The organism is Glaciibacter superstes DSM 21135, assembly GCF_000421145.1.
Lineage (GTDB): Bacteria > Actinomycetota > Actinomycetes > Actinomycetales > Microbacteriaceae > Cryobacterium > Cryobacterium superstes.
Map to the genome: position 1 here is coordinate 1 of NZ_ATWH01000010.1, position 57437 is coordinate 57437.

Annotated in this window: 55 protein-coding genes (1 of these 55 running past the window's edge); 41 read left to right on the plus strand and 14 right to left on the minus strand. The window is 64.3% G+C overall.

What is annotated here, in order from left to right; genetic code table 11:
* Window positions 1–103: 103 nt before the first annotated feature.
* The gene (locus K323_RS0114110) at window positions 104–1333 is read left to right on the plus strand and encodes an HNH endonuclease signature motif containing protein (protein ID WP_022885274.1); all 1230 of its coding nucleotides are present in this window, start codon (window positions 104–106) and stop codon (window positions 1331–1333) included.
* Between the two features lie 16 nt (window positions 1334–1349).
* Here K323_RS0114110 and K323_RS0114115 read toward each other — a convergent pair whose 3' ends face one another.
* A complete protein-coding gene (locus K323_RS0114115; RefSeq protein ID WP_157509445.1) occupies window positions 1350–1757 on the minus strand; it encodes a hypothetical protein in 408 nt (135 codons plus the stop codon).
* Between the two features lie 273 nt (window positions 1758–2030).
* On the opposite strand from K323_RS0114115, the gene rplM reads away from it, so the two are divergent.
* The 3 genes from rplM to glmM are packed head-to-tail and all read left to right on the plus strand — an operon-like array spanning window position 2031 to window position 4403.
* A complete protein-coding gene (gene rplM, locus K323_RS0114120; RefSeq protein WP_022885928.1) occupies window positions 2031–2477 on the plus strand; it encodes a 50S ribosomal protein L13 in 447 nt (148 codons plus the stop codon).
* A gap of 54 nt (window positions 2478–2531) precedes the next feature.
* Window positions 2532–3017: a 30S ribosomal protein S9 gene (gene rpsI / locus K323_RS0114125; RefSeq protein ID WP_022885929.1), complete on the plus strand. Its 486-nt coding sequence runs from the start codon at window positions 2532–2534 to the stop codon at window positions 3015–3017.
* A gap of 24 nt (window positions 3018–3041) precedes the next feature.
* Window positions 3042–4403 carry a phosphoglucosamine mutase gene (glmM, locus tag K323_RS0114130; protein ID WP_022885930.1) on the plus strand — a complete coding sequence of 454 codons (1362 nt, stop codon included), beginning with the start codon at window positions 3042–3044 and terminating at the stop codon, window positions 4401–4403.
* A gap of 13 nt (window positions 4404–4416) precedes the next feature.
* On the opposite strand, the gene coaA is transcribed toward glmM, so the two are convergent.
* Window positions 4417–5370, minus strand: coding sequence for a type I pantothenate kinase (gene coaA / locus K323_RS0114135; protein ID WP_022885931.1), 954 nt, complete (start codon window positions 5368–5370; stop codon window positions 4417–4419).
* Window positions 5371–5404: 34 nt separating this feature from the next.
* Between coaA and glmS the strand changes: the two genes are divergently transcribed.
* The 9 genes from glmS to K323_RS0114180 all read left to right on the plus strand — a co-directional run bounded on the left by glmS (window position 5405) and on the right by K323_RS0114180 (window position 13049).
* The gene (gene glmS / locus K323_RS0114140; RefSeq protein ID WP_022885932.1) at window positions 5405–7255 is read left to right on the plus strand and encodes a glutamine--fructose-6-phosphate transaminase (isomerizing); all 1851 of its coding nucleotides are present in this window, start codon (window positions 5405–5407) and stop codon (window positions 7253–7255) included.
* A gap of 67 nt (window positions 7256–7322) precedes the next feature.
* A complete protein-coding gene (locus tag K323_RS0114145; RefSeq protein ID WP_022885933.1) occupies window positions 7323–7679 on the plus strand; it encodes a holo-ACP synthase in 357 nt (118 codons plus the stop codon).
* Entirely contained in the window at window positions 7673–8821 is a 1149-nt protein-coding gene (gene alr, locus K323_RS30255) for an alanine racemase (RefSeq protein ID WP_026851664.1), read from the plus strand. The genes K323_RS0114145 and alr overlap by 7 nt, the downstream gene beginning before the upstream one ends.
* A 2-nt stretch (window positions 8822–8823) precedes the next feature.
* A complete protein-coding gene (gene tsaE / locus K323_RS30260; protein ID WP_281170165.1) occupies window positions 8824–9399 on the plus strand; it encodes a tRNA (adenosine(37)-N6)-threonylcarbamoyltransferase complex ATPase subunit type 1 TsaE in 576 nt (191 codons plus the stop codon).
* Window positions 9400–9403: 4 nt separating this feature from the next.
* Window positions 9404–10066 carry a tRNA (adenosine(37)-N6)-threonylcarbamoyltransferase complex dimerization subunit type 1 TsaB gene (gene tsaB, locus K323_RS0114160; protein ID WP_022885936.1) on the plus strand — a complete coding sequence of 221 codons (663 nt, stop codon included), beginning with the start codon at window positions 9404–9406 and terminating at the stop codon, window positions 10064–10066.
* Entirely contained in the window at window positions 10063–10581 is a 519-nt protein-coding gene (rimI, locus tag K323_RS26210) for a ribosomal protein S18-alanine N-acetyltransferase (RefSeq protein ID WP_033373199.1), read from the plus strand. Before tsaB ends, rimI begins: the two co-directional genes overlap by 4 nt.
* Entirely contained in the window at window positions 10547–11707 is a 1161-nt protein-coding gene (tsaD, locus tag K323_RS0114170) for a tRNA (adenosine(37)-N6)-threonylcarbamoyltransferase complex transferase subunit TsaD (RefSeq protein ID WP_051147370.1), read from the plus strand. Before rimI ends, tsaD begins: the two co-directional genes overlap by 35 nt.
* A 232-nt stretch (window positions 11708–11939) precedes the next feature.
* Complete coding sequence (locus K323_RS0114175) at window positions 11940–12521, plus strand: DUF4190 domain-containing protein (RefSeq protein WP_022885937.1); 582 nt, start codon at window positions 11940–11942, stop codon at window positions 12519–12521.
* 114 nt (window positions 12522–12635) lie between these two features.
* Window positions 12636–13049, plus strand: a complete 414-nt coding sequence (locus K323_RS0114180) for a hypothetical protein (RefSeq protein WP_157509446.1) — start codon at window positions 12636–12638, stop codon at window positions 13047–13049.
* Between the two features lie 6 nt (window positions 13050–13055).
* Here the strand turns inward: K323_RS0114180 and K323_RS0114185 are convergent, their stop codons facing one another.
* A complete protein-coding gene (locus K323_RS0114185; protein ID WP_022885939.1) occupies window positions 13056–14255 on the minus strand; it encodes a class I SAM-dependent methyltransferase in 1200 nt (399 codons plus the stop codon).
* 197 nt (window positions 14256–14452) lie between these two features.
* On the opposite strand from K323_RS0114185, the gene groES reads away from it, so the two are divergent.
* The 7 genes from groES to K323_RS0114220 all read left to right on the plus strand — a co-directional run bounded on the left by groES (window position 14453) and on the right by K323_RS0114220 (window position 21200).
* The gene (gene groES / locus K323_RS0114190; RefSeq protein ID WP_022885940.1) at window positions 14453–14749 is read left to right on the plus strand and encodes a co-chaperone GroES; all 297 of its coding nucleotides are present in this window, start codon (window positions 14453–14455) and stop codon (window positions 14747–14749) included.
* A gap of 107 nt (window positions 14750–14856) precedes the next feature.
* Window positions 14857–15855, plus strand: a complete 999-nt coding sequence (gene rarD, locus K323_RS26215; RefSeq protein ID WP_022885941.1) for an EamA family transporter RarD — start codon at window positions 14857–14859, stop codon at window positions 15853–15855.
* A gap of 85 nt (window positions 15856–15940) precedes the next feature.
* Entirely contained in the window at window positions 15941–16675 is a 735-nt protein-coding gene (locus K323_RS0114200; RefSeq protein WP_084697334.1) for an ABC transporter substrate-binding protein, read from the plus strand.
* 126 nt (window positions 16676–16801) lie between these two features.
* The gene (locus tag K323_RS0114205) at window positions 16802–18103 is read left to right on the plus strand and encodes an ABC transporter substrate-binding protein (RefSeq protein ID WP_022885943.1); all 1302 of its coding nucleotides are present in this window, start codon (window positions 16802–16804) and stop codon (window positions 18101–18103) included.
* Between the two features lie 108 nt (window positions 18104–18211).
* A complete protein-coding gene (locus tag K323_RS0114210; RefSeq protein WP_022885944.1) occupies window positions 18212–19261 on the plus strand; it encodes a hypothetical protein in 1050 nt (349 codons plus the stop codon).
* A gap of 1 nt (window position 19262) precedes the next feature.
* On the plus strand, window positions 19263–20096 hold the full coding sequence (locus K323_RS0114215; RefSeq protein ID WP_033373204.1) for a hypothetical protein: 834 nt from the start codon (window positions 19263–19265) through the stop codon (window positions 20094–20096).
* Window positions 20097–20228: 132 nt separating this feature from the next.
* Window positions 20229–21200 carry an FKBP-type peptidyl-prolyl cis-trans isomerase gene (locus K323_RS0114220; RefSeq protein WP_022885946.1) on the plus strand — a complete coding sequence of 324 codons (972 nt, stop codon included), beginning with the start codon at window positions 20229–20231 and terminating at the stop codon, window positions 21198–21200.
* Window positions 21201–21262: 62 nt separating this feature from the next.
* Here the strand turns inward: K323_RS0114220 and K323_RS0114225 are convergent, their stop codons facing one another.
* Genes K323_RS0114225 through K323_RS0114240 form a run of 4 tightly spaced genes read right to left on the minus strand, consistent with a single transcriptional unit; the run spans window position 21263 to window position 25167 of the window.
* A complete protein-coding gene (locus tag K323_RS0114225) occupies window positions 21263–22042 on the minus strand; it encodes an ABC transporter ATP-binding protein (RefSeq protein ID WP_022885947.1) in 780 nt (259 codons plus the stop codon).
* A complete protein-coding gene (locus K323_RS26220; protein ID WP_051147371.1) occupies window positions 22029–22940 on the minus strand; it encodes an ABC transporter ATP-binding protein in 912 nt (303 codons plus the stop codon). Before K323_RS26220 ends, K323_RS0114225 begins: the two co-directional genes overlap by 14 nt.
* Window positions 22930–23910: a branched-chain amino acid ABC transporter permease gene (locus tag K323_RS0114235; protein ID WP_026851668.1), complete on the minus strand. Its 981-nt coding sequence runs from the start codon at window positions 23908–23910 to the stop codon at window positions 22930–22932. Before K323_RS0114235 ends, K323_RS26220 begins: the two co-directional genes overlap by 11 nt.
* A gap of 12 nt (window positions 23911–23922) precedes the next feature.
* On the minus strand, window positions 23923–25167 hold the full coding sequence (locus tag K323_RS0114240) for a branched-chain amino acid ABC transporter permease (protein ID WP_033373224.1): 1245 nt from the start codon (window positions 25165–25167) through the stop codon (window positions 23923–23925).
* Window positions 25168–25485: 318 nt separating this feature from the next.
* On the opposite strand from K323_RS0114240, the gene guaB reads away from it, so the two are divergent.
* Window positions 25486–26988, plus strand: coding sequence for an IMP dehydrogenase (gene guaB, locus K323_RS0114245; protein WP_022885951.1), 1503 nt, complete (start codon window positions 25486–25488; stop codon window positions 26986–26988).
* 3 nt (window positions 26989–26991) lie between these two features.
* Here the strand turns inward: guaB and K323_RS26225 are convergent, their stop codons facing one another.
* Window positions 26992–28215: a MalY/PatB family protein gene (locus tag K323_RS26225; RefSeq protein ID WP_022885952.1), complete on the minus strand. Its 1224-nt coding sequence runs from the start codon at window positions 28213–28215 to the stop codon at window positions 26992–26994.
* Window positions 28216–28364: 149 nt separating this feature from the next.
* On the opposite strand from K323_RS26225, the gene K323_RS26230 reads away from it, so the two are divergent.
* The 3 genes from K323_RS26230 to K323_RS26235 are packed head-to-tail and all read left to right on the plus strand — an operon-like array spanning window position 28365 to window position 33023.
* A complete protein-coding gene (locus tag K323_RS26230) occupies window positions 28365–30089 on the plus strand; it encodes an ABC-F family ATP-binding cassette domain-containing protein (protein ID WP_051147380.1) in 1725 nt (574 codons plus the stop codon).
* Between the two features lie 2 nt (window positions 30090–30091).
* A complete protein-coding gene (locus K323_RS0114260; protein WP_022885954.1) occupies window positions 30092–31201 on the plus strand; it encodes a GuaB3 family IMP dehydrogenase-related protein in 1110 nt (369 codons plus the stop codon).
* A gap of 49 nt (window positions 31202–31250) precedes the next feature.
* Window positions 31251–33023: a glycerol-3-phosphate dehydrogenase/oxidase gene (locus tag K323_RS26235; protein WP_022885955.1), complete on the plus strand. Its 1773-nt coding sequence runs from the start codon at window positions 31251–31253 to the stop codon at window positions 33021–33023.
* 85 nt (window positions 33024–33108) lie between these two features.
* On the opposite strand, the gene K323_RS26240 is transcribed toward K323_RS26235, so the two are convergent.
* The gene (locus tag K323_RS26240; protein ID WP_022885956.1) at window positions 33109–33834 is read right to left on the minus strand and encodes a FadR/GntR family transcriptional regulator; all 726 of its coding nucleotides are present in this window, start codon (window positions 33832–33834) and stop codon (window positions 33109–33111) included.
* 214 nt (window positions 33835–34048) lie between these two features.
* Between K323_RS26240 and K323_RS0114275 the strand changes: the two genes are divergently transcribed.
* The 10 genes from K323_RS0114275 to guaA all read left to right on the plus strand — a co-directional run bounded on the left by K323_RS0114275 (window position 34049) and on the right by guaA (window position 44736).
* Window positions 34049–34981: a proline iminopeptidase-family hydrolase gene (locus tag K323_RS0114275; RefSeq protein ID WP_022885957.1), complete on the plus strand. Its 933-nt coding sequence runs from the start codon at window positions 34049–34051 to the stop codon at window positions 34979–34981.
* Window positions 34982–35001: 20 nt separating this feature from the next.
* Entirely contained in the window at window positions 35002–36438 is a 1437-nt protein-coding gene (locus tag K323_RS26245; protein WP_022885958.1) for an APC family permease, read from the plus strand.
* A gap of 3 nt (window positions 36439–36441) precedes the next feature.
* Window positions 36442–37362 (plus strand): acetamidase/formamidase family protein, encoded by a 921-nt coding sequence (locus K323_RS0114285; RefSeq protein ID WP_022885959.1) that lies wholly within the window; start codon window positions 36442–36444, stop codon window positions 37360–37362.
* Window positions 37363–37395: 33 nt separating this feature from the next.
* Complete coding sequence (locus K323_RS0114290) at window positions 37396–38253, plus strand: proline iminopeptidase-family hydrolase (RefSeq protein WP_026851670.1); 858 nt, start codon at window positions 37396–37398, stop codon at window positions 38251–38253.
* A 44-nt stretch (window positions 38254–38297) separates the two neighbouring features.
* The gene (locus K323_RS26250; RefSeq protein WP_022885961.1) at window positions 38298–39713 is read left to right on the plus strand and encodes an APC family permease; all 1416 of its coding nucleotides are present in this window, start codon (window positions 38298–38300) and stop codon (window positions 39711–39713) included.
* 87 nt (window positions 39714–39800) lie between these two features.
* Window positions 39801–40328, plus strand: coding sequence for a cation:proton antiporter regulatory subunit (locus K323_RS0114300; RefSeq protein WP_022885962.1), 528 nt, complete (start codon window positions 39801–39803; stop codon window positions 40326–40328).
* A gap of 3 nt (window positions 40329–40331) precedes the next feature.
* On the plus strand, window positions 40332–41834 hold the full coding sequence (locus K323_RS26255; protein WP_022885963.1) for a cation:proton antiporter: 1503 nt from the start codon (window positions 40332–40334) through the stop codon (window positions 41832–41834).
* A 5-nt stretch (window positions 41835–41839) separates the two neighbouring features.
* Window positions 41840–42670, plus strand: coding sequence for an SURF1 family protein (locus K323_RS26260; RefSeq protein WP_245571005.1), 831 nt, complete (start codon window positions 41840–41842; stop codon window positions 42668–42670).
* Window positions 42671–42679: 9 nt separating this feature from the next.
* The gene (locus K323_RS0114315) at window positions 42680–43123 is read left to right on the plus strand and encodes a DUF3817 domain-containing protein (protein ID WP_022885965.1); all 444 of its coding nucleotides are present in this window, start codon (window positions 42680–42682) and stop codon (window positions 43121–43123) included.
* Complete coding sequence (gene guaA, locus K323_RS0114320; protein WP_022885966.1) at window positions 43120–44736, plus strand: glutamine-hydrolyzing GMP synthase; 1617 nt, start codon at window positions 43120–43122, stop codon at window positions 44734–44736. Before K323_RS0114315 ends, guaA begins: the two co-directional genes overlap by 4 nt.
* A gap of 104 nt (window positions 44737–44840) precedes the next feature.
* On the opposite strand, the gene K323_RS0114325 is transcribed toward guaA, so the two are convergent.
* Together K323_RS0114325 and K323_RS26265 are read right to left on the minus strand one after the other, a co-directional pair.
* On the minus strand, window positions 44841–45668 hold the full coding sequence (locus K323_RS0114325) for a Bax inhibitor-1/YccA family protein (RefSeq protein ID WP_022885967.1): 828 nt from the start codon (window positions 45666–45668) through the stop codon (window positions 44841–44843).
* 59 nt (window positions 45669–45727) lie between these two features.
* Window positions 45728–46252, minus strand: coding sequence for a hypothetical protein (locus tag K323_RS26265; RefSeq protein ID WP_022885968.1), 525 nt, complete (start codon window positions 46250–46252; stop codon window positions 45728–45730).
* A gap of 35 nt (window positions 46253–46287) precedes the next feature.
* Between K323_RS26265 and K323_RS0114335 the strand changes: the two genes are divergently transcribed.
* Window positions 46288–47334 carry a glycerophosphodiester phosphodiesterase family protein gene (locus tag K323_RS0114335; protein WP_022885969.1) on the plus strand — a complete coding sequence of 349 codons (1047 nt, stop codon included), beginning with the start codon at window positions 46288–46290 and terminating at the stop codon, window positions 47332–47334.
* A gap of 6 nt (window positions 47335–47340) precedes the next feature.
* Here the strand turns inward: K323_RS0114335 and K323_RS0114340 are convergent, their stop codons facing one another.
* Together K323_RS0114340 and K323_RS0114345 are read right to left on the minus strand one after the other, a co-directional pair.
* Window positions 47341–48267 (minus strand): RNA polymerase sigma-70 factor, encoded by a 927-nt coding sequence (locus K323_RS0114340; protein WP_022885970.1) that lies wholly within the window; start codon window positions 48265–48267, stop codon window positions 47341–47343.
* Window positions 48264–49202, minus strand: a complete 939-nt coding sequence (locus tag K323_RS0114345) for an NAD-dependent epimerase/dehydratase family protein (protein ID WP_022885971.1) — start codon at window positions 49200–49202, stop codon at window positions 48264–48266. The genes K323_RS0114340 and K323_RS0114345 overlap by 4 nt, the downstream gene beginning before the upstream one ends.
* A gap of 188 nt (window positions 49203–49390) precedes the next feature.
* Between K323_RS0114345 and K323_RS0114350 the strand changes: the two genes are divergently transcribed.
* The 6 genes from K323_RS0114350 to K323_RS0114375 all read left to right on the plus strand — a co-directional run bounded on the left by K323_RS0114350 (window position 49391) and on the right by K323_RS0114375 (window position 56264).
* A complete protein-coding gene (locus K323_RS0114350) occupies window positions 49391–50356 on the plus strand; it encodes a dioxygenase family protein (RefSeq protein WP_022885972.1) in 966 nt (321 codons plus the stop codon).
* Window positions 50357–50470: 114 nt separating this feature from the next.
* On the plus strand, window positions 50471–51856 hold the full coding sequence (locus K323_RS26270; protein WP_157509447.1) for an HNH endonuclease signature motif containing protein: 1386 nt from the start codon (window positions 50471–50473) through the stop codon (window positions 51854–51856).
* Window positions 51857–51961: 105 nt separating this feature from the next.
* Complete coding sequence (locus K323_RS26275; RefSeq protein WP_022885974.1) at window positions 51962–52219, plus strand: type II toxin-antitoxin system CcdA family antitoxin; 258 nt, start codon at window positions 51962–51964, stop codon at window positions 52217–52219.
* Window positions 52212–52625, plus strand: a complete 414-nt coding sequence (locus tag K323_RS0114365) for a type II toxin-antitoxin system VapC family toxin (protein ID WP_022885975.1) — start codon at window positions 52212–52214, stop codon at window positions 52623–52625. Before K323_RS26275 ends, K323_RS0114365 begins: the two co-directional genes overlap by 8 nt.
* Before the next feature lie 7 nt (window positions 52626–52632).
* Window positions 52633–55161 carry an ATP-dependent helicase gene (locus K323_RS26280; RefSeq protein ID WP_022885976.1) on the plus strand — a complete coding sequence of 843 codons (2529 nt, stop codon included), beginning with the start codon at window positions 52633–52635 and terminating at the stop codon, window positions 55159–55161.
* Between the two features lie 2 nt (window positions 55162–55163).
* Entirely contained in the window at window positions 55164–56264 is a 1101-nt protein-coding gene (locus tag K323_RS0114375; RefSeq protein WP_022885977.1) for an FUSC family protein, read from the plus strand.
* 21 nt (window positions 56265–56285) lie between these two features.
* Here K323_RS0114375 and K323_RS0114380 read toward each other — a convergent pair whose 3' ends face one another.
* Window positions 56286–57437, minus strand: the 3' portion of a protein-coding gene (locus K323_RS0114380) for a DUF5979 domain-containing protein (protein WP_169515664.1). Its footprint extends 3564 nt past the window's final position; 1152 of the gene's 4716 nt are visible here — the last part of the coding sequence; its start codon lies off the right edge, out of view; its stop codon occupies window positions 56286–56288.

Genomic DNA, 57437 nt, shown 5'->3' on the forward strand with positions numbered 1-57437 from the left:
TCAGAGTCACTCGTGCCGAGATGAGATCTGGAGTCAGGATGCGTTTGCCGTCCCTGCACGAGAAGTGTCTGTATGAGAAGTGCCTGTACGAAAACGTCCCGCCGTGTTAATACCGGGCAAGACCGTAGCGACCGGATTCGATTTGATCCTCGATCGCCTCGATGAAGCCACGGCCTCGCAGTCCGAGACGAATCGGGCACAGGCGCGGTTGTGGGCGTCGCTCGCTGAGCTGATGCGGCTCGCGCGGGCGAACCCGCACGTCTATCTGCGTTCCGGAGGGCTTACTGGGCGGGATGCGCTTGAGCTGGCCGAGGAAGCGGCGGCGTTCGACGCTGGCCTGCGTCTTCACCTCTCCGCAGGTCAGGTGCGTACGTTGGCCCACCGCGCGCAGCTACTCGAAGACCGGCTGCCCCGGCTGCGCGCCGTATTCGCGGCAGGCGAGACAACGACGGCGCATGTCGGCGCGGCACTCGACCTGCTGAGCGGCTGGGACGACGACACCGCAGTGCGACTCTTCGATGAGCAGCTCGCCGAACCGGCTGGAACCCTCACACCGGCCGCGTTCCGGGCACGTGCCAGACGGGCGAAGGAGAAGCTGCACGAGGAACCCGCCGAAGCCCGACACGCTCGCGCGTTCGCAGGCAGGGGCGTGTGGATGGAACCGGCAGAAAACGGCATGGCATGGGTGCACGCGCTCCTGTCAGCACCAGATGCCGTTCGTATCGTGTCCCGCCTCAACGCCACCTCCCGCGCAGAACAGAAGAAGACCAAGGTCGGAGATTCCAACTGGCGTTCACGTGACCAGATTCGTGCCGATCTGGCCGCGGCGTGGCTCGCGGGTGACGGCACGCCAACGGCCGCGAAAGTGCGGCCCGTGCTGCTTGTGCCGCTGCTATCCATGATCGGCGGAGGAGACGAGCCGATCGAACTACGCGGATATGGCACCATCGACCGCGACTCCGCTGCCCGGCTGTTCGCCGAGGCACCCTCGTTCAGGCGCGTGGCCACGAACCCGTTCACCGGTGAGAAGCTCACCTACGACCGCGAACGTTACCGCCCCACCCAGGCGCAAAAGGACTGGATCGCGTTTCGCTTCGAGAACTGCATCGATCCCACCTGCAACCGGGCCGTCGACGACACCGATGTCGACCATCTCGAAGAATGGGTACGTGACAACGGCAGAACCAACGAAGACAACCTGTTCCCGCTCTGCGAAAAGAGCAACCGTCGCAAGAACCTCAGCCGATTCGACTACGAACGCCTCCCGAATGGTCGAGTCTCCATCACCACACCGACCGGCCTCACGGTCACCACGGAGGCGGCACCCTTCTAAAACGACACGGCCCCAGCTACCGATGTCGAGGAGCGTCAAAAGCCGCTGCCGAGTACCGGCGCGCGTCCGATCGCCACAGCAATCCTGCGGCCGTCCCAGCGAAGATCAGTCCGAGGATGGCGAAGGTGTAACCGAATATCAAAGCCACCACTTCGGCGGTAACCAGGCCCAAGAGGAATCCTCGCGGCCACGATTCGCCGCGCCATGACGCTCGTGCCGCGACAAGCTGAGCTACTCCTGCTGCCGCGGTGGCGAAGAGCGGCGCTACCAGCCGCGGATCAATCGCGGAAGACCGCGCCAGGCTCGCGAGGAATGTGAAGACGAGCGGAATCAAGAAGAGCCCCCCACCCATGATCAGCAAGGCGCTCGCCCATACTGTCCCCAGCGGTGGGCGTCGTTTCGGGTAGGCGCGGTCGTCGTTCAAGGCGGGTTCCGTTCTGCGGCGCTCACTGGCGGGTGACACCTGAAATATAGTGGCTTGAGACACGGCTGCACCTATATCGGTCATCGTTCTGATCCGGGACACCGGTGCGAATTGCGCGGAACACCGCGGATCCCGTACTATAGACCCTTGGTGCCTGTGCGTTGCAGCCAGGCATGCGAACGTGAGCCCTCCATCGTTTGTGTTCTCCTCATGAGAACACGCCCGGAGCGGGATTCACGAACACCTCCGTTCGAACAAGAAAGCAGCATCACTGTGACGCGCACTTACACCCCCAAGGCAAGCGAAGTCCAGCACGACTGGGTCGTTATCGACGCCACCGACATCGTGCTCGGCCGTCTCGCCAGCCACGCCGCCGTTCTCCTCCGCGGCAAGCACAAGGCCACGTTCTCCCCCCACATGGACATGGGAGATTTCGTCATCATCGTCAACGCCGAGAAGATCGCCCTCACGGGCGCCAAGCTCGACCAGAAGAAGGCCTACCGCCACTCCGGTTACCCGGGCGGCCTGACGGCCACCACGTACGCCGAGATGCTCGAGAAGCACCCCACCCGTGCGGTTGAGAAGGCGATTCGCGGCATGCTGCCGAAGAACTCGCTCGGCCGTGCGCAGCTCACCAAGCTCAAGGTCTACGAAGGCCCAGAGCACCCACACGCCGCGCAGCAGCCCAAGCCGTACACCCTCGGCCAGGTCGCTCAGTAGCGACAACCAGACTTCTCGACTCACTAGAACCTCAGACAAAGGATTCACACCATCGTGGCGAAGATCGCAGACCAGATTGACGCGGCTCCGGAGAGCTACTCGACAGAGACTCCCGCTGAAGCCGAGACCAAGGCGCCCCGCGCCGTCCTCAACGTACCGGGAGCCGCCGTCGGCCGCCGCAAGCAGGCCATCGCCCGCGTGCGCCTTGTTCCGGGATCGGGCACCATCACGGTGAACAGCCGTGAGCTCGCAGACTACTTCCCGAACAAGCTGCACCAGCAGCTCATCAACGACCCGTTCAAGGTGCTCGACCTCCTCGGCGGCTACGACGTGATCGCCCGCATCACCGGCGGCGGCCCCTCCGGCCAGGCCGGTGCCCTGCGCCTGGGCATCGCCCGCGCGCTCAACCAGATCGACGAAGAGAACAACCGCGCCATCTTGAAGAAGAACGGATTCCTCAGCCGTGACGCTCGCGTCAAGGAGCGCAAGAAGGCCGGTCTCAAGAAGGCCCGCAAGGCTCCCCAGTTCTCCAAGCGCTAGGTCGATAGCCGGTACCGGCACGATATGCCACGACTATTCGGCACGGACGGCGTCCGGGGCTTGGCCAACCGTGAACTCACGGCTGGCCTGGCCCTCGGACTCGCCCAGGCAAGCGCCTCTGTCCTTACCCAGGGCCGACGCGCCGAGTTGCGGCGTTCACAGGGGCGTCGCCCCGTGGCCGTCGTCGCGCGCGATCCGCGCGTGTCAGGGGAGTTCATCTCTGCGGCCGTCGCGGCCGGCCTGGCGAGCTCCGGTGTTGACGTTCTCGATGCCGGTGTCATCCCGACCCCGGCTGCAGCGTTCCTGATCGCGGACATCGACGCTGACTTCGGCGTCATGGTGTCTGCCTCCCACAACCCGGCACCAGACAACGGCATCAAGTTCTTCGCGTTCGGGGGCACAAAGCTCCCCGACGAGGTCGAAGACCGCATCGAGGCATACCTTGATCGTGACGTGCTGATGCCGATCGGCGGCGATGTCGGACGCATCCGTCGGTTCGCTGATGCCGAAGACCGTTACATTGTGCATTTGCTCGGCACCCTGCCGAACCCCCTCGCCGGCATCCACGTTGTGCTCGACTGTGCGCACGGGGCAGCGGCAGGCGCTTCGCCGAGGGTGTTCACAGATGCCGGTGCGAAAGTCACCGTGATCGGTGCAGAGCCCGATGGCATCAACATCAACGACGGTGTCGGCTCGACCCACCTCGACAACCTCGCCAAGTCCGTACTCGAGCACGGCGCAGACGTCGGAATCGCCCACGACGGCGACGCCGACCGCTGCCTGGCCGTCGACAAAGACGGCAACATCATCGACGGCGACCAGATCATGGCGATTCTGGCTGTGTCGATGGCGGAGCGCGGCGTTCTGACCGATCGCACGCTCGTCGCCACGGTGATGAGCAACCTCGGCCTCCGCAAGGCCATGGCAGACAACGACATCCGTATGGTGGAGACCAAAGTCGGCGACCGGTACGTGCTCGAAGCGCTCGGCGCCGGCGGGCTGTCACTGGGTGGGGAACAGTCCGGCCACGTAATCATGACCAAGTACGCGACGACAGGCGACGGCATCCTGACCGGGCTTCACCTGGTCGCTGAGATGGCCCGTACCGGCAAGTCGCTCGCCGAGCTTGCCTCCGTGATGACGGTGTACCCGCAGATACTCGTCAACGTTCGCGGGGTCGACCACCACGCGCTGCACTCAGACGAGGTCATCGCGCAGGCCGTCACCGACGCGGAAACGGAACTCGGCGACACCGGTCGAGTGCTGCTGCGCCCGTCTGGCACTGAGCCGATGGTGCGCGTCATGGTGGAGGCGGCAGACCAGGCGACCGCAGACCGGCTGGCGAACGCGCTCGCCGAGATCGTGCGCGAGCGCCTCGCGAACTGAGCCAGCTGGCTTCCTACTTGCGCAGCAGCACCTTCGAGACCGAGTGATCGGCGTCTTTGCGCAGCACCAGCGTCGCTCTTGACCTGGTCGGGCGGATGTTCTGCAGAAGGTTCGGCTCGTTGATACTGCGCCAGATGCTGCCGGCCCGTTCCCTGGCTTCGTCTTCGCTGAGTGTCGAATAGCGATGGAAGTAAGACTGCGGATTGCTGAAGGCGCCGCGCTGCAGCTTCAGGAACCGCTCCTCGTACCAGCGGGCGATGTCGCTCGTCCTGGCGTCGACGTAGACGGTGAAGTCGAACAGGTCAGACACCGACAGGCCATGCCCAGGGGCGGGCGGCTGCAGCACGTTCAGGCCTTCAACGATCAGGATGTCCGGCTGACGCACGACCACCTGGGCGTCGGAGACGATGTCGTAGCTGAGGTGCGAGTAGAACGGCGCACGCACCTCTGCTGCTCCGCTCTTGATCTCGGTCACAAACCGCAGGAGCGCCCGGCGATCGTAGGACTCAGGGAAGCCCTTGCGCTCCATGAGCCCGCGGCGCGCCAGCTCCGCATTCGGGAACAGGAAACCGTCTGTGGTGACCAATTCCACCCGCGGGGTGTCTTCCCAGCGTGCCAGGAGCTCGCGCAGCAGGCGGGCGATGGTTGATTTGCCGACGGCCACCGACCCAGCGACACCGATCACGAACGGGGTACGCTTTGCGCGCTCGCCGAGGAAGTCGCTGGTCGCTTTGTGCAGTTTCATCGCGCTCGCGGCGTAGAGGTTCAGGAGCCTGCTGACCGGCAGGTAGACATCCGTCACCTCTGATAGCTCCAGAGGCTCGCCCAGCCCGCGCAACTGCACGATCTCAGTCTCTTTGAGCGGGAGGCGTGTCGTCGGGGCGAGCGCGGCCCAGTCGCTCCGGGACAGCTCGACGAACGGGGTGCTGTGACCGTTCGATTCCTGGTTCGGGGCAGGCTCGGACATTCCCCCAAGCTTAGTCCGACTAAAATCGTGTTCCATGTGCGGAATCGTTGGATATGTCGGAGACAGCAAGAGTCTCGAAGTGCTCATGGGCGGTCTCCGCCGACTCGAATACCGGGGTTACGACTCCGCTGGCATCGCCGTCATCGACGACGACGGCGCCCTGAACACGGCGAAGCAAGCCGGCAAGCTGGCCATGCTGTCCGGCGAACTGGACGCCCACCCGATCAACAATGGGAGCACCGGAATCGGCCACACCCGCTGGGCGACGCACGGAGCACCGAACAACGAGAACGCCCACCCGCACCTCGGGGACAACGGCCGGCTCGCGCTCATCCACAACGGCATCATCGAGAACTTCTCTCCCCTCAAAGACGAACTCCTCGCTGAGGGTTTTACCTTCGAGAGCGAGACAGACAGCGAGGTGGCGGCTGTTCTGCTCGGCCGGGAGTACCAGCGCACCGGTGACCTCGCTGCTGCGTTCCGCGCCGTCGTCGAGCGCCTTGACGGTGCCTTCACCCTCCTTGCGGTGCACCAGGACCAGCCCGGCGTCGTGGTCGGCGCCCGCCGCAACTCGCCGCTCGTGATCGGCCTGGGTGATGGTGAGAACTTCCTCGGCTCCGACGTCGCGGCATTCGTCGAATACACCCGCCGCGCCGTTGCCATCGGCCAAGACCAGATCGTGACCATCACCCCGGATGCCGTGGTCGTCACCGACTTCGCAGGCAACGCGGTCGAGACCGAAGAGTTCGACATCGCCTGGGACGCCTCGGCGTCTGAGAAGGGCGGCTGGTCGAGCTTTATGGCCAAGGAAGTGTCAGAACAACCGGATGCCGTGGCCAACACCCTGCGAGGCCGCATCAGCGACGGGGTCGTCGTTGTTCCGGAACTGACCGAATTCGGAGACGAGGTGCTCGCCGGCATCCGTCGAATCGTGATCATCGCCTGCGGGACCGCGGCCTATGCGGGCCAGACGGCGAAGTACGCGATCGAGAAGTGGGCGCAGATTCCCGTCGACGTTGAGCTCAGCCATGAGTTCCGCTATCGCGACCCGGTGCTCAGCGATGACACTCTGGTGATCTCGATCAGTCAGTCCGGCGAGACCATGGACACGCTGATGGCCGTGAAGTACGCCAGGGAGGCCGGGGCGAAGGCGATCTCGATCTGCAACACCCAGGGTGCGACTATCCCGCGCGAATCGGATGCTGTTGTCTACACCCACGCCGGGCCAGAGGTCGCTGTGGCGTCGACCAAGGCGTTTGTCGCCCAGATCGCGGCGCTCTACCTGTTCGCGCTGCACCTGGCGCGGGTGCGCGGCACGCTCGACGCGGCCGGTCTCGCCGAGCAGACCGCCGAGTTGCTGGCGATTCCAGATAAGATCGCGACCGTGCTCGAGCAGGGCGACACGGTGCGCCAGCTGGCCACCTGGATGTCGGACACCAGGGCGGTGCTCTTCCTCGGTCGTCACGTCGGGTTCCCGATCGCACTAGAGGGTGCGCTGAAGCTCAAGGAGCTCGCCTACATCCACGCGGAGGGGTTCGCGGCCGGTGAGCTCAAGCACGGGCCGATCGCGCTCATCGAGCCCGGCCAGCCGGTCTTCGTGGTTGTTCCGAGCCCGCGCGGCTCTGCCCACCTGCACCCGAAGGTCGTCTCGAACATCCAGGAGATCCGCGCACGTGGTGCCAGGGTCATCGCCATCGCAGAGCAGGGGGATGCCGCGGTGCTTCCGTTCGCTGACACCGTCATCCACATCCCGCTTGCCGCGCCGCTGTTTGAGCCACTGCTCGCCGTCGTGCCGTTGCAGCTCTTCGCCATGGAGCTCTCCGTCGCCAAAGGGCTCGACGTCGACCAGCCTCGCAACCTGGCCAAGTCGGTCACGGTCGAGTGAGCACGGTCGAGTAGGCGCAGTCGAGTGAGCACAGTGTGAGCAAACACGGTGTGAGCGAACACAGCTCATGATCAAGGGAATCGGCGTCGACATCGTCGATCTGGCCCGCTTCGAGCGGCAGATCGCGCGGACGCCCGGCCTGGTCGCACGCCTGTTCGCTGAGAGCGAACGAGAGCTGCGTCCGCATTCCCTGGCTGCCCGGTTTGCGGCCAAGGAAGCCCTGATCAAGGCCCTCGGCGACAGCTTCGAGGTCACCTGGCACGACCTGGAGGTGATCAACGACGCCGGCGGAAACCCCGAGTTCCGGCTCCACGGCAAGGCCCTCGAGGCGCTGAGGACACGGGGGATCACCAGCGTGCACCTCAGCATGACCCACGACGCCGGAGTCGCCTGCGCGTTTGTGGTTGCAGAGGGCGAATCGTGACCGCCTTCCGAGAGGCCGTCGTCGACCTCGCCGCCATCACCCGCAATGTCGAACACCTGCGCCGCGCGATCGGCACCGCGCACACCATGGCGGTCGTCAAGGCGAACGGATACGGCCACGGCGCCGTGCAGGCCGCCAGGGCAGCCGTCGCCGGTGGCGCAGACTGGCTGGGTGTTGCCGACATCGAGGAGGCGATCGAGCTCCGTGACGCGGGACTCACCGTGCCCATCCTCGCCTGGTTGCACGACCCAGAGACCGACTTCGCCGACGCGATCACGGCCGGTGTCGACATCGGTGTGTCGTCTGCCGACCAGTTGCGCCAGGTGACGGATGCTGCAGAGAGACTCGGTCGCCCTGCTGCCGTTCAGGTCAAGCTGGAAACCGGCCTCAGCCGGAACGGCGTTCACGAGTCGGAATGGGCGCCAGTGCTCACCCGGGCCGCCGAGCTGGAACAGGCCGGGCACCTGCGCGTGCGGGGTGTCTTCAGCCATCTCTCCAACGCCTCACCGGAGGACGACGCCGAGGCCGTTGATCGCTTCACGCGGGGCATCGCTCTCGCGCGCGCGGTCGGACTGCGGCCTGACCTCACCCATCTGGCCGCCTCCGCTGCGGCCCTGCGCCTGCCGGATTCCCGGTTTCAGATGGTGCGGCTCGGAATCGCCATGTACGGACTCTCGCCGTTCGACTCCGACGTCACTGCCGCCACCGAAACCGACCTCGGCCTCACCCCGGCTATGACCCTGCGCGGATGCGTCGCCGCCGTGCGCCGGGTGCAGGCCGGTGCCGGAGTGTCGTACGACTACACCTGGCGCGCCCCGGTCGATTCAAACCTCGCGCTGGTTCCGCTCGGGTATGCGGATGGGGTGCCACGCCAGGCCTCCGGACGCGCCCATGTGCGCCTCGGCGGGCGCACCAGGCCGCTGGTCGGGCGAATCGCGATGGACCAGTTTGTGGTCGACCTCGGCGACGACACGGCATCCGTCGGCGACGATGTTGTGCTGTTCGGCGACCCGGCCACCGGCGCGCCAGGAGCCACAGACTGGGCGCGGGCAGCGGGCACCATCAACTACGAGATCGTGACCCGCATCGGCAACCGGGTTCCGCGCACGTACCTGAACCCGCCTGCCGGCACCACGCCGTGATCGTGACTCGCCGATTGGAGATCCCAGACCCGGAGGCGATGCATGCTCTGGGCATCGATCTCGCCGCCGAGCTTCGCGCCGGCGACCTGGTGGTGCTCACCGGGCCGCTGGGCGCGGGCAAGACCACGTTCACGCGCGGCCTCGGCGCAGGGCTGAAGGTGCGTGGGGCGGTCACCAGCCCGACCTTTGTGCTGGCGCGCACGCATCCGAGTACCGTTGGCGGCCCGCCCCTGGTGCACGTCGACGCCTACCGGCTGCCCGGTGCTGTCGAACTCGACGACCTCGACATCGACTTCGCCGGGTCGATCGTGGTGGTCGAATGGGGACGCGGTCTGCTCGATGGCATCACCGACTCGTGGCTCGATATCGAGATCGAGCGCCCGACCGGCGCAGCCGAGTCGGCTGGGGAGGCGAAGGCGACGGATGCCGCTGCAGACGTCGGCTCCGACCCCGTGACAGGCATCGCCCCCGACACGGGCCTCTACCTCGACACGCGGCTCGACCTCGATGCCGACGAGCCGCGCACCGTCACGATCGCCGCGCACGGCCCGCGCTGGGCCGACAGCGCCGTAGGCTGAAGCCGTGCTTCTCGCCATCGATACCTCCGCCGGAACGAGCGTCGCGGTCGTCGACCGGGACGGCGGCGTGCTGAGCGAGCGGAGTGTCGCAGACACCAGGCGGCACGCAGAGGTCATCGGCCGGCTGATCGAGGAATGCCTGGCCGAAGCGGATGTCACGCGCGCCTCACTCTCGGGCGTTGCGGCAGGCATGGGACCAGGGCCGTTCACCGGCCTGCGGGTCGGCATCGCGGCAGCCAGGGTCTTCGCACTCGGCCTCGGGAAGCCGCTGGTTCCCGTGGTGAGCCACGACGCCATCGCCTTCAGCCGCTTCAGCCACGTCGACCAACTCAGCGCCGCAGACGCCCGGCAGGCACCCGGACTGCTGGTGGTCACCGACGCGCGGCGTCGCGAGGTCTACTGGTCGGCCTACAGCGGCCAGGACGAGGACGGCCTTCCCGTGCGGACTGACGGGCCGGCCTTGTCACGCCCGGCAGCGCTTGACGAGCAGTCCTTCGGGCACGCAGGCCTCCTCCGCCTCGACGCAGCCACCGTTCCGGCCGGCGCACTCGGCATGGTTGCAGAGTTGACGTTCGCTGCCGGGCATCCGTTCCCTGCCGATGAGCCGCTCTACCTTCGTTCCCCCGACGTCACGTTGTCGGCCGGCCCGAAGCGGGTGAGCTCGTGACCTGGCAGCTCCGCCGCGCCCGCCAGCGTGACGTCGACGCCATCATGGTGCTGGAGACGAGCATCTTCGTGAACGACGCCTGGTCGAACGGGATGATGACCAGGGATATCGCCGACCCGTCCTGCTACTACCTCGTCGCCTTCCCGCCAGACGAGCCGGAGAACATCGTGGCCTACGCCGGCCTGCTCGCACCGGCAGGCGCTGTGGAGGGCGACATCCAGACAATCGCGGTCGCTCCGTCTGCCAGACGAAGCGGACTCGGACGTACCCTCATCCAGAGCCTGATCACCGAAGCCCGCAAACGCGGTGCCCGCGAGGTGTTCCTCGAGGTGCGCGCAGACAACCCGGAAGCGCAGCGGCTCTACGCCCGCCTCGGCTTCGAAGACGTCGGGGTTCGCCGCGGGTACTACCAGCCAGACGGAGTCGACGCGATCGTGATGCGGGCCAGGATCGACGAACCGGTGACCACATTGGCGACGGATGCCGCGGCAGAGGCAACCGAAGAGTGTGAATGAACGGGGATCACGAGTGAACACGGCAGAACCATTGGTTCTCGGCATTGAGACCTCGTGCGATGAGACCGGAATCGGCATCGTTCGCGGCACCCGGCTGCTGTCCAACACGATCGCCTCATCGATGGAAGAACACGCCAGGTATGGCGGAGTGGTGCCTGAGGTGGCGGCACGGGCGCACCTGGAAGAGATGGTTCCCGCCATCACCGCCGCCGTCGCAGAGGCCGGAATCAGCCTCGATGACCTCGACGCCATCGCTGTCACCAGCGGCCCTGGGCTGGCTGGTGCACTCATGGTCGGCGTCGGTGCCGCAAAAGCGCTCGCCGTGGCGCTGGACAAGCCGATCTATGCGGTCAATCACCTGGTCGGGCACGTCGGTGCTGATCTGCTCAGGGTGAGCGGGCAGAGGGCTGACAGCCTGGGAGCCGACGCCCAGGGCGACGGGGAGGTCGAGCAGGACGAACCACTCGAGTACCCGACCATCGCCCTCCTCGTCTCCGGTGGCCACACGTCGCTGCTCCTCGTGCGCGACCTGGTCTCCGACGTTGAGCTCCTGGGCGAAACCATCGACGACGCGGCGGGGGAGGCCTTCGACAAGGTCGCCCGCGTGCTCGGGCTCCCTTACCCGGGCGGCCCCCAGATCGACAGGGCGGCGGAGGGCGGCGATCCACGGGCCATCCGTTTTCCTCGCGGGCTCAGCAAGCCGAAAGACCTTGTCAACCACCGTTACGACTTCTCGTTCTCTGGGCTCAAGACCGCGGTCGCCCGCTGGGTCGAGCAGCGCCAGGATGCCGGAGAGCCGGTTCCCCGCGCCGACGTCGCCGCAAGTTTTCGCGAGGCGGTGGTTGACATCCTGCTCACCAAGGCGGTCGCAGCCTGTTCCGACCTGGGCGTGCCGCGCCTGCTCCTCGGCGGGGGCGTGGTCGCGAATCGGCGCCTGCGTGCGCTGGCCGCCCTGCGAACGGATGCCGCAGGCATCACCCTGCGTATCCCGCCGCTACCTCTCTGTACCGACAACGGTGCCATGATCGCTGCCCTCGGCGCGCAGCTGATCATGGCCGGCCACGCGCCGTCCACGCTCGATTTCGGCGCAGATTCGACCCTCCCGGTCACCGATATTCAGGTGTAATACCCGGTCACTGGCGCATCTGGGCAGGAAAGCAGATATTCTGGCGGAGGGGGAAGGATGCGTCCATGGTGATTGACACCCCGTGAGTCCGGGTGCCACTATGGCACCGCCGCATCTCTGGCTTCATGAAGGAGTCAAATAATGACTGGCACGATTTTCATCACGGTCTCGAATCCAGGCGCGTCCACCACCAGCTACCCAGCGCCGCAGGCGTGGAAAGGAATGACCACTCATGAGTGATCCAAACACCCCGGAGACCCCGAAGGTTCCCGACGTACCGCAGGTTCCCGATGTACCACAGGTTCCAGAGGTGCCCGAGATTCCGGGCACCGAGAACGCCGCGGGCGCGCCCGGCAACGGTGTGGAGGAAGGTGGCGCAGGCGTGGGAAGCGACCCGCTGGCCGCTCCGGCTTCACCGCCTCCTCCGGCATACGGTGCACCGACGCCTCCTCCGGCGTACGGTTCCCCGACGCCGCCACCCGCCTATGGTGCACCGGCCGGCAATGCATACACGGGTGCTCCCGCCAAGAAGCAGCCGGTGCTCAGCCTGATCTCGATGATCGCCGGTATCGTCGGTGTGCTGGGAAGCCCGGTCGTGTTCTTCCCGTTCGTCGGCGGCATTCTCGGCCTGTTCATCCCGGCTGCCGCCGTAGTTCTCGGCTTCATGGGCAAGAAGAAGGAGCCAGAGGCCAAGGGATTCTGGCTCACCGGTATCATCACCGGCTTCGTCGGCCTCGCGGCCGCGCTGCTCAGCTTCATCCTGTGGGGTGTCGTGTTCGCCAACATCGGAACAATGGATTCGTACACCTACTAGGCAGCACAGGCTCAGGTCAGCACACGCTGAAGAGCATGCTTTCATCCGCGGGCGTTGCCATCAGGCAACGCCCGCGGCGATTCCCACGGAGAGCCGCAGATCGATGAGGCACAGATGAATGAGACGCAGTCAGGCGCAGACGGTCGGGCAGACCTGCCACCCGTCGACCTGACCACGCGCAGCGCCCCGCCAGACGGGCAGCTCGCATACGAGTCGACGGTGACGGCTCCCACGGAGTGGGTGCCTTACGTCTACACCGATGCCGAGTTGAAGGCGCTGGCCGCCCGCAGGGGCCTGTCGACCGTATCCCTCGTCATCGGGTTGCTCGGCCTGGTGGTCTCCATCGTCTGGGTCTGGGGCGGAGCACTGTCGCTCGGCGCGCTGGCGCTCGGGCTCATCGCTCGCACCGTCGAGCCCACCGCGAGATCGCGGTGGGGGTGGGGAATAGCGACCGGGCTCTTCGGCCTCGTCATCTCGGCCGGCTGGCTCTATTTCATCGCCGTGCTCGGGTCGACACCGGACTACTGACTGTCGTTACTGCTCTGGAACGATCCGCTCCACCAGCAGGGTGATGTGTTTTCCACCGACGCGGGTGAGCAGCAGAGTGCCTGACTTTGTGCCCTTCAACCGCAACCGGGTGCGCAATGCTGCCGGGTCGACATCCACGCCCCGCTTCTTGATTTCCAGGGTGCCGATTTTTCGTTCCAGCAGGGCGGATCGCAGCTTGCGTTCATCGGTCGGCAACCGTTCGAGCACGCGGAACGCCGTGGCGAACGGGGTCAGGATCAGACGGTCGGTCGTGAGATAGGCGATCGAGTTGTCGAGCATGCGCGCATCGATCGACCTGGCCAGGTCGCCGATGAGACGGGCACGGATGACGGAGCCGTCGGGTTCGTACAGGTACTCACCGATCTCGCCGGTTGGGGCATCCTGGCTGTCAGCCTCCGCGCTGAGCTCGCGTACGCCGTCGGCAGTCAGCAGCAGTGCTGAACGACGCACGCCTGCGCGGGCAAGCGGGCCGAACCACAGCGCCATCTCCACAAGCTGGCCGTCGACGGAGACCCACTGCGCCTCAGCGTCGGGTGGAAGCTGCTCGCGGTCGTGGCCGGGGCCCAGCTTCACGCCGGATGGAACCCTGCTTGCCATCTCGAACACCCACTCGAGGGGCGGCGAGTACTCGTCTGGACGGTTCAACCTGGTGGTGTTGGAATGCCCAGAGGTGCGCCTGGCCGGGTCGAACCAGAACCCGTCGACACCACTGAGATCCGCGTCGCGGGCGTCGGAATGCACCACAGTGGTGCCCGCGAACGGCGCGAGGTTGTAGCTGGCGATGGCCGCGGTGACCTCGTCGGCCTCGACGGCCTCGACCTGGATGTTCAGGGCCGCCATGGACATGGCGTCCCCGCCGATCCCGCACCCGAGGTCAGCGACCCGGCCGATGCCGGCGCCCAGGAACCGGCCGGCGTGGAGCGCGGCCACCCGCAGCCTGGTGGCCTGTTCGAGTCCGGCCTGGGTGAACAGCATGCGGCTGGCGAACTCTCCGAACTTGGAGACCGCCTTCGCCCGGAGTTTCGACTGGGTGAGAACGGCGGCGACCAGCCCGGGTGAATGCCCGGCCTTCCTGAGATCACTCACCATCCGCACGACGTCGGCCGCATCGGTGTACGGCGGAAGGGAATCCAGTAGAGCCAGTCCGGTCGGTGATAACAGCTCGACGAGCTCTCCGCGTTCCATCCCGCAAACCTACCAACCCGTGGCCGGTGACTTTGTCTGCGATGACAACGTCTGCGATCACACCCTCTGCGATCACACCTCTGGCACTCACATTGCATGAGTGCCAGAATCGCTCTAAACTCGATTTAGCACTCTCGACGTGAGTCTGCTAATCAAGTCTTAGTCAAGACAAGTCTTAGTCAAGAAAGAGGTCAACCGTGTCGGTCTCCATCAAGCCGCTCGAGGATCGCATCGTCATCAAGCAGGTCGACGCAGAGCAGACCACTGCGTCTGGTCTGGTCATTCCTGACACCGCGAAGGAAAAGCCACAGGAGGGCGAAGTCGTCGCCGTCGGCCCCGGCCGCATCGACGACAACGGCAACCGCGTGCCGCTCGACGTCGCCGTCGGCGACAAGGTGCTCTACTCCAAGTACGGCGGAACCGAGGTCAAGTTCGGCGGGGACGACCTGCTCGTTCTCTCGGCTCGCGATGTCCTCGCGGTGATCGTGCGCTAGAACGCACCACAACTCGACGAACGGATCCCGGACGGCTTGGCCGACCGGGATCCGTTCGTTAATCGCCGGGTCGGTTGAGGGAACCGCCAGGTCTTAGCATTGAGATCATGCCCGTCGACCCCGCGCCCGTTGCTTCCCCGGGCGATTCTCCGGGAGATTCCTCAGATGGGGGCGCACCGGGTCGTAACCCCGCAGACGGGGGCGAACACCGCTCAGGACTCATCTACGCCGTTCTCGCCTACGGGCTCTGGGGCATCCTTCCCCTGTACTTCCTCCTTCTGCTTCCGGCCGGTCCGTTCGAGATCGTCGCCTGGCGGGTGCTGTTCACCCTGGTCTTCTGCGTTCTGCTGATCGTCGTCACCCGCACCTGGCGGCCGTTCCTGGCGGTCCTGCGCAAGCCACGCATCGTCTGGATCATGGGGCTCGCCGGCGTCCTGATCTTCATCAACTGGCAGACCTATGTTCTCGCCGCGCTCAGCGGGCACGTCGTCGAAGCGGCGCTCGGCTATTTCATCAACCCGATCGTGACCGTTTTCCTCGGCGTTCTGGTGCTTCGCGAGCGGCTGCGGCGCCTGCAGTGGATTGCAATCGGAATCAGCCTGATCGCCGTTGTAGTGCTCACCGTCGGGTACGGGTCGCTGCCGTGGATCTCGCTGGTCCTCGCCTTCTCCTTCGGCTTCTACGGACTCATCAAGAAGCGCGTCGGCCGAGAGGTCGATGCGGTCACCGGTCTCACCCTCGAGACGGCGTGGCTGGCCCCGGTAGCGATCGTCCAGCTGATCGTTGTTGCGGGCATCTCCGGACTCACCTTCGGAACGGTCTCTCCCTGGCACACGGTCGGCCTCCTCTCTGCGGGCGTGGTCACGGCCGTACCGTTGCTTCTCTTCGCCTCAGCGGCCCGCCGGCTTCCGCTCACCACACTGGGCCTGGTGCAGTTCTTCGCCCCCGTGCTGCAGTTCCTCGTCGGCGTGTTCATCCTGGGGGAGCCGATGCCACTCGAACGGTGGATCGGCTTCGGGCTGGTCTGGGTGGCACTGGTCATCTTGACGGCCGACATGATCGCTTCTGGACGCGCACCACGGCGAGCATCCCTCGAACCGACCTGATCTGGCGCTACGCTCGGTGCCGCGCCGCAGCCTGATCGAAGCAGCAGGTGTCGCAACAGCAGCACGCACAGCGAGAGGACACCGGATGCCCCGCCAGAGGCCGACCGCAGTGGTCATCGCACTCGTGACCCTGATGAGCGCTGCTGCGTTCACCGCCTGTGCCCCAGTGTCACCCACCCCCACCCCCACCCCGACGCCGACTGTGCAGCCGACGATCGTGCCGACCGGAGACGGGGTGCTCCGCATCGGCACGCTCTTCCCGATGACCGGAGACGCCGCTGCCGGTGGCGCAGCCCAGGTCGCAGGAACCGAGGTGGCAGCGAGGGAGATCGATCGGGAAGGCGGCGTGCTCGGGCAGCCGATCGAGCTGATCCACCGCAACTCCGTCGGTGATGTGCCGGCCGCCATCGCCGACCTCGCTGCGCGCGGAGTCGACGTGATTCTCTGGGACCTGAACACTCCGACGCCGACGGATGCCGCGGCATCCGTCACCGCCGCAGGTGCTGTCATCGTCTCGCTGGCGGATCTGGCAGCACAAACGGGCAGCGTGGCGGGCGACGACACCTTCACCGTGCGGTTGCGAATGGAGGACCCAGGGCTCTCGGATGGAGCCGGTGGGGCGCAGGCCTACGACGCCGTGGTGCTGGTGGCGCTTGCCGCGACCGAGGCCGGTGACGACGGCGGGGCGTCGGTCGAGCACGCACTCACGACGGTGTCCCGCGGCGACACTTCGTGCCCATCCTGGGGCCAGTGCCGTGCGGCGCAGGATGACGGTCGAACGATCGGCTACCAGCGCGCGAACGGCCAAACAGGATCGTAACGATTTGGGACGGTTTACCGGGTTGTTACGCTGTCGCCTTGTAACCGGGCGCTCCTGTGAATATTGTGACAGAACGGCAGTCAGTCGGCTGCCGTGATTTATCGATTCCTAGTCCCAAGGAGCAACATGAGCGTATTCGCGAAGGCCCCGGCCTCCCGCTCAGTCCGGGCAGTCGTCACTGGCGTCGCCATGCTCGGCGTCAGCGCACTTCTCCTCACCGGATGCAGCGGCGGAGCAAATGCACCCGCCGATGAGACGGATGCACCGGCCGCGAACAGCGGAGATGCTAACCCGATCGAGGCAGGTGACCGCGATCTGACCCTGAAGATCGGCACGATCCTCCCTCAGAGTGGCGCCCTGGCGTTCCTCGGCCCGCCAGAAGAGGCCGGCGTGGCCCTGGCAGTGAAAGACATCAACGACGCGGGTCTTGGCATCAATGTCGAAGCCATCTTCCGCGACTCCGGTGACACGCAGACAGACACCGCAACGGTCTCCGTGACCGACCTCCTCTCGCAGGATGTCTCTGCGATCGTCGGTGCGGCGTCCTCCGGGGTGTCGAAGACCGTGATCGACCAGATCACGGGTGCCGGCGTCGTGCAGTTCTCACCGGCCAACACCTCGGCGGAGTTCACTGACTACAGCGACAACGGATTGTATTTCCGTACCGCCCCGTCGGATGTCCTGCAGGGTGAAGTGCTCGGCAATCTGATCGCCGAAGATGGAAACAGCACCCTCGGGCTGATCGTCCTGAACGACGCGTACGGAACGGGATTGGCCGAATACACCACGACGGCGTTCGAAGCCGCCGGTGGAGAGGTCGTCGCGACGTCGCTGTTCAATGAGGGCGACTCGAACTTCGCCTCTCAGATCTCCGAGGTCACGGCAGCTAACCCTGACGCGATCGCGCTGATCACCTTCGACCAGGCCAAGGTCGTCGTTCCCCAGCTGGTCGGCTCAGGTTACCCGGGCGACAAGCTGTACTTCGTCGACGGCAACCTGTCCGACTACAGTGCGGACTTCGCACCCGGACTCGTTGACGGATCGAAGGGCACGCTGCCCGGTCTCGACACGGGCACGCTCGGTGACTTCACCGATCGCCTGCTCGAGGTGGATCCCGGCCTGCAGGACTACAGCTACGCAGCAGAGTCCTACGACGCCGTGATGCTGATCGCCCTGGCCGCATACGCTGCCAACGATGTCTCGGGAGAGAAGATCGCAGAGTACCTGCAGCAGGTATCAGGTGGCACCGGTGATGGTAAGACCGTCACCGACTTCACGGAGGCCGCAGATCTCCTGAAGGCCGGCGAGCAGGTCGACTGGGACGGTTTCTCCGGTCCGATCACGTTCGATGAGAACGGCGACCCGACCGAGGCGACCATCGGTATCTACCAGTACGGCGCAGACAACACCTACGCCCGCATCAACTAGTAGCAGTCGTGAAAGGTGAGGGGCCCGGCAATGCCGGGCCCCTCACCTCGTTTCCTACCCGTCGGTGATTATTCAGCGTTTGCCCTTTTTTCACTGTACAGTGAATAAATGCGGAATCCTGAACAAAAGGCGCTAACCGTCCTGGCTGATGCCCTACCAGCGGGCGTCGAGATAGTTCAGGATGAAAGAACAGACGTCGCGGGCGTGACGATCAATGTGCCAGGGCACACACCGATATTGGTCGATCTTGCATGGGCTGGCGCTGGATTTCCCCGAGACATAGAGCGCGCACTCACCAAAATCTCCGGGAACCGTAAAGCTCTCGTCATCACCGCAGAAGCCATGTCGGAGGGCGCGCAACGCATTCTCGGTGAGCAGGGAATAGCCTGGGCATCTGCTGACGGGGCGGCCAACCTTGTGTTGGGAACCATATGGGTTGTCAAGGATCCAAAGCGGTCGCCACGGCCGCGCGGTCGTGGCGCTGTCAACTGGACAAATTCACTCGCGACGATCGCAGAGACAGTACTCAATAGGGCACGGCTTCGCGACGATACCTATGACGGCATTCTCGTCCCCAGCGTCGGTCAATTGAGCAGTGAGTCGTATCGATCGGCGGGCTCGGTTTCGAACGCGCTAACGACGTTCGACCGCGAGGGTTGGACGCAAAAGGTGGGGTCCCGAAGGGGGAGGAGCGCAATACGCCAGCTTGTAGCACCCGGGCCGATGCTCGACGCATGGGCGGCTCACGAAGCGGTTGTCCATGAGCAGGTCGCCGAGTACCACTCATTGACCCGTGACCCCATCCAACTTGGCCTTGCGATAGCTTCCGAGTTTGAGGCAGCAGTCTTCAGCGGTCGTTTCGCAGCAGATAGGCTCGCGCCATTCTCGACAGAAATCGGCGTGATACGTTGCTATCTACCTGACGAGATGACTTTGCGGGCCCGAGAAGACCGGCTCCGGCGGATTGGGTTGACACTTGCGCCGGGCGCCGGGCGCCTGAAAGTGTTGTGGGCGGGGCCACACATTGTCCAGCAGTCGAGAACGGTCGACGGGTTTCGCCTCGCATCGCCGGTACGTACGTATGCTGATCTGTTGCGTGAATCTAGTCGGGGAGAAGAGGCGGCCGCCCATCTGCGCGAGACTGCGATTGGGTTTTGACATGAACACACCAGTACCGCGATCGCGGGAATCTCGTGCTCGCGCCGAACGTGCGTTCGCGCGACTTCTGGATGCCGTAGGAGACCATTGGGACAAGCTGATTCTCATTGGGGGTTTGCTCCCAGAACGGCTCGTAGGCGAAGCAGAGCCGCACCAAGGCACCACGGATGTAGACGTTGTTCTTGACCTGGCACTCGTGTTCGATCGTGATGAGCAAGACTTTGGTTGGCTTGAACAAGCACTTCTCGGGGCCGGATTCGCGCAGCACAAGCCAAATATTGGTTGGCGCTGGGAGATCAAGATAGAGGGCTTCGTCGTCCTTGTCGACTTCTTAGTGGACGTCACGGATAACAAGGGGCAGGAACTCGCTCTTCCGGGAGCTCATTGCCTTGGCGCCATGAATGTGTCCGGTCCTCAGGTTGTATTCATGGCAACTCAGCACATCCACATAGGCGGACGGCAGGCGCTCGCTGCGGACATTGGCGGCTATCTTGTCGCAAAAGCCTCCGCCGTTGTCATTCGTACCTTGAAGAAGGACCTTTATGACTTCGCATATGTAGTGGTGCATTCGCTGCGAGGCGAGATCGATATCGCATTTGCTGCTGCCAAGGCGAGCGCCAGTTCAAGCAGCTCGATTGCTCTAGGTAACGTCCGTGCCGCGTGCAGGATGTTCGAAGATGTTCGGGGAGACGCCGCCTCTGCCTACGCTACCGCTGCTCACGAGACCAATCCCGTCGAGCCAATCGAGGTGCATGCGCTCGACGCCGTTGTCGCAGTTGGGCAATTTCTTGGTCGATTCGAGATGATCTTGGCAAAGGGCGGGCAATCGACCTGACGTTGGGCTATCGGCAACGAAGGGCGGTCGGGGCCTATCTCTGTGCTTGCCGCACAGTTCACTCCCAGACTATTGATAGGTGCACCCGGCAGACTGTGCACGTCCGCTACAGCGAAACGAGATCCCTTCCCCATGACTTTCCTGACTTCCGCGCGCCGTGGTGCGCCCCTGGCACTCATTGCGGCATCGTCACTGGTGTTGGTCGGCTGCGCCGGCGGCTCCGGCGACGAGAAGAAGAACGAGTCCTCGGCCGACGCCGCTGCCTGCACCGAATACCCATCGGGCGCGGCCAGTGATGATGTCACTGTTACCGGTGACTTGGGCGCTGAAGCGCTGACCGCCGAGTTCACCGCGCCCGTTGAGGCCAAGGAGCTCGAGCGCACCATCGCCAGCGCCGGCGACGGCGAGGTCACCGCGGCGGGCGACACCGTCAATGTGCAGATCACTATTTTCAACGGAACGTCTGGCGAGAGCACCTTCAGCCAGCCGGCGTCGATGCCGGTCGGCGATGACACGATCCTGGAGGCCTTCCTCGCGGGCTTTGAGTGCGTGCCGGTCGGATCGCGTGTTGTCACCGTTGTGCCGTCTGCCAGCCTCTTTGAAGGGGCGGGCAACGAGCAGCTCGGACTCGCCGCAGGTGATCCAGCAGTGATCGTCACCGACGTGATCGACACGGTCGCGCCCGTGACCCCCGTTGAATGGAAAGAGAACCCCGCTGAGGTCGTGTTCAACGGTGAGGAGCCCCCCACGCTCACCCTTCCCGGTGCCCAGCCGCCTGCCGAGCTGCTGCTCGCGGTGCTCGAAGAGGGCGACGGAGCAGTGGTGGGCGACGGCGACAGCGTCACGATCAACTACCAGGGCACCAGCTGGAACACCGGCGAGATCTTCGACCAGAGCTACGGGAAAGAGCCGGCGACGTTCGCCACCACGGGCGTCATCCCCGGCTTCGGCGCCGCGATGGTCGGCCAGAAGGTCGGCTCGAAGCTCGTGGTCTCCATCCCGCCGAAGGATGCATACGGCGAAGAGGGCACCGGCCACGAGCTGGCCGGTCAGACCCTCGTATTCGTGATCGAGATTCTCGACGCCAAGGCTGCAGGCAAGTAGCGTCGCCGTACTCCGCGCCGCACCCTGCCGGCGGCCTCAGCCGACGCGGCCTGTGGACGCGCTCAGTCGTCGTCCTGGCCGAGCGTGCCGAGGTACAGGCCGATGACCTTCGGGTCGTTCAGCAACTCGCGCCCGGTGCCGGTGTAGGCATCGTGGCCCTGGTCTAGAACGTAGCCGCGATCGCAGATCTGCAGGCAGCGGCGTGCGTTCTGCTCGACCATGATGGTGGTCACACCGGCCTTGTTGATCTCCTTGACCCTCAGGAACGCCTCATCCTGGCGCACGGGGGACAGGCCGGCGCTCGGCTCGTCGAGCAGCAGCACGTGCGGCCCCATCATGAGTGCCCGTGACATGGCCACCATCTGCCGCTCGCCGCCGGAGAGAGAGCCCGCTCGTTGGCCAAGGCGCTTTTTCAGCTCGGGAAAGATCTCGGTGACGAACTCCAGGCGTTCCGACAGGCCCTTCGGCTTCTGGAAGATGCCCATCTCCAGGTTTTCTTGAATCGTCAGGGTCGGAAACACATTCTCGGTCTGCGGCACAAAGCCGACCCCTTTGGTGACCAGCTTGTTCGCCTTCAGGTTGGTGATGTCGTCTCCGCGCAGCCTGATCTGGCCTTCGCGAACCTTCACCAGGCCGAAGATCGACTTCAGGAGGGTTGACTTGCCTGCACCGTTCGGGCCGATGATGCCGATGAGTTCACCGTCATACGCCGTCAATGAGCATTTGGTGAGGATGTTGACACCGGGCAGGTAGCCGGCGGTGATGTCGTCGACCTCGACCACGGCAGCCTTGGTAGACACCGCTGCGGGGGCGGATGCCGGCGTCTGGCTAGAGTTCGTCATCGAGAAGCTCCTTCATGGCCTCAACGTTCTCGGTGTCCTCACCGAGATCTTCGTCGTGGTGCTTGCCGAGGTACGCGTCGATCACGGCCTGATTCTGCATGACCTCGTAGGGATCGCCCTCAGCGACCACACGGCCCTCTGCCATGACGACCACCCAGTCGGCGATGTGACGCACCATATGCATGTCATGCTCGACGAACAGCACGCTCATGCCCTCTGACTTGAGGTTCAGGACGTGGTCGAGGAGTGACTGCGTCAGTGCGGGGTTCACACCGGCCATCGGCTCGTCTAGCATCACCAGCGTCGGGTCGCTCATCAGCGCACGAGCCATCTCGAGGAGCTTGCGCTGCCCGCCGGAGAGGCTGGCCGCGTAGTCGTTTTTCTTGGTGTCGAGTTTGAATCTGGTGAGGAGTTCGAGCGCCTTCGCCTCGTTCGCCGTTTCCTGCCCCCGCCAGAGGAAGGGCAGCACAGACTTGACCAGGCTCTCCCCATCCTGTCCCTTTGCGCCGAGCAACATGTTGTCCATGACGGTCAGCAGGCCAAGGGCCTTGGTCAACTGGAAAGTGCGAACCTGACCCATGCGCGCGACCTTGTAGGCCGGCACTCCGCCGAGAGATCGGCCCTCGAAGGTCCAGGTTCCGGTGTCTGGCTTGTCGAAACCGGTGAGCAGGTTGAACAGCGTGGTCTTGCCGGCTCCGTTCGGTCCGATCAGCGCGGTGATGGCCCCGCGGGGTACCTCGAGATGATCGACGTCGACGGCCTTGAGGCCGCCGAAGGAACGACTGACCTTGTCTGCCACCAGGATCGGGTCGCGTTTGGCGCAACCGGGCTCAGCCGCACCGATGTGCAGCCCGGTCGACTTGACCGGCTTGCTGGTGGGCACGATGTTACTTGACAAAGGCCAACTCCTTCTTGTTCCCGAAGATGCCTTGCGGTCTGAACACCACTATCAGCATGATCGCAACGCCGACCAGGATGAACCGTAGCTGTCCGGCCTGGATGCTCGACATGAACGGCAGCCAGCCGGCTTCGACTGCGCGGGCGATGAACCCGGAGAAGAACGACAACAGCACCCAGAAGATCATCGAGCCGATCACCGGGCCGAGGATCGTGGCCGCACCACCCAGCAGCAGGATCGCGTAGATGAAGAACGTCAGCGACGTCTGGTAATTCGACGGCACGACAGCACGCGGCAGCGCGAAGATCATGCCCGCAAGGGTGCCGAAGACACCACCGAGGATCAGGGACTGCATCTTGTATGAATAGACGTTCTTCCCGAGCGCTCGCACGGCATCCTCGTCTTCACGGATGCCCTTGATAACGCGGCCCCACGGGCTTCGCATCAGCTGCCAGGTGAGCAGGCAGGCCAGGATGACGACGGACCAGGCGACGATACGCAGCCACCAGTCGTAGGCGTTGTACTCGAACGGACCGAAGCCGTACGTTCCGTCTGGAATCGGGTTCAGGGCTGCGAATTCGGTTTTGTAGCCGCTCAGGCCATTGGCTGAACCGGTCACCGAGTTGAAGGTGTTGGTGGTGAACAGCAGCCGCACGATCTCCGCCGCCGCGATCGTCACGATCGCCAGATAGTCGGCGCGAAGCCGCAGGGTCGGCACACCGAGAACGATGGCGAAGACGACGGATGCCCCGATACCCACCAGCACGGCGCCCCAGACAGGGAACCCGAAGGTGAGGATCGAGATCGCATACCCGTATGCGCCGAGGGCCATGAAGCCGGCCTGCCCGAAGTTCAGCAGGCCTGTGTAACCGAAGTGAATTGCCAGGCCGAGTGCGGCGAGGGCGTATGCGGCAGTGGTCGGGCTGATCAGCTCGACGGCTGCGTTTCCAAAGATTGCTCCCCAGTCGATCATGTCCCGGCCCTAACCAATTCTCTCTTTACGACCGAGGATGCCCTGCGGTCGGAACAGCAGCACCACGATCAAAACGATGAGTGCGCCGACGTACTTGAGGTCGGACGGCAGCCACAGGGTGGACAACTCCACGAAGAGGCCGACGATGATGGATCCGAGCAGCGCCCCGAAGGCTGTGCCGAGGCCACCGAGCACCACGGCCGCGAACACGAGCAGCAGGATCTGGAAGCCCATGTCCCAGCTGACCCCCGGCCGGAAGTAGGCCCAGAGCACACCGCTCAGGCCGGCCAACGCCGCACCGAGCACCCAAACGATGCGGATGACGCGGTCCACGTCGATTCCACTCGCCGAGGCGAGGCTCGGGTTGTCGGCGACGGCTCGCGTCGCCTTGCCGATGCGGGTGCGCAGCAGGAAGAAGGAGATGGCCAGGAGGACCACGATGCTGATGGCCATGCTGCCGAGGTCGATCAGCGACAGCGAGATCGCGCCCCAATGGAGGTCAGCCAGGCCGGAACCTGGAAGCTGTTCGGTCTGGCCACCATAGAAGAACTGGTAAAGATAGCGCAGCGCCAGCGACAGGCCGATGCTGACGATCATCAAAGGGATCACCCCGACACCTCTTCGCCGGAGTGGCTTCCAGATTCCCGCGTCGAGCCCCCAACCGAGCGCGGCGCTCAGGATAACGGCGATGATGATCGCGAGCCAGATCGGCAGCGCGAAGGTGACAGAGAACGTGAGCGTCATCAGCGCGCCGAAGGTGATCATCTCAGCGTGGGCGAAGTTGCTGAGCCCGGTTGTTCCGTAGATCAGCGAGAGGCCGATGGCGGCGAGGGCGAGCAGCAGGCCGAAGTTGAGCCCGTTCGCAAAGCGGTTGATGAACTGGTCGAAGAAGCTCACGGTCACTCGTTCGCCCTCACCGAGGAAGAAGTTCACCGATTTCGTCTTGGTCAGCCCGAACTCCGCGGTGGTTTCGTTGCCGCCCTCTTCTTTGACGATGACGCCCTTTGGCAGCGAGTCTTCGTCGAGGACGACCTTGTACGTCGCCTTCTCGGGCACGCCGACTCGCCACTTGCCATCGGCATCCGTCTTCACCTCGGCTTCGTAGCCGCCCCCGGTGACCGTGATGAGCACTCCCTCGACGGGTTCGCCACCGAACTGAACGTTGCCGCCGAGGCTATATTCGTACTTGTCGGTGTTGACTTCGTCCGCATGGGCCGGGCTCGGGGACAGCACGGAGAGCATCAGGGCAGCCATCAGGACGCCGAGGAATATCACCAGCGCCCTGGGTGAAAACCTGCGAGCTGTTTCAGTGGATAACACTGCACCTCCATGGTGGCGCCGGCCGGTGGGTAACCGAGCGGGCCTCGGGTCTTCCTGCCAACATCCTTGTCGACAGTACGTGCCGATTATGTCGCATTTGTTTCGCGAACCAATATTTGACACCTGTGATTCTGAACTGAGGAATGCTTCCGGCGCAAACTCGCTTAACATTGAGACACCGGATATGACGCGACGATTCCGGTTCATATTCGAGATTCCTGCACACGTAACCTGCACACGCAAAGGGGAAATATGGATCAGCCAGATCCGTTCGGCTTCACTGGTCTCACCTACGACGACGTCCTGCTGCTTCCCGGTCATACCGATGTGATTCCGAGTGAGGCAGAGACCACATCCCGCCTGACCCGCAGAATTTCGGTGTCAACGCCGCTGCTGTCGAGCGCGATGGATACGGTGACCGAGACCAGGATGGCGATCGGAATGGCTCGTGAAGGCGGTCTCGGTGTGCTGCACCGCAACCTCTCGATCGGTGACCAGGCCGAGCAGGTCGACCTGGTCAAGCGCAGCGAATCCGGCATGATTACCAATCCGGTAACAACTTCGCCAGAGTCCTCTGTGGCGGAGGTCGACGCCCTCTGCGCGCAGTTCCGCGTCAGCGGGTTGCCCGTCATCGATGCCGATGGTGTGCTGGTCGGAATCATCACGAACCGAGACATGCGGTTCGTCTCCGAGACGAAGAAGCACACCACCAAGGTGCGCGAGGTCATGACCACGTCGCCGCTCATCACCGGCCGGGTGGGGATGCCACCGGAAGACGCGGTTGCCATCTTCGCGAAGCACAAGATCGAGAAGCTCCCCCTCACCGACGCGGCGGGCAAACTCACCGGCCTGATCACCGTAAAAGACTTCGACAAGTCGGAGGAATACCCGAACGCGACGAAGGATGCTGCCGGGCGGCTCATGGTCGGTGCCGCCATCGGATTCTTCGGTGACGCCTGGCGGCGTGCCACCACGCTGCTCGACGCCGGTGTCGACGTGCTGGTGGTCGATACTGCCAACGGTGACAGCGTAGGAGTGCTGGATATCATCAGGAAGCTCAAGGGCGACCCTGCCTTTGCCGGTGTCGACGTCATCGGCGGAAACGTGGCGACACGCTCCGGCGCACAGGCGCTCGTCGATGCGGGAGCTGACGCCATCAAGGTCGGTGTCGGACCCGGGTCGATCTGCACGACACGTATTGTCGCCGGCGTTGGCGTGCCACAGGTGACGGCCGTCTACGAGGCGTCGCTTGCCGCCCGTGAAACCGGCATCCCGGTCATCGCCGACGGTGGCCTCCAGTACTCAGGTGACATCGCCAAGGCGCTCGTCGCCGGTGCAGACACCGTCATGCTCGGCTCGTTGCTGGCCGGTTGCGACGAGAGCCCCGGTGAGCTGGTGTTCGTCAACGGCAAACAGTTCAAGACCTACCGCGGAATGGGATCGCTGGGTGCGCTGCAGACCCGCGGCTCGAAGACGTCGTACTCGAAGGACCGTTATTTCCAGTCGGATGTGCCGTCAGACGACAAGCTGATCCCGGAGGGTATCGAGGGCCAGGTTCCGTATCGCGGCCCCCTCTCTGCGGTGGCCTACCAGCTGATTGGCGGCCTGCGGCAGTCGATGTTCTACGTTGGTGCGCGCACCATCGAAGAGCTCAAGCAGAAGGGCAAGTTCGTGCGGATCACTCCAGCCGGGCTGAAGGAGTCACACCCGCACGACGTGCAGATTGTGGTCGAGGCGCCCAACTACCGCCGCTGAGCTTCAATCGGCACTCTCGGGCTTCGATCGGTGTGATGAGACCGCGGCCGCGAGGCGTGAGATCGCTTCGCTGAGCACGTCGGGCGCGCAGCCGAAGTTCAGACGCACGAAACCGCGTCCTTCCCGGCCGAAGTCCGGCCCGGCGATCACGGCGACTTTGGCGCGCTCGAGTGCGACCACGGAGGGGTCGTCGCCCCAGCCGAGTGCGCCCAGGTCGAGCCAGGCAAGGTAGCTCGCGCGCGGCTGGGTGAAGCCGACGCCGGGCAGCTGCACATCGAGGAGCTCGGCGAGCAGGTGGCGGTTGCCTTCAACGGATGCGATCACGCCGTCGAGCCACTCCTCCCCTTCCGTGAACGCGGCGATTCCGGCAATCAGCCCGAACTGGCTCATGCGCCAGGGGACTTCCATCGGCAGTGATTCGATCACCGCGCGCATCCGTTCTGATGCGGTCACCATGACGGCGCATTTCAGGCCGGCCAGGTTCCACGCTTTGCTCGCCGACGTGATGCAGATGGCGGTTTCGGCCGTTTCTGGCGACACGGACAGGTACGGGGTGAACGCGCCGTCTGAATGGGTGAGCGGGGCGTGCACCTCGTCGCTGATGACCGTCACGTTGTACCTGGTGGCGAGTTCTGCCACGGCTGTGAGGTCCTGCACGCTGTGCGGGTGCCCGAGTGGGTTGTGCGGGTTGCACAGCAGATACACGCGTGCGCCGGCCGCGAAGGCCTGCTCGAGTGCCTCGAGGTCGATCGCCCACCCGGCTGACGCGCCGGTTGCATCCGTTGCCTCAGTGTTATTCGTTGCCTCTGGCGGCAGGTGTACCAGCGGTACCTCGATGACGGTCGCACCTGCTTCACGGACGAGTTCGAAGAACGGCGGATAGATCGGCGGGTTGATCACGACGCCATCACCCGGAGTGATCAGGCGGCGAATGGTCTCAACGATGGCGACGCTGACATCGGTGGTGCTGGTGACCTGAGCGGGGTCGACCTGCCAGCCCCAGCGGCGCTCGGCGAACCCCGCGAATGCCTCGCCCATTCCGTTGATGGGCGGCGCGTAGCCGGTGTCTGAGCGATTGATCGCATCGTGCAGCGACCGGGCGATCGGCTCGGCCAGCGGAAAGTCCATTTCGGCGACGAAGAGCGGCAGGACATCGTCGGGGTATGTGCGCCATTTCATGCTGGTGCGCTCGCGGAGCAGGGACAGGGGTTCTGCGGTGACATCCATGCCTTCAGGATGCCGCATTCCACCTCTCTGGTCGATGGAACCGAATGTGGCTGTAAGCTGGTCGGCTCGCCACTCGGCGCGCGACCGGGAGTGCACAACACCCGGGCATGCACATGGCACAGCATAAGCAGTGCAGCGAGGATTCGATCGTGGGCTACATCGACGTCAGCGACGTCTCCTATTCTCTGAACGACGGGCGGATGCTGCTGGGCGGCGTCTCGTTCCGGGTCCCAGAGGGCCAGAAGGCGGCGCTGATCGGGGCGAACGGTGCAGGGAAATCCACACTCATGCGACTCATCCGCGGTGAGATCACACCAGACTCGGGCGTCATCTCCGTCGATGGCGGCCTCGGAATCATGGACCAGTTCGTCGGTCACTTTCAGGGCGAATCGACTGTGCGCGATCTGTTGGTGTCCGTCGCGCCTGCGCGCGTGCAGGGCGCAGCGCGAGACGTCGACCTGGCCGAACTCGCGCTCATGGAGGAAGACACCCTCGTCACCCAGATGGCATACGCGAGCGCGCTCGCCGAGTACGCGGATGCAGGCGGATACGACCAGGAGGTGCTGTGGGACACCTGCTGCATCGCTGCAATCGGCCTCCCATACGACAAGGCCCAGTGGCGGGCGGTGAACACCCTCTCCGGCGGCGAGCAGAAACGGCTCGTGCTTGAAGCCCTGTTCCGCGGCCGGGAACAGGTGCTACTGCTCGACGAACCCGACAACTACCTCGACGTGCCCACAAAACGCTGGCTCGAAGAGACCCTCCGCCAGAGCCAGAAGACCGTGCTGCTCATCTCGCACGATCGCGAACTGCTCGCAGAGGCCGCCAACCGCATCATCACTCTCGAGGTCGGCGCAGTGGGTAACACCACCTGGACCCACGGCTCGAGCTTCACCGGCTATCACGAGGCCCGTCGTGACCGGATGGACCGGCTCGACGAACTGCGGCGGCGCTGGGACGAGGAACATCTGAAGCTTCGCGCCCTGGTCGTGCGGCTGGGGCAGCAGGCGAAGTACAACTCCGACATGGCCTCGCGCTATCGCGCGGCTCAGACCAGGCTCGCCCGTTTCGAAGAAATCGGGCCGCCCGAGGAGCGCCCGAAGGACCAGAACGTGACCATGCGACTGAAGGGAGCGCGGACCGGCCGCCGGGCCGTGGTCTGCACCCGGCTGGAACTCACCGGGTTGATGAAACCCTTCGACGCCGAGATCTGGTTCGGTGAACGGATCGCCGTGCTCGGATCGAACGGATCGGGCAAGTCGCACTTCCTTCGACTGCTGGCCAGGGGCGGAACAGACCCGGACCCGACCATGGGGCACCTCGCATCCGCAGACCAGGTGCTGGTGCCTGTCGAACACAACGGCGTGGCGAAGCTCGGTGCCAGGGTGCAGCCCGGTTGGTTCGCCCAAGCGCATGAACACCCGGAGCTCGTCGGGCGAACGCTGCTGGACATCCTGCATCGTGGCGACGACCACCGTGACGGCATGGCGCGCGAGGCCGCCAGCAGGGCGCTCGACCGCTACGGTCTTGCCGGGGCGAGTGAGCAGGCATTTGAATCGCTCTCCGGCGGCCAGCAGGCGCGCCTGCAGATATTGCTCCTGGAGCTCAGTGGCGCGTCCCTCCTGCTCCTCGACGAGCCGACCGACAACCTCGACCTGGTTTCGGCCGAGGCGCTGGAAGACGGGCTCGCCGGTTACGAGGGCACCGTGATCGCCGTGACGCACGATCGCTGGTTCGCCAGGGGTTTTGACCGGTTCCTCGTCTTCGGATCCGATGGGGAGGTGTACGAATCGAATGACGCCGTCTGGGACGAGCGGCGCGTTGTTCGCGCGGGGAGGGTGGCTCAATCGGCTGCGCCTAGACTGGGCGGGTGAGTATGGAGATTGAAATCGGCCGCTCCAAGCGGGGCCGTCGCGTATATGCCTTCGACGATGTCGCGGTCGTTCCGAGCCGACGAACGCGCGACCCGCAGGACGTCTCCGTCGGCTGGTCAATCGATGCCTACCAGTTCGACATCCCGTTCCTCGCCGCACCGATGGACTCCGTCGTGTCGCCGACCACCGCGATCATGATGGGCAAGCTCGGCGGTCTCGGTGTGCTCGACCTCGAGGGCCTGTGGACCAGGTATGAGAACCCGGAGCCCTTGCTCGCCGAGATCCGTCGCCTTCCAGAAGGCCAGGCGACGGCGCGCATGCAGGAGATCTACTCGGAGCCGATCAAGCCAGAACTCGTCAGCGAGCGCCTCGCCGAGATCCGTGCCGCCGGCGTCACCGTCGCCGGCGCCCTGTCGCCGCAGCGTACGCAGGAACTTTACGAAACCGTCGTCGCGGCCGGCGTCGACCTGTTTGTCATTCGCGGAACCACGGTCTCGGCCGAGCACGTCTCCAAGAACCAGGAACCGCTCAACCTCAAGAAGTTCATCTACGAACTCGATGTCCCCGTGATCGTGGGTGGCGCAGCGACCTACACCGCGGCCCTGCACTTGATGCGCACCGGTGCTGCCGGCGTGCTCGTCGGCTTCGGTGGTGGCGCGGCGTCGACCACGCGTGCGTCCCTCGGCATCCATGCGCCGATGGCGACGGCAGTGGCGGATGTCGCCGGCGCACGTCGCGACTACATGGACGAGTCAGGCGGACGGTACGTTCACGTCATCGCCGACGGCGGCCTCGGCAGCTCAGGCGACATCGTCAAGGCGATCGCGTGCGGTGCAGACGCGGTGATGCTCGGCACAACGCTGGCCAGGGCGACGGATGCCCCAGGCGGCGGCTTTCACTGGGGTGCTGAGGCACACCACGCTCAGCTTCCCCGTGGCAAGCGGGTCGAAGTGGGCACGATCGCGCCGCTCGAGGCCATTCTGTACGGCCCAGCACCGGTCGCAGACGGCACCGCGAACCTGGTCGGTGCGTTGCGCCGGTCGATGGCCACCACCGGTTACTCGGATCTTAAGGAGTTCCAGCGCGTTGAAGTGGTTGTTGCTCCGTACTGAGTGAACTAGCGTCGAGGTAAGCACCACCAGTTCTGATGGGAGTCGGCAAATGGCAACGGTCAAGGCAGCGGTCAAGGCAGCGACAGGCACGTCCTCAGGACGGAAGCCGGTCACCCGATCTTCGAAACTCGGTCCGGAGGAGCGAGCGGAAGCCATCTCCCGGATGAAAGAGAAGGAACTCGACATCCTCGTCGTCGGCGGCGGCATCGTCGGAACCGGCAGCGCAATGGATGCGGTGACTCGCGGCCTGAGCGTCGGAATCCTCGAGGCGCGTGACTGGGCCTCAGGCACGTCGAGCCGGTCGTCGAAGCTGGTGCACGGCGGCATCCGTTACCTGGAACAGCTCGATTTCCGGCTGGTGCGCGAAGCGCTGATCGAGCGCGGGCTGCTGCTCCAGGTGCTCGCCCCCCACCTGGTCAAGCCGGTGCGCTTCCTTTACCCGCTGAAGAAGCGGATCATCGAGCGCGCGTACATCGGCGCTGGAATGTTGCTCTACGACATCTTCTCGTACACCGGCGGGCGGCCCCCAGGAGTGCCCCATCACAGGCACCTGTCGAAGCGCCAGATGCTCCGAGCCATGCCGAGCATGGCCGAGAACGCCCTCGTCGGCGGAATCACCTACTATGACGCCCAGGTGGATGACGCGCGGTACGTCGCCTCGCTGGCTCGCACAGCATCCTTCTACGGTGCCCACGCGGCGAGCCGGGTTCGGGTCGAGGGTTTCATCAAGGTGGGCGAGCGTGTTGTCGGCGTGCAGGCGCACGACCTGCAGACCGGCGAGCGGTTCGAGGTGCGTGCAAAGCAGGTGGTGAATGCCACCGGCGTGTGGACCGACGACACCCAGCGCATGGTGGGGGAGCGTGGCACATTCAAGGTGCGCGCCTCGAAGGGAGTGCACCTGGTTGTGCCCCGCGACCGGTTCCAGGGGTCGACAGGTCTGATCCTCCGCACCGAGAAGAGTGTGCTGTTCGTGATCCCGTGGGGCCGCCACTGGCTGGTGGGCACCACCGACACCGACTGGCACCTCGATAAGGCGCACCCGGCGGCGACCGCGGCCGACATCGACTACATTCTGGAACACGTCAACTCGGTGCTCGCGGTGCCGCTCACCCGCGAGGATGTCGAGGGCGTGTATGCCGGTCTCCGTCCGCTGCTGGCCGGAGAATCCGAGCAGACCTCGAAGCTTTCCCGCGAGCACCTGGTCGGCCATTCCGTTCCAGGACTGGTCGTGATCGCGGGCGGGAAATGGACCACGTACCGGATCATGGCGAAGGATGCCATCGACGCCGCGACCGATGCCCTGGACGGGCGGGTTCCGGAGTCCACCACCCAGAACATCCCGCTGCTCGGGGCCGAGGGGTACCAGGCGGCGTGGAACAAGCGTGGGAAGATCGCGCGGGCGTTCGGCCTGCACACCGCACGGGTTGAGCACCTTCTGAACCGATACGGAACCCTGACTGACGAACTGCTTGACCTGATTCGCGAGGATCCGGCGCTCGCCGAGCCTCTGCCGGGCGCAGACGATTACCTCGGCGCGGAGGTCGTGTACGCGGCGACCCACGAGGGGGCGCTGCACCTCGAAGACGTGCTCGCGCGTCGCACGCGCATCTCGATCGAGGCCTGGGACCGAGGGGTTTCCGCGGCGCCGGTGGCAGCAAGGCTCATGGCAGGGGTGCTCGGCTGGGACACGGAACGCGAAGAACGTGAAGTCGCCTTCTACCTCAAGCGGGTGGCTGCCGAACGCGAATCGCAGGAGCAACCAGACGACGAGTCTGCAGACCGCGTGCGTCTCGAAGCCCCGGATATCGTCGCGACGAAGTAGCGGGCCCATTCACCCAGGAGCCCGTTTCCGAGTTGTAGTGGGCTCCCGTGGTGCTCTACAGCGGGTGGACGTATCGCGCAGAATACTAGTCTGGCCCCACGCCTGACCCGCTCGCCTTTCGCAGTGCAATTTCAATTAGCTCAAGGTCGATGCGAGCATGCTCCGCTCCGATGCTGCCCGAGCGCTCCACGTGCCCCCCACAAATAGCCTCGATGAGTTTCTCGTGGTCGACCAGAGCGCGCAACTCCATTGCGGGCATCCCTTCCTGAGTGCCCCAGAGGTGCGCGGGGGCGGCGAGGCTCACCCGGGACTCAAGACTGAACAGGACCGACTGAAGCGCGGCGTTGTGCGCGGCCTCACCGATGGCGATGTGGAGAAGTTCGTCGGCTTTCTGCGACTGTTGACCAGACTCGGCTGCTCGGTATGCTTCCAGTCGCTCCCGCAGCACCCTCACATCATCGTTGGTTCGGCTGGCAGCAGCAGCGCGCGCGATCGTGCCATGCAGCAAGCTGACCGCCTCGCAGGTGTCACGCATTGACTCCCACCGCGCCGAAAGCGTTCGCTCAACGGACGCGCTCGACGATGCCGCCCATTGCTCACGCACGAAGGAGCCGCCGCCCCGGCCACGCGATGTCTCAAGCAGCCCTTCCTGCACGAGCCGGGCGATCGCAGATCGCACTGTCATCCGTCCCGCTTGCAAAGACGCAGCGAGGTCGCGCTCGGAGGGCAGCCTCGCGCCAGGGAGGTACTCGCCGATTGCGATCGCTGTGATCAGTCGATCCGTGATCTCATCCGCAGCCGAGATGCTCATTCGAGGACCACGCAAGGCGCTCGACGCAGCCTCGGTTTGGAGGCTTGACCGGCTTTTCGACGGATCCGTCGCTGTCATCGTCGATACCTACCTCAATGAGAAAGCTGTAAATGGTCTTGGCTTGAGACCATTTATACGTCATGATATTGCAAGTCAACCGTACGTCGGATGCCGCGAGTTCGGCTTCCACGCATGACCACACGAAGGAGTGCCGGTGTCAACGGTCATCACGAAAGTAGTCCCGTTCGGCGACTATGAGACATGGGTGCGCATCGAGCAACCCGATATGCCCGTGGACGGTGCGCTGCCGTTGATTGTGCTCCACGGCGGACCCGGCATGGCCCACAACTACGTGCGCAACATCGGGGAGCTCGCAAATGCCGGTCGCACCGTGATCCTCTACGACCAGCTCGGCTGCGGCAACAGCACACACCTGCCCGACGCTCCCTCCGAGTTCTGGACCCCGCAACTTTTCGTCGACGAATTCGAGAACCTGGTCGAGCAGCTCGGGCTCACCGCCTACCACCTGCTCGGCCAGTCGTGGGGTGGAATGCTCGGAGCCGAGATAGCCACCAGGCGACCCGCCGCACTCCGCAGCCTCGAGATCTGCAACTCACCGGCATCCATGGAGCTGTGGGCCCACGCAGCGGCTGAGCTGCGGTCGCACCTGCCCGCCGAAGTGCAGCACGCGCTCACGGCCCATGAACAAGCCGGCACTATTACCGATCCTGAGTACATTGCCGCCGCCGAAGTGTTCTACGAGCATCACGTCTGCACGGTCGTGCCGACGCCACAGGACTTCCGGGAGAGCGAAGACCAGATGGAGGCCGAGCCCACCGTTTACCACACCATGAACGGGCCGAATGAGTTCCACGTCGTCGGTACGCTGCGCGACTGGAGCATCATCGACCGGCTCGGCTCCATCGAGGTACCAACCCTCGTGGTCGCCGGAGAGAACGACGAGGCAACCCCCGCTACCTGGCGGCCGTTCGTCGACGGCATTTGGGGCTGCACCAGTTGGGTGTTCCCGGATGCCAGTCACTGCGTTCATCTGGAACGCCCCGGTGAGTTCCGTGCCGTTATCGGCGAATTCCTGGCGCAACACGACTCCCCAGCAGCACACGTCCGAGAACACACCGCACATTGACCCAGAGAAAGCGCACGCCCATGACCGCATCAAGCGAATCGATGGCACTCACCCCTCAGCAACAGTTGGAGGCATACGGCTACAAGCAGGAACTCAAACGATCCATCTCCACGATGGACCTGCTCATCTACGGACTCATCTTCATGGTGCCGATCGCGCCGTGGGCCATCTTCGGGGTGGTGTACAACGCCGCGGGCGGCATGGTGCCGCTGGTCTACCTGATCGGCCTCATCGCCATGATCTTCACGGCACTGGCCTACCAACAGATGGCCAAGTCCATCCCGCTGGCCGGCTCGGTCTTCTCCTACGTCGGTCGTGGTATCCACCCCAGCGTCGGATTCTTTGCCGGCTGGGCGATTCTGCTCGATTACCTGCTCGTTCCCACCCTGCTCTATGTCTTCGCGGCGGAGTCGATGGTCGGCATCTTCCCCGACTCACCGCGCTGGGTGTGGGCGCTGATCTTCGTGGCCATCAACATGGTTATCAACCTGATGGGTGTCAGCTCGATGAAGCTGATCAACCGCGTCTTCCTCACGGTGGAACTGGTCTTCGTGGTGATCTTCGTAATCATCGCGGTTACAGCGCTCACCGGCGAAACGATCCCCGGAGCCGTTTTCTCGATCGACCCGCTCTGGGACGCGAGCAAGGTCACGGGGCCGCTCATCGCAGCCGCTCTCTCGATCGCCGTACTCAGCTTCTTGGGCTTCGACGGTATCGCGACCATGTCTGAGGAGGCCTCCGGCGGACGCAACTCGGCCGGTCGCGCGATGGTGATGTCGCTGTGCATCGTGGCGTTCCTGTTCATCGTGCAGACCTGGCTTGCCAGCGCCCTGGCCGGCGGCCGCGAAGCGTTTGGCGACGACGAGGTCGGGAACGCGTTCTTCACCATCGTGGAGGCCGCTTCAAACAGTGGCTGGATGACAGCGTTCTTCGTGGTGAACGTGCTCGCCGTGGGAATCGCCAACGCCATGGCCGCGCAGGCAGCGACCTCGCGCCTGCTCTTCTCGATGAGCCGCGACCGCCAGCTGCCAAAGTTCCTTCACACCCTCAACAAACGGCAGGTTCCGCAGAACGGGATCATTCTGGTATCGGTGCTCTCGGCGATTCTGGTGCTGTTCTTCGTCGGCCAGATCGACCTCATCTCGTCGTTGGTGAATTTCGGGGCGCTGTTCGGCTTCATGCTGCTGCATCTGGCCGTTATCGTGCACTACATCGTGCGCAAGAAGTCGCGCAACTTCCTGTTGCACCTCGTCGCACCGGCCATCGGGTTTCTCATCATCGGTTACGTGTTGTTGAACGCGAACGTCGAGGCGAAGGTCGGCGGCGTTGTCTGGCTGGTCGTGGGCGCAGCTGTCTTCGTCTACTACAAGATGACCGGCCGCAAAACGGACCTGTCGGGCGAGGGAGACATGCCCGCGAACGAAGTTCCGGCCACGGGCATGCGAGGGGAGCTGTAAACGATGGATCACTTTCTGGATAAGACGCATGGCAAGTTTGGCTTCTCACCGGAGGAGACTCCCGCACTTCGGATTACGCCCGGCACCGGCGAGCTGATTGGTTTTGAAACCAGCGACGAGGTCTACCGGCAGCTACACGAACACGGCGACATAGACAAGCTCACCGTCGGTATCAACCCGATCACCGGGCCGGTCTATGTTGAGGGTGCGGAGCCAGGGGACGCTCTGGCTGTAACGATCCACGAGATTCGCCTGAAAGACTGTGGCTGGTCGGTGAGCCTGCCAGGCACCGGTGCCCTGCAACACGTGATGGGCAGCGAAATCTTCGCCCGTCGTATTCCCATCGACGAGACGGGTGCCCATGTGACGAAACGGCACATCTTCACCCCACGCCCCATGATCGGATGCATCGGCACCGCGCCGGCGGAAGGCGTAAATTCGACGATCATGCCCAGCTATGGGCAGGGCGGAAACATGGACCTCACCGAGTGTCGGCCTGGCTCGACGGTGTATCTGCCCGTCATGGTCGATGGCGCCTACCTGTCGATCGGCGACATCCACGCGATCATGGCAGAGGGCGAGTCATCGTTCGTGGCGATCGAAGCGGAGGGGATCGCCGTGGTAAGCGTCGATCTGGTGAAGAACATGCCGCTGCGGGCGCCGCGGATCGAAACCGACGATGAATGGATTTTCGTGGGCCTCGGCGACCCGGTGCAGGAGAGCATCACCCGCGGTTACGAAGACATGTTCCATTTCCTGGTCGACGATCACGGCTGGGTTGCCGGCGACGCTTACGCGGTAATGAGCGCTATAGCCCATTCGCGTCTCGGAGGTCCGACCGGTTCATCAGAACCCGACCCGTTGCATCCGATGGCTCCGATCGGAGCGGTGACTACCCATCGGCTGCCGAAGAGCGTGCTATAGGTGGGAGCGTCTCTGCACGATGCGAATCGTGGTGTGCCTCAGGCGCAGACAGGGTATTACCCGGGAGTCGGCGGTCGGCTCTGGTGGAAGTCGATTGATCCGGAAACGGATGCGGTTCCTCTCATACTGCTGCACGGCGGGCCGGGTAGCCCCAGCGATTACCTCGAATCGCTCGACGTCCTTGGAGACGAGCGGCGCGTTGTTGTGTACGACCAACTGGGCTGCGGGCGCTCTGACACACCAGATGCCGAGTCATTGTGGCGGGTGGAGACGTTCGTCGACGCCCTTGAGAGCCTCGCGAGCGATTCCGGACTAGAGACATTCCACCTCTTCGGCCATTCATGGGGCGGAATGCTTGCACTTGCCTTCTACGACAAGTGGCCTGAACGGGTGAAGAGTCTGGTCCTTGCCAGCCCACTTGTGAGTGTCCAGGCGTGGTGCGCCGACGCTGCGCGGCTGATTGCGGAGCTCCCGCCCGAACACCAGGCCGCGCTGGCAGGTTCCGCTGACACAGTGGAGTACCAGGCCGCACTTCAGGAATTTTATCGTCGGCATTTTTGCCGTCTCGACCCATGGCCGCCCTCACTACAACGGAGCGTTGACGGGTTGGCTGCCGCCGGTTACGAGACGATGTGGGGTCCGAACGAGTTCACTCAAACCGGAAACCTGCGCGGGGTAGATCTCACTCCGATAGTGCGCTCACTCACCATCCCCAATCTCTGGTTGTGCGGCAGCGACGACGAAGCAACGCCAGAGACGATCCGCGGTTTCTCGCACATGAACTCGTACGGCGACTATGTCGAATTCGCCGGTGGCACCCACAATGTGCACCTGGAGCAACCTCAGGCGTTCGTCGCCACTCTTCGCGAGTTTCTTCGCGCCACAGACTGAATGCCGGGGACACATGCCCGGTGACAAATGAAGGAGGCAACCGCATGACTAAAGAACAGAGCAAGGGCGCGAGTCCGGAGCGAATCGAAGCGAGCAGCGATCGGCTGGAAGACTTCGGTTACAAGCAGGAACTGAACAGGACGATGAGTCTGACGGATGTCGTCGTCTATGGCCTCATTTATATGGTTCCGCTGGCAACGCTTCCCGTCTTCGGTCTCATTTACAATTTCTCCGGCGGAATGCCGGCGTTGGTGTATCTCGTCGCGGCCTTTGCCATGTTCTTCAGCGCGCTGAGCTACAAGGAGATGGCAAAAAGCTTCCCTATCGCCGGGTCGGTGTACTCCTATGTGCGCATCGGACTCAACCGCTTCATGGGCTTCATCGCGGGTTGGGCGATTCTGCTGGACTACCTGCTTCTGCCTGCGCTGCTCTCCGTCTTCGCGGCCGCAGCGATGGTGACCGTTGTCCCGAGTGTCCCCGCGTTCGTCTGGATCATCCTGTTCGTGGTGCTGGCTGCGGCAATCAACCTGCGGGGAATCAACCTCACGGCCGGGGTCAACAAGGTCTTCCTTGCCATTCAACTGGTTGTGCTCGGCGTCTTCGTCGTCGGGGCATTGGTGGCAGTGGCGCAGGGGCGAGCTTCGTTCAGTCTTGACCCGGTTTTCCAGCCGGCCGAGTTCTCCTGGGCGATCGTCTTTGGCGCCATCCCGATCGCAGCACTCAGTTTCATCGGATTCGACGCTATTTCGACCCTCAACGAAGAAGCCAAGGGCGGAGGACGGGCAGTGTCGAAAGCAACAATGATCGTGCTCTTCGCAATCACCGTGATCTTTGTGCTGCAGGTCTATCTCGCTGCCATCTTTGTGCCTACCGGCACGACATTCGCCGCGGGAGACGAGACGAACAATGCGTTCTATGACATCGCCGGAAGTGTCGTCGGTGAATGGTTCAAGGTCGTCATGACGTTGACGTCGGCGTTGATCGCCATCTTCGCAAACTCCATCGCCTCGCAAGCCACGTCGAGCCGCCTTGTCTTCAGCATGGCTCGAGATGGTCAGCTTCCGCGAATCTTCGCGAAGATCAGTCCGCGGCGCCAGGTGCCGGTCAATGCCATGCTGCTCATCGCGGGTCTCTCGCTGGTCATCGGGATCGTCGGTACGGCGGAACAAGAGCTCCTCACCACACTCGTCACGTTCGGCGCCTTGACCGCCTACATCCTGCTGCACGTGGCAGTCATCGCCCACTTCGGAGTGAAACAGCGCAGCGGAAAGAAGTTCGTGCACTGGGTTTCGCCGATCGTCGGCATCGTGGTTCTCGGCTATGCACTCTGGAACGCCAACGACAACGCGAAGATTATCGGTGTTGCCTGGCTGGTGATCGGTGCTGGCATCGCCAGCTTCTGGCACGTCAGGGAGCGTCGTTCGCGTCACCCCGTTGCGGAGCCACGAACTACTCACTGATTCTTGGCGATCGCAGGCTAGGCGGAGGAGCCGGAGGGCGGCTCCGGTAGAATATTTAGACTGCCCCCAATCCCCAGGAGTTTTGCCATGGTTGACGTTCGGCGGGTCAAACTTCCCGGTGTGGGTGTGCTGCATACCTTCGTGACGGATGACGGAGGCAAGCTCGGCGTCATCGCACACCGCTCCGGCCATAGTGACCTGATCACTTTCGCCGACGACGAGGGCGGGCCAGACGCCAACAAGGTTTCGCTTCGCCTGAATGAAGACGAAGCGCACACCCTGGCCGAGTTGCTCGGCGGAACCCAGATCACGGAATCGCTGACCGCGCTCGACCAGATTCCGGGCCTGTCGATCGACTGGTTCACCGTGGACTACGAAGACCACATCGCCGGGCAGCCGCTCGGAAATCCCGCAGAACGGGGGATCGCCGGGCTCACCGTCGTCGCCGTTGTGCGGGGCGAGTCCGCCAACCCGGCGCCCGCACCAGACTTCAAGGTCTTCCCCGGTGACACGCTTGTCGTCGCCGGCTCACCCGAAAAGGTGGCGAAGGCATTCGCGTTCTTCCGGACCGGCGAAGTGAAGGCCAAGCCGGTCGACGCCCCGCCAGGGGGCTAGCCAATGCATCTTGGCGAAGACCTCATCACTCTCGGCGTCCTGCTGGTCGTCGCCTACGTACTCGGACGCCTCGGGAAGTTCATCGGTCTGCCGTCCATCCCGATTTACATGATCGTCGGGCTCCTCGCGAGCCCGTACACCGGCTGGTTCCCGTTGAACTTCGCCGCAGCAGACATCGAATTGATCGCCATCTTCGGCCTCATCCTGCTCCTGTTCAGCCTCGGGCTCGAGTTCGACCAGGAAGAGTTCTTCAACGATGCCGGCAAGCTCATCGTCTCCGGCGGATCCTACGTGCTCATCAATATGGGCCTCGGGTTCGCGTTCGGCATGATGGTGGGCTGGGGGACGAGAGAAGCGCTGGTCATCGCCGGAATGACCGGCACCTCATCGAGCGCGATCATCACCAAGCTGCTCATCGAACTGCGGCGCCTGGCCAACCGGGAGACGCCGATGATCCTGGGTGTCACGGTGGTTGGCGACATCTTCATCGCCATCTACCTGGCGATCGTGTCTGTTGTGCTGAGCGGCAAGACCGAGGTCTGGCCCATTGTGCTGCAGCTGTCGATCGCGTTCATCTTCCTGATCGTCATGTTCTCGCTGGCTCGCTGGGGCGGCAAGGTGGTCTCGCGCCTGGTGCGCACCAAAGACGATGAACTTTTCACCATCCTCTTCTTCGGGCTTGCGGTGCTCTTCGCCGGCATCGGCGAGATCATCGGTGTGACGGATGCCATTGGCGCGTTCCTGATCGGCGTTGTGCTCGGGGCGAGCAGCTACCGCACCAAGGTCGAGCGGGTCGCAGTGCCGCTGCGAGACGTCTTCGCCGCCTTCTTCTTCCTGAACTTCGGTCTGGCGCTCCATGTGACGGAGTTCGGCTCTGTGATCGTCGTGGTGCTGATTGCGGTTGTGATGACGTTTGCGTTGAACGTTGTCTCCGGGATGCTGCTGGCCAGACTGAACCGGATGGGCGTCGTCGAAGGCATCAATACCGCCGCCATCCTGGTCAACAGGGGTGAGTTCACGCTGATTCTGGCCACCCTCTCGGTCGGGGCGGGGCTCGACCACAGACTCCAGCCGTTCGCCGGACTGTACGTGCTCATCATGGCGATCGCCGGACCCCTGTTCGCGTCGAATTCCGAACGGATCGGTGCCGCGCTGCGCGGCACGAAGCGTCGCGGGCAGGGAGCGGCGCTCACGCGCGACGCCATGTTCGACGAGGAGATCGCCCTCGTCGAGGCTGCAACCAGGGATCAGGGCCCAAGGGGCGACGAGCACACCAGGCGCGCAGTCAATCGAGTCGTGGAGTCTCACACAGCGGAGCCGGAAAGGGCGGAATCGGTCAGGGCCGAGCCTGTATCTGCCGAGCCTGTAACTGCGGAGTCTGCACCTGCGAAATCTGCACCGGCGGAGTCTGCAACAGTGGAGTCTGATCCGATGATCGATTTTGTCACCGAGAAACTGAGCGGCGAAGAACGTTCGCCAGAAAACCGCCCAGGGGACTATTCGTGATTCAGATGATGTTGCGCCCGAGATGGGTGCTCGCCCTCCTACTTGCCCTGGGCATCGCGGCCGCCTTCGCCTTGCTGGGGCAGTGGCAACTCGACAGGGCCATCGCGTCTGGCGAGGTCGTGGAGCGCAACACCGAAACGGTGCTCGCACTGGAAGACGTGGCCGATCCGAACGGTGCGGTAAAGCAGGCGGCAACCGGACAAATGGTGAAGGTCAGCGGTCGCTATGTCGTCGGCGACGAGCAGATCATCGCCGGGCGGCTGAACGCCGGTGAGAGCGGTTACTGGGTGGTCAGTCACTTCGTGACGGATGCCGGCGCGAGTATTCCGGTTGCGCGCGGCTGGGTCGCAGACGAAGAGGTCGCCCATACTGCCGCGCAGAAGCTGGCAGAACGCAAGGCGGCGACGGATGCCGATGCGCCCTCTGACAGCGACGAAACGACCGTGACCGCGCGGTTCCTGCCAAGTGAAGCCCCCGCCCTTCCGGATGAAGACGGCGACCCACACTCAATGACCACGGTCTCGGTCGCCGCGTTGATCAACCTCTGGCAGGACTTCGACGGGGAGGATGTCTACGCGGGCTACCTCGTTGACCAGTCAGCGGCATCCGGTCTCGAGAAGATCGACTCGCCGGTTCCCGAGAACGAGGTGAGCCTCAACTGGCTCAACGTGTTCTATGCCCTCGAGTGGGCCGTGTTCGCCGGGTTCGCGATCTTCCTCTGGTACCGGCTGGTGAAAGACGCCGTTGAGAGGGAGCAGGAAGAGGCCGCCATCGCCGCGGCCGAGGCCGTCACCGGGGCTGGCCCCGCGGCCGGGCCGCCGTCTTCCGCCGCGTAAACTGGACGTATGCCTCTTCAACCCAAGCCCGCTGACGTTCCCCGAATTCCCGGCGCGCTCCGGCTCTATCAGGTGGCGTCGATCATCACGGGCGTGATGCTCCTCCTGCTGTGCGCCGAAATGATCGTGAAGTACGCCTTCGGGCACGAACTCGAACTCGCAGGGCCCGGCGGCCTCCTCGCACTGGTGCCCACCGGCACGGTGACCGCGGTCAACCTGAGCACCGGCATCCTGATCGCGCACGGGTGGTTTTACGTGCTCTACCTGTTCGCAGATTTCCGGCTGTGGAGCCTGATGCGCTGGCCGTTCTCGCGTTTTGTGCTCATCGCGCTCGGTGGAATCGTTCCGACCCTTTCCTTCTTCGTTGAGGCGCGGATGGCGAAGAACGTCAGGCGTTTCCTGGCCGATCGTGAAGGGGCCCAGCAGACGGAGACGGCGGAAGCGAGATCATGACTGATGTTCAGCAGAACGGCGCCCAGCAGGCCAGCGCCGAACAGACCAGTGCCCGCCCGGTGCTGGTCGTCGACTTCGGCGCCCAGTATGCCCAGCTGATCGCGCGGCGCGTGCGCGAGGCATCCGTCTACTCGGAGATCGTGCCGTTCTCGGTGACGGCCGCCGAGATCAGGGAGAAGAATCCGCTCGGAATCGTGCTTTCTGGTGGCCCTTCGAGCGTGTATGCGGAGGGCGCGCCCGCATTCGACGCCGAGATTTTCGACCTCGGTGTGCCGGTTCTCGGCATCTGCTACGGCTTCCAGGTGATGGCGACGGCGCTCGGCGGTGAGGTCGCCCACACCGGGGCGCGCGAATACGGCTCGACGCCGGTGAATGTGACGGATGCCGGCAACGTACTTCTGGCCGGCCAGCCGCATGATCAGACCGTGTGGATGAGCCACGGCGACTCGGTGTCCCAGGCGCCGGAGGGTTTCAGCGTTCTCGCGTCGACGGTGTCGACCCCGGTCGCCGCGTTCGCCAACGACGAGCGTCGGCTCTATGGCGTGCAGTGGCACCCGGAGGTCAAGCACTCTGAGCACGGCCAGCAGGTGCTGGAGAACTTCCTGCACCGGGCTGCAGGCATCCCGGCCGACTGGAACAGCGGCAACGTCATCACCGAGCAGGTTGAGCGCATTCGTGCCCAGGTCGGAACCGGCAAGGTGATCTGCGGACTCTCCGGCGGCGTCGACTCCGCCGTCGCTGCCGCGATCGTGCACAAGGCCGTCGGCGACCAGCTGGTCTGCGTGTTCGTCGACCATGGACTGCTGCGGCAAGACGAACGCCGCCAGGTCGAGGAAGACTACGTCAAGGCCACAGGGGTTCGCCTGGTCACCGTCGACGCGCGCGAGCAGTTCCTCGACGCGCTCGCCGGGGTCAGCGACCCGGAGCAGAAGCGCAAGATCATTGGCCGCGAGTTCATCCGTACGTTTGAGAACGCTGCAGAGGCGCTGGTGCTCGAGGCCAAGGCTGAGGGTGGCGAGATGATCAAGTTTTTGGTGCAGGGGACGTTGTATCCGGATGTTGTCGAGTCTGGCGGCGGTTCTGGCACGGCCAACATCAAGAGCCACCACAACGTCGGTGGGTTGCCTGAAGACCTGCAGTTCGATCTCGTCGAGCCGCTGCGCACCCTGTTCAAAGACGAGGTGCGGGCCATCGGCACCGAGCTCGGCCTGCCGCGGGAGATCGTCGGCCGCCAGCCGTTCCCTGGGCCTGGCCTCGGCATCCGGATCGTCGGTGAGGTCAACTGGGAACGCCTCGAGCTGCTGCGTGAAGCGGATGCGATCGTGCGCGCCGAACTGACGGCCGCCGGCCTCGACGACGAGATCTGGCAGTGCCCGGTGGTGCTGCTCGCCGATGTGCGCTCCGTCGGGGTGCAGGGGGATGGCCGTACATACGGTCACCCGATCGTGCTGCGTCCAGTCTCGTCTGAAGACGCCATGACCGCGGACTGGACGCGCCTGCCATACGATCTGCTGGCGAAAATCTCGAACCGCATCACGAACGAGGTCGACGGCGTCAACCGTGTTGTGCTCGACGTCACGTCGAAGCCGCCGGGGACGATCGAGTGGGAGTAGGGGGCGACGAGGAGTGAGTATTCCGCTCCTCTCTCCCGTGCACATCCTGATGAACCAAAAAGGGCCGGCCTCCCGCGGGAGACCGGCCCTTTCACGTGTTCAAGCTATTCGCGCGCTATGGCGAAGATGCGCAGCAGTTCGATGTAGAGCCACACGACCGTGACCATGATGCCGAACGCACCGGTCCAGCCGTACTTACGTGGCGCACGATTGTTCACGCCGCGCTGGATGAAGTCGAAGTCGAGCACCAGTGAGTACGCGGCCATCAGTACGGCGAGAATGCCGATCACGATGCCGAGCTTGATGTTGAACGGCCCGATAGCGAGTTCAGCGCTCCGCATCCCGAATGCACCGTCGGTCGCCCCGAACAGCATCAAGCCGACGTTGACCAGCGAGAACACCAGGTAGCCGACCATCGCGATCAGGAAGATCTTGGTCGCCTTCTTGGAAGCGCGGATCTTGCCGCTCTTGAAGAGGGCGAGGGTCACACCGACAACAACCAGCGTCGCCAAGACTGCCTGCAGGACAACACCTTCCATGCCAGGCATGCTTTCGAACACTTGGGAGATGCCGCCCACAAACAGGCCCTCGAACGCTGCGTAAGTGAGGATCAGACCGGGGGACGGCTCCTTCTTGAATGAGTTGACCAGGCCGAGCACCAGCCCGACCAGCGCGCCCACGATGACCGGTACCAACCCGAGAACAGGGACGGAGACCCAGCCGACGACGGCCGCAAGCACGAGGATCGCGAAGCTGATCCCGGTCTTGCCGATGGTGTCTTCGTAGGTCATGCGGTCCGTGTCTTGCGAGCCGGCGGACGGCGCGTTGTACATGTCCTGCAGTTCGTTCTCGGAGAGCGTCTTTGTCGCAGCGAGCGTGCCGGGGGCACTGAACGCGGCGTTGCGCGAGAAGGCGGGGTTCGAGAGTGCCATGATTTCCTCTGCTAAATCAGCTGGGGACAGCAGCACCGATGATCGGTGCTGCTGTTAATCTACCGGAGAGTTCCCCCGCTTTGGCTGGGGATCCGCCCAGCGCGTAGCCGGAACCGGACGATGGCCAGCCACCTGGCCACCCACGCCGCCACGACGGTCACCACAACCCCGGCAACAATCCCGACCCAGTTCTGCCCGTAGTTGCTCAGCGCGCCATGGAGCACCCAACTGGCCGCAATCGGCAGCACGAGCGCCAGGTACGGCAACAGCGGTCGGTGCCGAACGAGCAGCCAGCCAGCCAGCAGTACCGCAAAGACCCCCAGGAAATCCGGGCCGGTGAGCAGAGCGAGCCCCGCGACCATGCACGGAATAGCGACGACGAGGCGACGCCAGAGCGCTCCAGGCATGACCAGCCATCCGAGCAGTTGCACCAGCGGTCCGATCAGCAGGAACCAGAGGGTGAAGGAGCTGGCGAGCAGGGTAGCCGCGATGCCGAGCACGATCAGGCCGAGTCCGATGGCGTAACGAGTTCGATATCCGCCCCACGACAGGCGCCGCAGGGCGGCGGGTTCAGTCCAGGTCACCCACCGATTCTCGCAGTCCCGGCTACCCTTGGGGAATGGCCAATCGTGACCGACAGTATCCGTTAGTCATCGGTCATCGCGGCGCAAGCGGATATCGCCCAGAGCACACCAGGTCTGCCTATGAGCTGGCTTTCGCGCTCGGCGCGGACGCCGTCGAACCCGACATCGTCTCGACCAGCGACGGCGTGCTGGTGTTGCGCCACGAGAACGAGATCTCTGGCACGACGGATGTCTCGGCGCGCGCCGAGTTCGCACACCTGCGAACCACAAAACTCATCGACGGTGTGCAACTGACTGGCTGGTTCACCGAGGACTTCACCTGGGACGAACTTGCGACGTTGCGGGCGCGGGAGCGGATCCCAGCCATACGGTCATCGAGTGCATCGTTCGATGACCGCTATCCGGTGCTGCGGCTTGCGGATCTCTTCGGCATCATCGACGAAGCCGCGGACGGCTCCGGACGTCGGCTCGGTATGGTCGCCGAGATCAAGCACGCGACCTATTTCGAGTCGATCGGGCTGCCGCTCGACGAACTGTTTGCAGCGGAGGTGAGGGCTGCAGGGTGGAACGAAGACGAGGATCTGCTCACGATCGAGGCGTTCGAGCAGAGTGTGCTGCACAAGGTCAGGGCGCGTGGAATCAACGGCAAGCTGGTCTACCTGTTGGAGGCGAAAGGCGCGCCGTTCGACGAGGTCGCCAGGCTCGGGGCGCAGGCCCGGCCATATGCCGACCAACTGACAGTGACCGGTTTGAACGGCCTCGACGACGCGCTCGACGGCATCAGCGTGCACAAGTCGCTGATATTCGAAACGGATGCTGCGGGTCACGTTCTCGGCCCATCCGGTCTCGTCGGCAACGCCCACGATGCGGGACTCGAAGCGTATTGCTGGACCCTGCGCCCAGAGAACCAGTTTCTCGCCAAGACCTTCCGTCGGGGTAAAGCCAAGGCAGAGTACGGTCATTGGCAGGAAGAGTTCCAGGCGATCCTGGCCACGGGAATCGACGGGGTGTTCGCAGATCACCCAGACCTGGCGGTCTTGGCGCGCGAAGAACTCCACGCTCCGGGCGACGTCGCTGAATAGCTGTCTTCAATCCTGGGAGCGGCGAGCCTGCTCGGCCTCGTTGTAGACCGCCCAGGCATCCGCCACCGGGCCGACGTGACCGAGCTTGTCGGGGTTGAGTACCGTGCGGATCGTTTGGATGCGACCGTCCAGCACGTCGAGCGACCAGGTGTTGAGCACCAAGCCGCCCCGATCGCGGAAGATCGCGCCAGGCTGGCCGTTCACCTCGTGAGGCTCGAACGTTCCGCCGATCTTGAAGAACCAGGGCAGGCCGGCGCCGAGAACCCGCGCTACCTTGACTGCGCCGACAACGGCTCCCTTGCCCCACTGCGGGGTCTTGCCGCCGCCGTCGCCGACCATCTGAACGTCGGCGGCGAGGAGTTCCTGGAGGCCATCGACATTGCCCTCTTTGAGCGCATCGAAGAACCGCGCTGCCAGTTCATTCCGGTCTCTGCGGTCCGCGTCGAACCTCGGGCGTCCCTCATCCATATGGCGCCGGGCGCGCGCAGCGAGTTGCCGGCACGCCGCCTCTGAGCGGCCCACCGTCGATGCGATCTCGGTGAAGTCGAATGCGAACACCTCGCGAAGCACAAACACCGCCCGTTCCAGCGGACTGAGCCGCTCGAGTAGCAACAGTGCGGCCATCGAGACGGAGTCGGCCAGCTCTGCCGATCGCTCCGGGTCGCTGTATGGGTCGGTGACGAGCGGCTCGGGGAACCATTGCCCCACGTAGTGCTCGCGGCGAACGCGGGCCGAGCGCAGCACGTCAATCGAGACCCTGGTCACCACGGCCGAGAGAAATGCCTTGACCGACCGGGGCGTGGTGCCGGACGCCTCGTAGCGCATCCAGGACTCCTGGACCGCGTCTTCCGCCTCGCTCACGCTGCCGAGTATGCGGTAGGCGATCGCGAACAAGAGTGGTCGCAGGTCCTGGAATTCCTCGATCTTGGTCATGACAGCTCTTCCTTGAAGCGCAGCTCTTCTTTGAAGCCCTGGCGCCACGAGGGGTAACGCAGCTGCCAGCCGAGTTCGCGTTTGGCCTTCGCGTTGGAGAAGCCGCGCCCCGCGGTCATCACCGTCACAGCGACGTCGCCGGCAAGCGGTCGCGCCAGCCAGGTGGGAATGCGCATCGGCGGCTTCGCTCCGGCGCATGCGGCCAGGTATGGCAGCCACTCGCTTGCCGGGGCCGGTTCGTCGTCGACGATGTTGAACGTGCCTGTGGCCTGCTGCTCTACGGCGAGGACCGTGGCGCTCGCAGCATCGTCGAGATGCACCCATGAGGTATGGCCGGCACCGTTCCCAACGATCGGGAACTGCCGTTTGCGCACGGGGGCGACCAGGTCGTCTGTGGCGCCCGGTCCGTAGAGCCAGCCGTATCGCAGAACTGCGCCATCGGCATCCTGAACCACCTTCTCAAGGTAGCGGATAGCGTCCATCCCCGGCTGGGCCACCGTCCCCCTCATTGGGTCGAGCGGGTCCTCCTCGGTCTTCACCCAGCCACCCTGACGGATGCCGTTCCAGCTGGCGTAGCTCTGCGCGACGAAGTGGGGCACGCCGGTCGCCTCTGCGGCGGCCAGCAAGTGGTCGGTCCCCTCAATGCGCAGTCGGTTGGTGACGGCGAACCAACGGTCCATGTGCTTCATGTCCGGTTTGCCGGCGATGGCCGTCATTTGGTTCACGATCGTGTCTGGCCGGGCAGCGGCCACGGCTTCGCCAACGGATGCCGCATCCAGGCCGTCCATCACGACCGCTTCGGCGCCCAGCCGTTCCAGTAGCGCCACCTTGTCCTGACGTGTCGTCGTCGCCGTCACGTGATGGCCCCTGGCAACCAGCTGTGGCACCAGCCGCCGACCAACGGCTCCTGTGCCGCCTGCCACGAATACCCGCATGTCCGTCACCTTTCTGAATCAGGGTCGGTCCCTGACGGCCATTGCCGCTATATCCATTGCCGCTATATCTGGGACGAAACAGCCCGGCAGTTTGTGACATAGCAGGTTCGTAGCCGCCTCATAGGTTTCTTTTTAGTTGGTCCCAGATGCTGAGTGACATTCCAGATCATTGACCGAAGGAGGCACTCATGAGAAGGATCCCTGACCCTCAATTCACGCCGGAAGGCCCGGCCTACGAAGGCCGGCTTCTTGACCGAGCCGACGAGGAGGTCGTCGATCAGGGTGCCGCATTCGATATCAGGACTCTCGTCAGCAGGCGAACGGTTCTCAGCCTGTTCGGCTTCGGTGTGGGCGCTGCTGCTCTGGCTGCGTGCTCAACCGGGACCGCGGGCAGCACTGCCGCTGGATCGACTGCAACGGCCACCAGTACTCCCTCGAGCGAGATCCCCGATGAGACAGCCGGCCCGTATCCGGGTGACGGATCGAACGGCGTCGACGTGCTCGAGCAGTCGGGTATCGTCCGCAGCGACATCCGTTCCAGCATCGGCGGCGGTGCGACCGCTACAGCCACGCCAATGGCACTCACGCTGACCATCCTCGACATCGCTGAAAACGACGCACCGTTCAAGGACGTCGCTGTGTATGTCTGGCACTGCGATAGCGCCGGCGGCTATTCGATGTACTCCGAAGGCATCGAGAATGAGACTTATCTTCGTGGTGTGCAGGTCGCAGACAGCGATGGTCAGGTGTCGTACACCTCGATCTTCCCTGCCTGCTATACGGGCCGCTGGCCCCACATCCACTTCGAGGTCTATCCATCGGTCGACGACATCACCGACTTCACGAAGGCGATCGCCACCTCGCAGGTGGCGTTGCCGCAGGCTACGTGCGACGCCGTTTACGCTTTGGCCGGTTACGAGGGGTCTGCGGCGAACCTGTCTCAGGTGAGTCTCGGCTCCGACAATGTCTTCGGCGATGACAGTGGGGCCCAGCAGCTCGCCACCGTGACTGGCGACGCGACTTCTGGGTACCATGCAGCACTCACGGTTCGAGTCGACACGCGCACCACTCCCGCCGTGGGCTCGGCGCCTGATGACGGTGGCCAGGGCGGGACCCCTCCGTCTGACGGTTCAGGCGGCACCCCGTCTGATTGATCCGCCCGCGACGTTCCTGTCCGATAGCAGCCGACCGCCTACACTGCCTCACTCGCCAAAAAGGCCCATCGTTCGGCTATTTGGAGTGTCGGTGGTGTGCTGTTGACTGTGGTCATGGACGAAGACGATCTGGAAGTGCAGGGTCCGTGGGGGTGTCATCCGGAGTGGGGTGATGCGCCTCCGGATGCCGGTGATCTTGATGATCTGGCGTCGTTGGCGTACCCGTCAGCGCAGTTGCCGGATGGGTACGCTGACCGGCTCCGCGTGTTCGTCGACGACGTGGTAGTCGAGTGGGTGGAGACCGCTATTCGCTCTGCTGCCCTGGCGAAGAAGATCGACCGGGCCAGGGTCTGGTCTGAGACTTCTGACGTGTTCGTCGCCCCGAACGCCCCGCTGACAGACTCCGAACGCTTCGCGTGGCGGGTGAGAGTGTTCACGACCGAGCTGGCCGTGCAGTTGAACATGTCAGAGACCGCCGCGGCGAAACGCATCGCGGAGAGCCGGATGCTGGTGCATGAGTTGCCTCGCACGCTGGAGGCGTTGAGGTTGGGGTTGATCTCGTACTCGCACGCGCAGATCATCATCGACCAGGCCGGCACCCTCCCCGAAGAGGCCAGGGCCGGGTTCGAAGACGTCGTGTTGGAGGTTGCGTATCGGATGCCCGCCGGCCGATTCCGTCATGCGGCGGTCAAGGCCAGGGAACGCCTCCACCCCGACTCCATCAAGGAACGGGCGAAGAAAGCGGCCGCCGAGCGCCGGTTCGTGCTCGAACCCGTTCTGGACGGGATGGCGTGGTTGCACCAGTACCTGCCCGTCACGGACGCGCAAGCGATCTTCCGCCGGGTCACGGGCATCGCAACGAGCATGCAGTACCCGGGTGAGGCCCGCACGTTGACCCAGTTGCGCTCGGATGTTGCCGCCGCCCTGCTGATGGACGGCATCCCAGAGAACGAGCTGATGGACGGCGCGTACCGGCACGCCGGTCGGAAGCACAAGAAGGGCAAGACCGGTACTCGTGCTGTCGTGCCGGACTGGGGTATCCGCCCGACGGTGTTCGTGACCGTCCCGGTGTTCACGCTGATGGGCCAGAGCGATGAGCCCGGGCAATTGGAGGGGTATGGTCCCATCGACCCAGACACTGCCAGGGGTCTCGCGGCGAAGGCGCCGTGGTTCACCCGGATCCTCACAAACCCCGAGACCGGGATCGTTCTCTCCTTCGGCAAAGACAGGTACCGGCCCCCGAAAGACCTCCGCGACTGGCTCACGTTGCGAGATGGCACCTGCCGGTATCCCGGCTGCGGCCGACCCGCGTCGGAGACCGACATCGATCACACGAGGGATGCGCAGTTCGGCGGGCCGACCGACGAATCCAACCTCTCAAATCTCTGCCGCCCGCACCATCTGCTGAAACACCTCACCGCATGGAAGCTGACCCAGAAAACGGGCAGCATCCTCGAATGGACATCCCCGACAACCCGCCCTTCTAGTTCGCCCTTCTGAACAAACACCACCGAGTAGTTCGCGGACGGCCAGGTTGAGGCTGCCGTAATCAGTGACACCGAATCCCGCTCACTCGCGATCGAAGTCATTGTGTATAGTGTGTGTATGGCCAGGTTGAACGTGCACGTGCCCGACGAACTGGCCAAGCGCGCCAGGCAAAATGGGCTGAATGTCTCAGCGTTGACGCAGCGCGCGATCACCGCGGAACTAGAGCGCCACGCCGTTGACGCGTGGCTGGATGCGCTGCCAGTGACCGGTCAGGGAACTTCCCATGAGAACGCCCTGCAGGCGCTCGACGCAGCGCGGGATGAGTTCGGAGAAGATGACCGCGGGGCCACACAGCCGAGCGGCGCTCATGCCTGATGTCGTCATCGTTGACGCTTCGGTGCTCGTAGACCTCCTTGCTGACACCAGCTACGCAGCGGCCGCCGCCGCCCGCCTCAGAGGTATGGAGCTTCATGCACCAGCCCATTGCGAGGCCGAAGTGCTCTCTGCCCTCGGCCGGTTGAATCTAGCCGGAGCCCTTTCCGATGACGCGGTCGACGTTGCGCTGAAGCGGCTGTCGACCCTTCCGCTGAAACGCCACCTGCTGCACGACCTACTTGCCGGTGCCTGGGAGCATCGCGCCAGCATCCGTCTGGTCGACGCGTTGTACGTGAGCCTCGCGATTCGGCTGGACGCACCCCTGGTCACGACGGACCATCGCCTTGCTCGTGCGTGGCCGGGAGCTGAGGCCATCGGCCCTGTCGGCGGCACGGCTTACAATTGATAGCGATATGACGACCCTCTTCGACTCGGACGACAACACGCAGGCACGGTCCTCCGGGGCACCCATCGTCGTGCGCGAAAAAGGCCGTGAGGTCCGGGATGACAACCAGCGTGATATCGGCCAACGCGATGACCAGCACGGCGGTGACCAGCGCGGGAGCGAAGACCCCCGCGACTTTCTACGCGACGGACTGAACCCCCAGCAGTTGGAGGCGGTCGACTACCGCGGCGAGGCGCTGCTCATCGTCGCCGGCGCCGGCTCAGGCAAGACCAGCGTCCTCACCCGCCGCATCGCCGGCCTCCTTGAGAGTCGTGAGGCCTGGCCGAGCCAGATCCTCGCAATCACCTTCACCAACAAGGCCGCGGCCGAGATGCGCGAACGCGTCGTCTCCCTCGTCGGTGAAGCAGCCAGGGGCATGTGGATCTCCACCTTCCACTCCGCCTGCGTCCGCATCCTCCGTAACGAAGCTGAGAAGGCCGGACTCACCAGCACGTTCAGCATCTACGACTCGTCCGACACCCGCATCACCCTCAAACGCATCATCAAGGCACTCGACGCCGACACCCTCGGCTTCACGCCAGCCAGCGCATCGGCCAAGATCTCCAAGCTCAAGAACGAGCTGGCGGATGTCGACTCTTACGCTCGCAACGCCAATATGAACGACCCGCAAGAGGTCATGTTCGTCGAGATCTTCCGGCAATACTCACAGCGGCTCCGAGCCGCCAGCGCCCTCGACTTCGACGATCTCATCGGCGAGACCGTCTACCTCTTCCGCGCGTTCCCGCGGGTGGCCGCGCTTTATCGGCGCCGGTTCCGGCACATCCTGGTCGACGAATACCAGGACACCAACCACGCCCAGTACTCGCTCGTGCGCGAACTGACCAGACCGGTTGAATCAGAACTGGTCGACGAACTCGAAGCGCAGGGCCTTCACGTTCGCAACCTGCAGAACGATGCCGGCGTCATCCCCGGTGCCTCACTCACCGTCGTCGGCGATTCCGACCAGTCGATCTACGCGTTCCGCGGCGCAGACATCCGCAACATCAGCGAATTCGAGCGCGACTTCCCCGGAGCGAAGGTCGTGCTTCTCGAGCAGAACTACCGGTCGACGCAGAACATCCTGTCTGCAGCGAACGCCGTCATCGGCAACAACTTCGATCGTAAAGACAAGAAACTGTGGACGGCGGGCGGCGACGGTGAGAAGATCGTCGGCTTCACCGGATACTCCGGCCATGATGAGGCCCAGTTCGTCGCAGACGAGATCGAAGTGCTGCACCAAGCCGGAACCGCTTACCGCGATATCGCCGTCTTTTACCGCACCAACGCCCAGACCAGGGCGCTGGAAGAGATCCTCGTGCGGGCAGCCGTCCCCTACCGCGTCGTCGGCGGCACCAAGTTCTACGAACGCGCCGAGATCAAGGATGCCCTCGCCTACCTCATCGCCGTCGCCAACCCGCAAGACGAGCTGGCCCTCCGCCGCATCCTGAACACACCCAAGCGAGGAATCGGCCCTGCCACGGAAACCCAACTGGGCAGCTTTGCCGAAGCAAACGGCATCAGCTACCGGCAGGCCATGCGGGATGCGGCATCGCTCGGACTCGGACCGAAGGTGACCGGTGCCATCCTGCAACTGGCCGGTGTCCTCGACGAGGCGGCTCAGAAGCTCGACCCGGAGAACCCAGCCGGAGTCTCCAACGTCTCCGACATCCTGGTGTTCCTGCTCGAGAGGAGCGCCCTGCTGTCGACCCTCCGTAACAGTCGCGACCCGCAAGACGAAGCACGCGCGGAGAACATCGAAGAGCTCGTTGCGCAGACCAAAGACTTCAACCGCGAGAACCCGGATGGCGGGCTCGTCGACTTCCTCACCCAGGTCTCACTGGTCGCCGCCGCAGACGACCTTGATGACGCATCGGGAACCGTCTCGCTGATGACGCTCCACACCGCGAAGGGACTCGAGTATGAGGCTGTGTTCCTCACCGGGGTCGAGGAGGGGCTGTTGCCGCACCAGATGTCGGCCCACGAGCCCGGCGGTCCGGCAGAGGAGCGGCGGCTGTTCTACGTCGGCATCACCCGGGCCCGCCAGCGCCTCTACCTCTCCCTCGCCATGACCCGCGCCCAGTTCGGCGATGTCAATGTGGCGATGCCGAGCCGATACCTGCAAGAGATCCCGGCCGAGCTGATCGACTGGAAGCAGTCCCCAGGCATGGCCAACTCCCGCGGCGGCACCCAGCCGCGTGCCCTCAATGCCAGGCGCGACGGCTACGGCGGTGGATTCAACCGCGGCGGCGGAACGCAGGGCGGCCTCCCGCCGGCGCCGAAGCCGAAGACCGAGTGGGCGAACCGGGTCACCGCGCAGGTGCGCGACAACGGCGACCTCACGCTGGAAGCCGGCGACCGCATCCGTCACCTTGATTTCGGTGAAGGCCGGGTGAACCAGGTCACCGGCGAAGGCACCAAGCGGATTGCCCACGTGCAGTTCGACACAGCGGGCGCAAAGAAACTCCTGATCAAGATCGCGCCCATCGAGAAGGTCTGACCGTGGCCGGGCGGCAGGATGACGGCGTCGAGAACCTGGGCAAACCGGAGACCCTGCGCGAGCGGCTGACGTCGCTGGTGGCCCTCGACTTCGAGGTCGCGACCAGGGCAGCAGTTGCCGTCGGCGCGCCACTGATCGTGTTGCTCGCGATCGGCAGGGTCGACTGGGTCGCCTACGCGACCTTCGGAGCGATGACCGCGCTCTACGGCCGGAGCGAGCCGTATCGGGTGCGGCTGCGCACCGTGTCGGTCGGGGGCCTCGGGATGCTGGTGGCGATCGCACTGGGCATCGTCATGTCGGTGACCGGCGCGAGCCTCCTGGTGGTGACCGCCGGGCTGATCGCCGTGATCGTGGCTGGGATCCTGCTCGCCTCGATCGTCGGACTCTTTCCGAGCACGCCGATCTTCTTCGTGTTCGCCTACCTGGTGTGCTCGCAATCGCCGACGCCGGCAGATGAGGCGTGGCTCCGCCTGCTGGTGGGTGTGATCGCCGCCATGTTCGCCTGGGTGCTCACCATGTCTGGGTGGCTGCTTCGACGGGTGGCAGGGACAAAGCGCGCGGAGTTGTTCAAGAAACTGCCGCGGCGCTCGAGTGTGCGCCGAGCGGCGTGGCGAGACAGCAGGGTCTGGCTGGCCATCGCGCAGAACATCGTCGGTGTTCTCATCGCCGGAGGGCTGGCCATGCTGGTCGGTATCGGGCATCCGTACTGGGCTGTCGTGAGCGTGGTCGCGGTTATCCCTCCGCCCGGCGCTGCGCACTCGACGTCGCGTGCCGTGCATCGAATCATTGGCACCGCTCTCGGTGTCATTGTGACGGCGATGATCTTGCTGCCAGGGCCACCGCTCGGTGTGCTGATCGCCGTGATCATCGTCGGTCAGTTCGGTGCGGAGATTCTGGTCGGCCGCCACTATGGCGCAGCATTATTGTTCATCACGCCGCTGGCGCTCACGGTCTCTCATCTTGCTACGCCGGTGCCGGTCTCCGATCTGCTTGTCGACCGGGCGGTCGAAACGGCGCTCGGTGGAGGTATCGCCATAGTTCTCGTTCTGTTTGCCCGCCTTGTTGCGCATCGACTGCGTGCTGACCACCAGTCTGCGAGCTGAATCGACTGCCTCCGGTGTGGTTCAGCGCGCGGGGCCGCTCGGTAGTGAGTCCGCGTGCGACCGGCGTCGCCGAATCGCCCTCGCGACGACGAGCGCCAAACCGATGAGCAGCGCTGCGAGCCCGATCCACAGGACGCCCGACAGCGCGAAGCCCGTGAGCGGCAGCGACCCGGCGAAGAAGTTCGTCACGAGCACGGTCGAGGGAACGCCAGCGAGGATCACGTTCGCCGCGCTCCGGTCGACGGTCGTGGCCTCGAAGCCGGTCGCCTCGACCGCGACCCGCAGCGGATCGTGCGCCGCAACCTCGCTCGTGGTGCAGTCGGCGCGATGCAGCACCTCGAGCGCGATCGACTCGCCACCGCGGAGCTCGTACTCCTCGTCGGCGAAGTCGTTCAGCGGGATGTCCACCGGTCCGGCGTCGGTCGGGAACGTGCAGTGCGTCTCGAAGCCGAATTGGAGGCCTGCGATGTCACTGCCGCGAGCATCCTTCTGCACCGACAGTTCACCGAGGTTGTAGATCGCCTCGAGCACAAGCACGAACTCTCCGCCGAGCGCGACGGTGATTGGTGCCGGAGCGATGAGCTGACTCGCGAGCCCGTACGGCTCCTGGGCGCCGCAGGTCGCGCCGACCGGCACGGCGACGGTCGCGGTGAAGAATCCCGCAGCGTCGAGGTCGACCTTTCCGTTGTCCGGAAGCTCGATCCGTTCGCCGTCAGAGGGCCAGCGGCAGTCGAGGTCGGGGACGTATGTGACATCCATACCGTAGGTGTCTGCACCGGCGCCGCTCACGACCTGCTCGACGCTCACCACATCGACGTCGAACGTGTTGGTGAACGACATGGCAGCGGGAGCCTGGGTGAGCGTTGCCGACTGCTCGAGGCTCGGGCTGACCGAGGTTGCGTGTTCGTCGTGCGTCTCGGAGATCGTGCACACGGTGTTCACGGGGACCACGAGACCCTGGGCGGCGTTCGGCGCGAGCTCGAAGGCGATCGGCGTCGTCGCACTGGGGGTCAGCGGGAGAGAGTTGAACTGGCAGTCGGCGTCGTAGAGGAAGGCGGCGTCCGCGTGGGAGGCCTCATCGTTGCCGCCGATGAGCGCGGTCACGGTGAGCGTCGCCACATCGAACACATTGGTGATCGCGAGCGTCGCGCCATCGGACTCGACGGTCGTCGC

What these genes read in the sequence shown, in the direction of transcription:
- glmM (WP_022885930.1), top strand. Translation starts at nt 3,042, where the DNA reads ATGCCACGACTATTCGGCACGGACGGCGTCCGGGGCTTGGCCAACCGT.
- coaA (WP_022885931.1), bottom strand. Translation starts at nt 5,370, where the DNA reads ATGTCCGAGCCTGCCCCGAACCAGGAATCGAACGGTCACAGCACCCCG.
- glmS (WP_022885932.1), top strand. Translation starts at nt 5,405, where the DNA reads ATGTGCGGAATCGTTGGATATGTCGGAGACAGCAAGAGTCTCGAAGTG.
- K323_RS0114145 (WP_022885933.1), top strand. Translation starts at nt 7,323, where the DNA reads ATGATCAAGGGAATCGGCGTCGACATCGTCGATCTGGCCCGCTTCGAG.
- tsaD (WP_051147370.1), top strand. Translation starts at nt 10,547, where the DNA reads ATGCCGCGGCAGAGGCAACCGAAGAGTGTGAATGAACGGGGATCACGA.
- K323_RS0114175 (WP_022885937.1), top strand. Translation starts at nt 11,940, where the DNA reads ATGAGTGATCCAAACACCCCGGAGACCCCGAAGGTTCCCGACGTACCG.
- K323_RS0114180 (WP_157509446.1), top strand. Translation starts at nt 12,636, where the DNA reads ATGAATGAGACGCAGTCAGGCGCAGACGGTCGGGCAGACCTGCCACCC.
- K323_RS0114185 (WP_022885939.1), bottom strand. Translation starts at nt 14,255, where the DNA reads ATGGAACGCGGAGAGCTCGTCGAGCTGTTATCACCGACCGGACTGGCT.
- rarD (WP_022885941.1), top strand. Translation starts at nt 14,857, where the DNA reads ATGCCCGTCGACCCCGCGCCCGTTGCTTCCCCGGGCGATTCTCCGGGA.
- K323_RS0114200 (WP_084697334.1), top strand. Translation starts at nt 15,941, where the DNA reads ATGCCCCGCCAGAGGCCGACCGCAGTGGTCATCGCACTCGTGACCCTG.
- K323_RS0114205 (WP_022885943.1), top strand. Translation starts at nt 16,802, where the DNA reads ATGAGCGTATTCGCGAAGGCCCCGGCCTCCCGCTCAGTCCGGGCAGTC.
- K323_RS0114210 (WP_022885944.1), top strand. Translation starts at nt 18,212, where the DNA reads ATGCGGAATCCTGAACAAAAGGCGCTAACCGTCCTGGCTGATGCCCTA.
- K323_RS0114215 (WP_033373204.1), top strand. Translation starts at nt 19,263, where the DNA reads ATGAACACACCAGTACCGCGATCGCGGGAATCTCGTGCTCGCGCCGAA.
- K323_RS0114220 (WP_022885946.1), top strand. Translation starts at nt 20,229, where the DNA reads ATGACTTTCCTGACTTCCGCGCGCCGTGGTGCGCCCCTGGCACTCATT.
- K323_RS0114225 (WP_022885947.1), bottom strand. Translation starts at nt 22,042, where the DNA reads ATGACGAACTCTAGCCAGACGCCGGCATCCGCCCCCGCAGCGGTGTCT.
- K323_RS0114240 (WP_033373224.1), bottom strand. Translation starts at nt 25,167, where the DNA reads ATGGCTGCCCTGATGCTCTCCGTGCTGTCCCCGAGCCCGGCCCATGCG.
- guaB (WP_022885951.1), top strand. Translation starts at nt 25,486, where the DNA reads ATGGATCAGCCAGATCCGTTCGGCTTCACTGGTCTCACCTACGACGAC.
- K323_RS26225 (WP_022885952.1), bottom strand. Translation starts at nt 28,215, where the DNA reads ATGGATGTCACCGCAGAACCCCTGTCCCTGCTCCGCGAGCGCACCAGC.
- K323_RS0114260 (WP_022885954.1), top strand. Translation starts at nt 30,092, where the DNA reads ATGGAGATTGAAATCGGCCGCTCCAAGCGGGGCCGTCGCGTATATGCC.
- K323_RS26235 (WP_022885955.1), top strand. Translation starts at nt 31,251, where the DNA reads ATGGCAACGGTCAAGGCAGCGGTCAAGGCAGCGACAGGCACGTCCTCA.
- K323_RS26240 (WP_022885956.1), bottom strand. Translation starts at nt 33,834, where the DNA reads ATGAGCATCTCGGCTGCGGATGAGATCACGGATCGACTGATCACAGCG.
- K323_RS26245 (WP_022885958.1), top strand. Translation starts at nt 35,002, where the DNA reads ATGACCGCATCAAGCGAATCGATGGCACTCACCCCTCAGCAACAGTTG.
- K323_RS0114285 (WP_022885959.1), top strand. Translation starts at nt 36,442, where the DNA reads ATGGATCACTTTCTGGATAAGACGCATGGCAAGTTTGGCTTCTCACCG.
- K323_RS26250 (WP_022885961.1), top strand. Translation starts at nt 38,298, where the DNA reads ATGACTAAAGAACAGAGCAAGGGCGCGAGTCCGGAGCGAATCGAAGCG.
- K323_RS0114300 (WP_022885962.1), top strand. Translation starts at nt 39,801, where the DNA reads ATGGTTGACGTTCGGCGGGTCAAACTTCCCGGTGTGGGTGTGCTGCAT.
- K323_RS26255 (WP_022885963.1), top strand. Translation starts at nt 40,332, where the DNA reads ATGCATCTTGGCGAAGACCTCATCACTCTCGGCGTCCTGCTGGTCGTC.
- K323_RS26260 (WP_245571005.1), top strand. Translation starts at nt 41,840, where the DNA reads ATGATGTTGCGCCCGAGATGGGTGCTCGCCCTCCTACTTGCCCTGGGC.
- K323_RS0114315 (WP_022885965.1), top strand. Translation starts at nt 42,680, where the DNA reads ATGCCTCTTCAACCCAAGCCCGCTGACGTTCCCCGAATTCCCGGCGCG.
- guaA (WP_022885966.1), top strand. Translation starts at nt 43,120, where the DNA reads ATGACTGATGTTCAGCAGAACGGCGCCCAGCAGGCCAGCGCCGAACAG.
- K323_RS0114325 (WP_022885967.1), bottom strand. Translation starts at nt 45,668, where the DNA reads ATGGCACTCTCGAACCCCGCCTTCTCGCGCAACGCCGCGTTCAGTGCC.
- K323_RS0114335 (WP_022885969.1), top strand. Translation starts at nt 46,288, where the DNA reads ATGGCCAATCGTGACCGACAGTATCCGTTAGTCATCGGTCATCGCGGC.
- K323_RS0114340 (WP_022885970.1), bottom strand. Translation starts at nt 48,267, where the DNA reads ATGACCAAGATCGAGGAATTCCAGGACCTGCGACCACTCTTGTTCGCG.
- K323_RS0114345 (WP_022885971.1), bottom strand. Translation starts at nt 49,202, where the DNA reads ATGCGGGTATTCGTGGCAGGCGGCACAGGAGCCGTTGGTCGGCGGCTG.
- K323_RS0114350 (WP_022885972.1), top strand. Translation starts at nt 49,391, where the DNA reads ATGAGAAGGATCCCTGACCCTCAATTCACGCCGGAAGGCCCGGCCTAC.
- K323_RS26270 (WP_157509447.1), top strand. Translation starts at nt 50,471, where the DNA reads ATGGACGAAGACGATCTGGAAGTGCAGGGTCCGTGGGGGTGTCATCCG.
- K323_RS26275 (WP_022885974.1), top strand. Translation starts at nt 51,962, where the DNA reads ATGGCCAGGTTGAACGTGCACGTGCCCGACGAACTGGCCAAGCGCGCC.
- K323_RS0114365 (WP_022885975.1), top strand. Translation starts at nt 52,212, where the DNA reads ATGCCTGATGTCGTCATCGTTGACGCTTCGGTGCTCGTAGACCTCCTT.
- K323_RS26280 (WP_022885976.1), top strand. Translation starts at nt 52,633, where the DNA reads ATGACGACCCTCTTCGACTCGGACGACAACACGCAGGCACGGTCCTCC.